The sequence below is a fragment of the Actinoplanes sandaracinus genome (genome assembly GCF_030009775.1).
Classification (GTDB): domain Bacteria; phylum Actinomycetota; class Actinomycetes; order Mycobacteriales; family Micromonosporaceae; genus Actinoplanes; species Actinoplanes sandaracinus.
In genome coordinates this window covers 113,528-169,685 of the sequence record NZ_JASCTH010000019.1, presented here as the reverse complement: position 1 = coordinate 169,685, position 56,158 = coordinate 113,528, and the positions used below count along the sequence as shown (strand labels likewise).

53 protein-coding genes, 1 pseudogene and 1 riboswitch (2 of these 55 cut by a window edge) are annotated in these 56,158 nt (G+C 70.7%); of the genes and pseudogenes, 29 read left to right on the top strand and 25 right to left on the bottom strand.

All coding sequences use genetic code 11. From position 1 onward, the window contains the following. Positions 1-303, bottom strand: partial view of an MBL fold metallo-hydrolase gene (locus QLQ12_RS27740; RefSeq protein WP_282763512.1) — the 5' portion only. 450 nt of this gene lie to the left of the window's left edge; the window shows 303 of its 753 coding nt (coding positions 1-303); its start codon is at positions 301-303; the stop codon falls past the left edge of the window. 151 nt (positions 304-454) lie between these two features. Here QLQ12_RS27740 and QLQ12_RS27735 point away from each other — a divergent pair, with 151 nt between their 5' ends. The 4 genes from QLQ12_RS27735 (at position 455) to QLQ12_RS27720 (ending at position 3,340) form a co-directional block, all read left to right on the top strand. Next, a complete protein-coding gene (locus tag QLQ12_RS27735; protein ID WP_282763454.1) occupies positions 455-979 on the top strand; it encodes an AAA family ATPase in 525 nt (174 codons plus the stop codon). Between the two features lie 138 nt (positions 980-1,117). Then, positions 1,118-2,053: a GlxA family transcriptional regulator gene (locus QLQ12_RS27730; RefSeq protein WP_282763453.1), complete on the top strand. Its 936-nt coding sequence runs from the start codon at positions 1,118-1,120 to the stop codon at positions 2,051-2,053. Between the two features lies 1 nt (position 2,054). Then, complete coding sequence (locus QLQ12_RS27725; RefSeq protein ID WP_282763452.1) at positions 2,055-2,699, top strand: DJ-1/PfpI family protein; 645 nt, start codon at positions 2,055-2,057, stop codon at positions 2,697-2,699. After that, positions 2,696-3,340 (top strand): lysophospholipid acyltransferase family protein, encoded by a 645-nt coding sequence (locus QLQ12_RS27720; protein ID WP_282763451.1) that lies wholly within the window; start codon positions 2,696-2,698, stop codon positions 3,338-3,340. Before QLQ12_RS27725 ends, QLQ12_RS27720 begins: the two co-directional genes overlap by 4 nt. A 135-nt stretch (positions 3,341-3,475) precedes the next feature. Here QLQ12_RS27720 and QLQ12_RS27715 read toward each other — a convergent pair whose 3' ends face one another. Together QLQ12_RS27715 and QLQ12_RS27710 are read right to left on the bottom strand one after the other, a co-directional pair. Beyond that, positions 3,476-4,153 (bottom strand): hypothetical protein, encoded by a 678-nt coding sequence (locus tag QLQ12_RS27715; RefSeq protein ID WP_282763450.1) that lies wholly within the window; start codon positions 4,151-4,153, stop codon positions 3,476-3,478. Positions 4,154-4,197: 44 nt separating this feature from the next. Then, a complete protein-coding gene (locus QLQ12_RS27710) occupies positions 4,198-4,929 on the bottom strand; it encodes a class I SAM-dependent methyltransferase (protein WP_282763449.1) in 732 nt (243 codons plus the stop codon). A gap of 122 nt (positions 4,930-5,051) precedes the next feature. Between QLQ12_RS27710 and QLQ12_RS27705 the strand changes: the two genes are divergently transcribed. Beyond that, the gene (locus QLQ12_RS27705) at positions 5,052-6,206 is read left to right on the top strand and encodes an FAD-dependent oxidoreductase (protein ID WP_282763448.1); all 1,155 of its coding nucleotides are present in this window, start codon (positions 5,052-5,054) and stop codon (positions 6,204-6,206) included. A gap of 117 nt (positions 6,207-6,323) precedes the next feature. On the opposite strand, the gene QLQ12_RS27700 is transcribed toward QLQ12_RS27705, so the two are convergent. Next, positions 6,324-6,695 (bottom strand): nuclear transport factor 2 family protein, encoded by a 372-nt coding sequence (locus QLQ12_RS27700; RefSeq protein WP_282763447.1) that lies wholly within the window; start codon positions 6,693-6,695, stop codon positions 6,324-6,326. A 180-nt stretch (positions 6,696-6,875) separates the two neighbouring features. Here QLQ12_RS27700 and QLQ12_RS27695 point away from each other — a divergent pair, with 180 nt between their 5' ends. The 3 genes from QLQ12_RS27695 to QLQ12_RS27685 all read left to right on the top strand — a co-directional run bounded on the left by QLQ12_RS27695 (position 6,876) and on the right by QLQ12_RS27685 (position 10,567). Further along, positions 6,876-8,351 (top strand): serine/threonine-protein kinase, encoded by a 1,476-nt coding sequence (locus QLQ12_RS27695; protein ID WP_282763446.1) that lies wholly within the window; start codon positions 6,876-6,878, stop codon positions 8,349-8,351. Positions 8,352-8,466: 115 nt separating this feature from the next. Further along, a complete protein-coding gene (locus QLQ12_RS27690; RefSeq protein WP_282763445.1) occupies positions 8,467-10,230 on the top strand; it encodes a hypothetical protein in 1,764 nt (587 codons plus the stop codon). After that, positions 10,223-10,567 carry a hypothetical protein gene (locus tag QLQ12_RS27685; protein WP_282763444.1) on the top strand — a complete coding sequence of 115 codons (345 nt, stop codon included), beginning with the start codon at positions 10,223-10,225 and terminating at the stop codon, positions 10,565-10,567. Before QLQ12_RS27690 ends, QLQ12_RS27685 begins: the two co-directional genes overlap by 8 nt. 20 nt (positions 10,568-10,587) lie before the next feature. Here the strand turns inward: QLQ12_RS27685 and QLQ12_RS27680 are convergent, their stop codons facing one another. The 3 genes from QLQ12_RS27680 to QLQ12_RS27670 all read right to left on the bottom strand — a co-directional run bounded on the left by QLQ12_RS27680 (position 10,588) and on the right by QLQ12_RS27670 (position 13,176). Continuing rightward, on the bottom strand, positions 10,588-11,391 hold the full coding sequence (locus tag QLQ12_RS27680) for a zinc finger Ran-binding domain-containing protein (protein WP_282763443.1): 804 nt from the start codon (positions 11,389-11,391) through the stop codon (positions 10,588-10,590). 174 nt (positions 11,392-11,565) lie between these two features. After that, positions 11,566-12,435 carry an AraC family transcriptional regulator gene (locus tag QLQ12_RS27675; protein WP_282763442.1) on the bottom strand — a complete coding sequence of 290 codons (870 nt, stop codon included), beginning with the start codon at positions 12,433-12,435 and terminating at the stop codon, positions 11,566-11,568. 186 nt (positions 12,436-12,621) lie between these two features. After that, positions 12,622-13,176, bottom strand: a complete 555-nt coding sequence (locus QLQ12_RS27670; RefSeq protein WP_282763441.1) for a CGNR zinc finger domain-containing protein — start codon at positions 13,174-13,176, stop codon at positions 12,622-12,624. 69 nt (positions 13,177-13,245) lie between these two features. Here QLQ12_RS27670 and QLQ12_RS27665 point away from each other — a divergent pair, with 69 nt between their 5' ends. The 3 genes from QLQ12_RS27665 to QLQ12_RS27655 all read left to right on the top strand — a co-directional run bounded on the left by QLQ12_RS27665 (position 13,246) and on the right by QLQ12_RS27655 (position 15,707). Next, positions 13,246-14,238 carry an EamA family transporter gene (locus QLQ12_RS27665; RefSeq protein ID WP_282763440.1) on the top strand — a complete coding sequence of 331 codons (993 nt, stop codon included), beginning with the start codon at positions 13,246-13,248 and terminating at the stop codon, positions 14,236-14,238. A 76-nt stretch (positions 14,239-14,314) separates the two neighbouring features. Further along, positions 14,315-14,953, top strand: coding sequence for a hypothetical protein (locus tag QLQ12_RS27660; protein WP_282763439.1), 639 nt, complete (start codon positions 14,315-14,317; stop codon positions 14,951-14,953). A gap of 106 nt (positions 14,954-15,059) precedes the next feature. After that, positions 15,060-15,707: a sensor domain-containing protein gene (locus QLQ12_RS27655; protein ID WP_282763438.1), complete on the top strand. Its 648-nt coding sequence runs from the start codon at positions 15,060-15,062 to the stop codon at positions 15,705-15,707. Here the strand turns inward: QLQ12_RS27655 and QLQ12_RS27650 are convergent. Both QLQ12_RS27650 and QLQ12_RS27645 read right to left on the bottom strand, forming a co-directional pair. After that, complete coding sequence (locus QLQ12_RS27650) at positions 15,631-16,866, bottom strand: RNA polymerase sigma factor (protein ID WP_282763437.1); 1,236 nt, start codon at positions 16,864-16,866, stop codon at positions 15,631-15,633. The genes QLQ12_RS27655 and QLQ12_RS27650 overlap by 77 nt on opposite strands. After that, complete coding sequence (locus tag QLQ12_RS27645; protein WP_282763510.1) at positions 16,859-17,200, bottom strand: YciI family protein; 342 nt, start codon at positions 17,198-17,200, stop codon at positions 16,859-16,861. The genes QLQ12_RS27650 and QLQ12_RS27645 overlap by 8 nt, the downstream gene beginning before the upstream one ends. Positions 17,201-17,322: 122 nt before the next feature. Between QLQ12_RS27645 and QLQ12_RS27640 the strand changes: the two genes are divergently transcribed. After that, positions 17,323-18,468: a GNAT family N-acetyltransferase gene (locus QLQ12_RS27640; protein ID WP_282763436.1), complete on the top strand. Its 1,146-nt coding sequence runs from the start codon at positions 17,323-17,325 to the stop codon at positions 18,466-18,468. A 47-nt stretch (positions 18,469-18,515) separates the two neighbouring features. Then, positions 18,516-18,907 (top strand): annotated as a pseudogene (locus QLQ12_RS27635) (nitroreductase family protein). Positions 18,908-18,920: 13 nt separating this feature from the next. Here QLQ12_RS27635 and QLQ12_RS27630 read toward each other — a convergent pair. Continuing rightward, complete coding sequence (locus QLQ12_RS27630) at positions 18,921-19,394, bottom strand: NUDIX hydrolase (protein WP_328518314.1); 474 nt, start codon at positions 19,392-19,394, stop codon at positions 18,921-18,923. A gap of 463 nt (positions 19,395-19,857) precedes the next feature. Between QLQ12_RS27630 and QLQ12_RS27625 the strand changes: the two genes are divergently transcribed. The 5 genes from QLQ12_RS27625 to QLQ12_RS27605 all read left to right on the top strand — a co-directional run bounded on the left by QLQ12_RS27625 (position 19,858) and on the right by QLQ12_RS27605 (position 23,612). Continuing rightward, positions 19,858-20,370: a tetratricopeptide repeat protein gene (locus QLQ12_RS27625; protein WP_282763435.1), complete on the top strand. Its 513-nt coding sequence runs from the start codon at positions 19,858-19,860 to the stop codon at positions 20,368-20,370. A gap of 114 nt (positions 20,371-20,484) precedes the next feature. Beyond that, entirely contained in the window at positions 20,485-21,054 is a 570-nt protein-coding gene (locus QLQ12_RS27620; RefSeq protein WP_282763434.1) for a DUF6434 domain-containing protein, read from the top strand. Positions 21,055-21,714: 660 nt separating this feature from the next. Beyond that, positions 21,715-22,290 carry a DUF4360 domain-containing protein gene (locus QLQ12_RS27615; protein WP_282763433.1) on the top strand — a complete coding sequence of 192 codons (576 nt, stop codon included), beginning with the start codon at positions 21,715-21,717 and terminating at the stop codon, positions 22,288-22,290. A 31-nt stretch (positions 22,291-22,321) separates the two neighbouring features. Next, complete coding sequence (locus QLQ12_RS27610; protein ID WP_282763432.1) at positions 22,322-22,909, top strand: DUF4360 domain-containing protein; 588 nt, start codon at positions 22,322-22,324, stop codon at positions 22,907-22,909. Between the two features lie 76 nt (positions 22,910-22,985). Next, complete coding sequence (locus QLQ12_RS27605) at positions 22,986-23,612, top strand: DUF4360 domain-containing protein (RefSeq protein WP_282763431.1); 627 nt, start codon at positions 22,986-22,988, stop codon at positions 23,610-23,612. 86 nt (positions 23,613-23,698) lie between these two features. On the opposite strand, the gene QLQ12_RS27600 is transcribed toward QLQ12_RS27605, so the two are convergent. Both QLQ12_RS27600 and QLQ12_RS27595 read right to left on the bottom strand, forming a co-directional pair. Next, positions 23,699-24,463: a hypothetical protein gene (locus tag QLQ12_RS27600; protein WP_282763429.1), complete on the bottom strand. Its 765-nt coding sequence runs from the start codon at positions 24,461-24,463 to the stop codon at positions 23,699-23,701. A 330-nt stretch (positions 24,464-24,793) separates the two neighbouring features. After that, positions 24,794-25,276, bottom strand: coding sequence for a cupin domain-containing protein (locus QLQ12_RS27595; protein ID WP_282763428.1), 483 nt, complete (start codon positions 25,274-25,276; stop codon positions 24,794-24,796). Between the two features lie 170 nt (positions 25,277-25,446). Then, positions 25,447-25,663, top strand: a riboswitch (cobalamin riboswitch). Between the two features lie 119 nt (positions 25,664-25,782). Between QLQ12_RS27595 and QLQ12_RS27590 the strand changes: the two genes are divergently transcribed. Further along, entirely contained in the window at positions 25,783-28,173 is a 2,391-nt protein-coding gene (locus QLQ12_RS27590) for a ribonucleoside-diphosphate reductase subunit alpha (protein WP_282763427.1), read from the top strand. Positions 28,174-28,261: 88 nt separating this feature from the next. Next, on the top strand, positions 28,262-29,257 hold the full coding sequence (locus QLQ12_RS27585; RefSeq protein WP_282763507.1) for a ribonucleotide-diphosphate reductase subunit beta: 996 nt from the start codon (positions 28,262-28,264) through the stop codon (positions 29,255-29,257). A gap of 47 nt (positions 29,258-29,304) precedes the next feature. Here the strand turns inward: QLQ12_RS27585 and QLQ12_RS27580 are convergent, their stop codons facing one another. Next, complete coding sequence (locus QLQ12_RS27580) at positions 29,305-30,330, bottom strand: hypothetical protein (protein ID WP_282763426.1); 1,026 nt, start codon at positions 30,328-30,330, stop codon at positions 29,305-29,307. A 105-nt stretch (positions 30,331-30,435) separates the two neighbouring features. Here QLQ12_RS27580 and QLQ12_RS27575 point away from each other — a divergent pair, with 105 nt between their 5' ends. The 3 genes from QLQ12_RS27575 to ligA all read left to right on the top strand — a co-directional run bounded on the left by QLQ12_RS27575 (position 30,436) and on the right by ligA (position 33,725). Next, complete coding sequence (locus QLQ12_RS27575; protein WP_282763425.1) at positions 30,436-31,080, top strand: TetR/AcrR family transcriptional regulator; 645 nt, start codon at positions 30,436-30,438, stop codon at positions 31,078-31,080. Then, on the top strand, positions 31,077-31,586 hold the full coding sequence (locus QLQ12_RS27570) for a hypothetical protein (protein ID WP_282763424.1): 510 nt from the start codon (positions 31,077-31,079) through the stop codon (positions 31,584-31,586). Before QLQ12_RS27575 ends, QLQ12_RS27570 begins: the two co-directional genes overlap by 4 nt. A gap of 132 nt (positions 31,587-31,718) precedes the next feature. Further along, on the top strand, positions 31,719-33,725 hold the full coding sequence (ligA, locus tag QLQ12_RS27565) for an NAD-dependent DNA ligase LigA (RefSeq protein WP_282763423.1): 2,007 nt from the start codon (positions 31,719-31,721) through the stop codon (positions 33,723-33,725). 234 nt (positions 33,726-33,959) lie between these two features. Here the strand turns inward: ligA and QLQ12_RS27560 are convergent, their stop codons facing one another. From QLQ12_RS27560 to QLQ12_RS27545, 4 genes are all read right to left on the bottom strand, one after another. Then, positions 33,960-35,036: a sensor histidine kinase gene (locus QLQ12_RS27560; RefSeq protein WP_282763422.1), complete on the bottom strand. Its 1,077-nt coding sequence runs from the start codon at positions 35,034-35,036 to the stop codon at positions 33,960-33,962. A gap of 10 nt (positions 35,037-35,046) precedes the next feature. Next, positions 35,047-35,754: a response regulator transcription factor gene (locus QLQ12_RS27555; RefSeq protein ID WP_282763421.1), complete on the bottom strand. Its 708-nt coding sequence runs from the start codon at positions 35,752-35,754 to the stop codon at positions 35,047-35,049. Between the two features lie 28 nt (positions 35,755-35,782). Next, positions 35,783-36,178: a VanZ family protein gene (locus QLQ12_RS27550; RefSeq protein ID WP_282763420.1), complete on the bottom strand. Its 396-nt coding sequence runs from the start codon at positions 36,176-36,178 to the stop codon at positions 35,783-35,785. A gap of 128 nt (positions 36,179-36,306) precedes the next feature. Continuing rightward, entirely contained in the window at positions 36,307-37,551 is a 1,245-nt protein-coding gene (locus tag QLQ12_RS27545) for a serine hydrolase domain-containing protein (protein WP_282763418.1), read from the bottom strand. A gap of 242 nt (positions 37,552-37,793) precedes the next feature. Here QLQ12_RS27545 and QLQ12_RS27540 point away from each other — a divergent pair, with 242 nt between their 5' ends. Then, a complete protein-coding gene (locus QLQ12_RS27540) occupies positions 37,794-38,741 on the top strand; it encodes a GlxA family transcriptional regulator (RefSeq protein WP_282763417.1) in 948 nt (315 codons plus the stop codon). Further along, on the top strand, positions 38,738-40,069 hold the full coding sequence (locus QLQ12_RS27535; protein WP_282763416.1) for a DJ-1/PfpI family protein: 1,332 nt from the start codon (positions 38,738-38,740) through the stop codon (positions 40,067-40,069). Before QLQ12_RS27540 ends, QLQ12_RS27535 begins: the two co-directional genes overlap by 4 nt. 329 nt (positions 40,070-40,398) lie before the next feature. On the opposite strand, the gene QLQ12_RS27530 is transcribed toward QLQ12_RS27535, so the two are convergent. Both QLQ12_RS27530 and QLQ12_RS27525 read right to left on the bottom strand, forming a co-directional pair. Next, positions 40,399-40,755 (bottom strand): hypothetical protein, encoded by a 357-nt coding sequence (locus tag QLQ12_RS27530; RefSeq protein ID WP_282763414.1) that lies wholly within the window; start codon positions 40,753-40,755, stop codon positions 40,399-40,401. 320 nt (positions 40,756-41,075) lie between these two features. Beyond that, positions 41,076-42,119 (bottom strand): alpha/beta hydrolase, encoded by a 1,044-nt coding sequence (locus QLQ12_RS27525; RefSeq protein ID WP_282763413.1) that lies wholly within the window; start codon positions 42,117-42,119, stop codon positions 41,076-41,078. A 132-nt stretch (positions 42,120-42,251) separates the two neighbouring features. Here QLQ12_RS27525 and QLQ12_RS27520 point away from each other — a divergent pair, with 132 nt between their 5' ends. Next, complete coding sequence (locus QLQ12_RS27520; protein WP_282763411.1) at positions 42,252-43,472, top strand: sensor histidine kinase; 1,221 nt, start codon at positions 42,252-42,254, stop codon at positions 43,470-43,472. Positions 43,473-43,478: 6 nt separating this feature from the next. Further along, the gene (locus QLQ12_RS27515; protein WP_282763410.1) at positions 43,479-44,123 is read left to right on the top strand and encodes a response regulator transcription factor; all 645 of its coding nucleotides are present in this window, start codon (positions 43,479-43,481) and stop codon (positions 44,121-44,123) included. Positions 44,124-44,538: 415 nt separating this feature from the next. On the opposite strand, the gene QLQ12_RS27510 is transcribed toward QLQ12_RS27515, so the two are convergent. Then, positions 44,539-49,929: an ATP-binding protein gene (locus tag QLQ12_RS27510; RefSeq protein WP_282763409.1), complete on the bottom strand. Its 5,391-nt coding sequence runs from the start codon at positions 49,927-49,929 to the stop codon at positions 44,539-44,541. 403 nt (positions 49,930-50,332) lie between these two features. Here QLQ12_RS27510 and QLQ12_RS27505 point away from each other — a divergent pair, with 403 nt between their 5' ends. Then, complete coding sequence (locus QLQ12_RS27505) at positions 50,333-51,310, top strand: MOSC domain-containing protein (RefSeq protein ID WP_282763408.1); 978 nt, start codon at positions 50,333-50,335, stop codon at positions 51,308-51,310. A 904-nt stretch (positions 51,311-52,214) separates the two neighbouring features. Here the strand turns inward: QLQ12_RS27505 and QLQ12_RS27500 are convergent. The 5 genes from QLQ12_RS27500 to QLQ12_RS27480 form a co-directional block, all read right to left on the bottom strand. Then, complete coding sequence (locus QLQ12_RS27500; protein WP_282763407.1) at positions 52,215-52,883, bottom strand: GTP pyrophosphokinase; 669 nt, start codon at positions 52,881-52,883, stop codon at positions 52,215-52,217. Positions 52,884-53,595: 712 nt separating this feature from the next. Beyond that, the gene (locus QLQ12_RS27495) at positions 53,596-53,772 is read right to left on the bottom strand and encodes a hypothetical protein (RefSeq protein ID WP_282763406.1); all 177 of its coding nucleotides are present in this window, start codon (positions 53,770-53,772) and stop codon (positions 53,596-53,598) included. Next, entirely contained in the window at positions 53,762-54,313 is a 552-nt protein-coding gene (locus tag QLQ12_RS27490; protein WP_282763405.1) for an RNA polymerase sigma factor, read from the bottom strand. The genes QLQ12_RS27495 and QLQ12_RS27490 overlap by 11 nt, the downstream gene beginning before the upstream one ends. A 203-nt stretch (positions 54,314-54,516) precedes the next feature. Beyond that, positions 54,517-54,735, bottom strand: a complete 219-nt coding sequence (locus QLQ12_RS27485) for a hypothetical protein (RefSeq protein ID WP_282763404.1) — start codon at positions 54,733-54,735, stop codon at positions 54,517-54,519. Between the two features lie 437 nt (positions 54,736-55,172). Beyond that, entirely contained in the window at positions 55,173-55,937 is a 765-nt protein-coding gene (locus QLQ12_RS27480) for a hypothetical protein (RefSeq protein WP_282763403.1), read from the bottom strand. 60 nt (positions 55,938-55,997) lie between these two features. Here QLQ12_RS27480 and QLQ12_RS27475 point away from each other — a divergent pair, with 60 nt between their 5' ends. Further along, positions 55,998-56,158, top strand: partial view of a GNAT family N-acetyltransferase gene (locus tag QLQ12_RS27475; protein ID WP_282763402.1) — the 5' portion only. Its footprint extends 580 nt past the window's final position; only the first 161 of its 741 coding nucleotides appear in the window; its start codon is at positions 55,998-56,000; its stop codon lies off the right edge, out of view.

Here is a 56,158-nt window from a genome sequence, read left to right as displayed (position 1 = left end):
GGCGGTCAGGTGCACCCGGGCGTGCGGGAAGTCGGCCAGGCCGCCGGTGTGGTCGGCGTCGAAGTGGGTGAGCACGATGTCGCGGACGTCGCCGGGGTCGAGCCCCAGTGCATCGATCCGCCGCAGCGCGGTCTCCGCCGGCCGCAACACGGGACGGATCAGGAAACGCGAGCCGCCGATCCGCCTGCCCGGTTCGGCGGCGCAGCGCAGGCCGAAACCGGAGTCGACGAGCAGCAGGCCGTCGCCGGTCTCGACCAGCAGGACGTGGCAGACCAGGCCGCCGGGCGTGAACACGGGGCGCATGGTGCCGCAGTTGAGGTGATGGACCTTGTGTGGCACGCCGGTGGTTCCTTCCGCCGATGGCGTCGACTCGCCGAAATCCTATCGTCGAGATCTGAAAGGTGGCGCCCGCGGACGGCACCGTGACTCGCGTGCGGGTGGCAGCATTCTCTCCGTGGCGCAGCGGCTGATTCTGATCAACGGCCTTCCCGGCTCGGGCAAGAGCACCCTCGCCGGGCGGCTGGCGCCGACGCTGCGCGTACCGCTGATCGGCAAGGACGCCTTGAAGGAGGCGATGGCCGGCGCCGTGCCGGGTGTGCCGCCGAAGGCGCTGGGGAGGGCCGCCGCGCAGGTGATGTGGGAGCTGGCGGCGGCCACGCCCGGCACGGTCGTGCTGGAGAGCTGGTGGTTCCGGCCGCGGGACCTGGCGTTCGTGACCGAGGGCGTCGCCCGGTCCGGGGCCCGCACGACCGTGGAGATCTGGTGCGCGGTCCCGCCCGAGGTGGCTCTGGACCGTTACCGCGCGCGGCGGCGGGCCGCCCTTCATCAGGACGACGAGCGGGTGCGCGACGACTGGCCGCGATGGATGGCCGAGGCGGAGCCGCTCGGGATCGGCCCGACCATCGTCGTCGACACCGACCGCCCGGTGATGGCCACCCGCCTGATCGAGGCGATCAGCGCCGCCATCGGCGGCGTCTGACCCGTCCGCGATCTTGTCATTTTGCCGCGCACCACCATCGTGGAACCCGGCAAGATCGAAATGGGATGGCGGGAGAGTGGCGGGAAAGGTGGGATTTCCGTCATTGCAGCCGTCGCGGGTGGCGGCCACGCTGAGAGCGTGACCGTGCTGATCCTCCTGTTCGACGGAGTGCAGAGCCTGGACGTGACCGGGCCGCTCGAGGTGTTCGCCGGCGCCGGCTACCGCACCCGGACCGCGAGCCCCGGCGGTGCGGCGGTCCGCACGTCCAGTGGCCTCACCCTGGTTCCCGACGGCGATCTGGACGCCGAGCGGAGCCCGGACATGGTGGTGGTGCCGGGCGGCGACGGCACCCGTGCGGCGCCACCGGCGATCGTGGACTGGCTGCGCCGGCACGCTCCGGGCGCCCGGCGGGTGATGGCGGTTTGCTCGGGGGCGTTCCTGCTGGCCGAGGCCGGGCTGCTGGCCGGCCGGCGGGCCACCACCCACTGGAACGTCTGCGACGCGCTGGCCAGGAGATATCCGGACGTCGAGGTCGACCCGGAACCGATCTTCGTGCTGGACGGGCCGATCGCCACATCGGCGGGCGTGACCGCCGGCATCGACCTGGCCCTGGCGCTGGTCGAGGCGGACCGGGACCGCGAGACCGCCCTGCTCATCGCCCGGCACCTGGTGATGTTCCTGCGCCGGCCGGCGAACCAGACCCAGTTCAGCGCGCAGCTCTCCGCTCAGGTCGCCGCCCGGCCCGGGCTGCGGGAGGTGCAGCGATGGATCGCCGACAACCCGTCGGCCGACCTGTCGATCGACGAGCTGGCACGGCGCGCGAACCTGTCGCCGCGCCAGTTCGCCCGCGCGTTCGCCGCCGAGGTCGGACAGACCCCCGGGCGGTACGTGGACGCGACCCGCCTGGAGACAGCCCGCCGGCTGCTGGAGGACGGCGGCGACGGGGTCGAGCGGGTCGCCCGGGCCAGTGGTTACGGCACCCCGGAGGCGATGCGCCGCGCTTTCGCCCGGGTGCTGGGTGTCTCGCCGTCCGAATATCGGCACCGTTTCCGTCCCGTACCCCAAGAGGTCTGACATGCAGGTCGCGATCCTTCTCTTCGAACGTCTCACCGCGCTCGACGCCGTCGGCCCCTATGAGGCGATCAGCCGGGTGCCCGGCGTCGAGGTCGTCTTCGCCGGCGAGCGCACCGGCCCCGTCCGCGATGATGTCGGCAGCCTGTCCTTGACCGCTGACGCTACGTTGACGGACGTGCCGCGTCCGGACGTGATCGTGGTTCCCGGCGGGCCCGGACAGATCGCGCACATGGCCGACGGCCCGGTGTGGCGCTGGCTGCGCGCCGCCGACGCTCACACCACCTGGACCACCTCGGTCTGCACCGGCTCCCTGATCCTCGCCGCGGCCGGGCTGTTGACCGGCCGCCGCGCCACGACGCACTGGCTGGCCATGGACCAGCTGGCTCCGCTGGGCGCGGTTCCGGTCGAGGAGCGAGTGGTCACCGACGGGAAGTACATGACGGCCGCCGGAGTGTCCGCGGGCATCGACATGGCGCTCGGGCTCGTCGACCGGATCGCGGGCGCGACCGTTGCCCAGGCCGTGCAGTTGGGTATCGAGTACGACCCCAGCCCGCCTTACGCGGCCGGTTCGCCGCGTGTCGCGCCGTCCGAGGTGGTAGCGGTGGTGCAGGCCCACAAACGTTTCATCTTGACCGGGTTCCGATGAGAGGCTGGCACGTGTACGAACTGCTCAAAAAGGTTGTCCGGCTGCGGGTGGAGGGTGCGGAGCACGTGCCGGCGAGTGGGCCGCTGTTGCTGGCGTCCAACCATCTCTCGGTCACCGACTCGACGTTTCTGCCGATGGCGGTGGCCCGGCATGTCACGTTCATGGCGAAAGCGGAGTACTTCACCGCGACCGGGCCACTGGGCGGGTTCGTGTCCTGGTTCATGTCCCGCGACGGGCAGGTGGCGGTGAACCGTGACGACACGCGGGCCGCGGTGGCGTCGCTCGACACCTGCTTGGAAGTGCTGCGCCGCGGTGACGCCTTCGCCATCTACCCGGAGGGCACTCGTTCGCCGGACGGCCGGCTCTACCGTGGCCGCACCGGGGTGGCGTGGCTGGCGCTGAAGTCGGGAGCGCCGGTGATTCCGGTGGCGATGTTCGGCACCGACCGGTTCCTTCCCCCGGGCCGAGTGGTGCCGCGTCCGGCGCGGCTGAGAGTGGTGTTCGGCAAGCCGGTCCAGCTCGGGGCGGTCGCCACCGACCCGGACAGCGCCCGGGACCGCCGCGCCGCGACCGAGACGATCATGGCGGCGATCGCCGAGCTGTCCGGTCAGGAGTACGTGCCGAGGTATGCCCGGCCCTGAGATGCCGGTGAGCACAGGGCGTCCCGGCTGCTGGATCATCGCGGTGGGACGCCCTGTGTCGTCTTCCTCTGCCCATCCTGCTGCAATTGCCATAACTGTGCAATAGAGCCGTCGACGTGAACATGGCGGCATACCTCAGCCCACTGCGGAGAACGTCTTCCCCGCCCGGAGTTCGGTGATCAGGGTGAGCACGGCGGGTGGTCCGCCGCGCTCGCTCACCCAGCGGCTCACCACGCATCCCGCCAGAAGGTAGCCGCGATCGGAGCCGCCGGCCGTCGCCACCGCCCAGTCGGTGTCGACGATGGTGGCCGCCTCCGGGTAGGGCAGGCGGCACCGGTCGGCCTCCGACGCCGGCTTGAGGTAGCGGGCGTCGTCGGAGATCAGCACCGCGAGGCCCTCGTCGAACCAGTCCGGCACCTCGCCGTACGCCGAACCGAGCCGCCGGTGCAACTCCAGGTGTGCCAGCTCGTGGGTGGCGATGGTCTCGTTCGCGCCGTCGGGCGACAGCATCAACGCCCACCTGCCGAACGCCCGCCCCTTCTCACCACCCCCGCCGAGGCCCGCATAGCAGTCCTTCGTCGCGCAGATCAGCACCCGGGCGTCGGCGGTCCGCTCGCCGTAGAAGGCGCCGATCCGCTGATCCGCCGCCGCGACCATCCGGCGGTACCGGTCGTCGTCGTGCTCGGCGTACACGCCGGCGCCCAGGCCGGTCAGCCCGTAACACTGAGGACAGGCGATCGCCGCGATCGACGGCGCCGCCAGGACGGTCGCGCCGATCCCCAGGCCCAGCAGCCCGGCCACCACACCCGCCACGATCCATCGGCGCTTCGGCCCGCGCCTCCCGGGCGCCGCGCTGATCATCGGGCCGGCCGTCCCAGGGCGAGGGTGGTGCGGAGATCCATGACGACGGTGCCGCCGAAGTCGTCGACCAGCCGGCCCAGAACGTCGAGGCCTTGACGCTGCATTTCCGGCGGGTGGGCCAGGAACGGGCCGAACGTCCGCACCAGGGCGAGGTACTGGTCGCGGGCCAGCGGCAGATGACGCCGGAACCGAACGGCCCGCACATCGGTGAACTCGCCACTGGCCAGCACGTCGTGGTACATCCAGTCGACGGGACGCTCCCGCACGGTGTCGTCCAGCGCGTTCAGCGCCGCGCGGATCGCCGCCGCCTGCTCCGCGTCGGCGTAGTCGTACCGGTGCCCGAACACCGCGAGCGTTCCGCCCGGCGCGAGGGCCGTGCGCGCCCGGACGTTGCGGGTCGCCGGATCCAGCCAGTGCCAGGCCATGGCACACGCCAGCACACCCACCCCGCCCGGCGGCGGCGACCACTGCTCGAACGGGACCGTCCGCACCTGCGCCGCCGGGTACTTCGCGCGAAGCACGGTGGCCATCCGCGGATCCGGTTCGATGCAGGTCAGCGGGGCGCCGATGGTGGACAGGACCGCGGTGCCCTTGCCGGTGCCGGCGCCGATCTCGGCCACCGAGGCGGGCACGCCGCCGTGATAGTCGACGATGGCCCCGGCGACCTCCGGCGGATAACCGGGCCGCGCCGTCTCGTACAGATCCGCCACTGATCCGAAGACATCCATCGGCAACCTTTCCGACTGTCCGTCATCTGCGCGGGTGAATGCTACCGAGCCTGGCCGGGTGGCCCATCGACAGCGGCCGCGCCAACCTCCACTATGGCCACAAGATCGGCGTTGGGGAGACGATGAGCGACTTTGATGTGATCGTCGTGGGAGCGCGCTGCGCCGGCTCGCCACTCGCGATGCTGCTGTCCCGGCGCGGCCTCCGGACCCTGCTGGTGGACCGGGCCACGTTCCCCAGCGACACGGTGTCGACCCACATCCTGCACCCGCCGGGCGTGGCCGCGCTGCAGCGATGGGGTCTGCTCGACGAGGTGGTGGCGACCGGGTGCCCGCCGGTCGGCCGGTACTCGTTCGACTTCGGGCCGGTCACCGTGGCCGGTGCGCCGGGCACACCCGATTCGCCGTACGCCTACGCGCCCCGCCGTACCGTGCTCGACAAGATCCTGCTGGACGCCGCCGCGGCCGCCGGCGCCGAGGTGCGCGAGGGCTACAGGGTCGACGAGGTGCTCTTCGACGGTGCCGGCCGGGTCACCGGAATCCGAGGCCAGGACGGAACCGTCGCACACGCCCGCATCGTGGTCGGCGCGGACGGGCGCAACTCGGTGGTCGCGAAGGCGGTGAACGCCACCGCCTACGAGGACCGGCCACCGCTCACGATCTGCTACTACTCGTACTGGAGCAACCTGCCGACCGACTCGTTCGAGGCGTACAGCCGGCCGGGACGGGGCTGGGCGGTGTGCCCGACCAACGACGACCTGACCGTGATCGCCTTCGGGTGGCCGCACGAGGAACTGGCCGAGCACCGCAACGACATCGAGGGCACGATGATGGCGATGTTCGAGACGTCGCCGCAGTTCGCCGAACGCGTCCGGGACGCCAAACGCGAGGAGCGGATCTCCGGGGCGGCGGTGCCGAACTACTTCCGGGTGCCGTACGGCCCCGGCTGGGCCCTCGTCGGCGACGCCGGTTACAGCCGCGACTTCATCACCGCGCAGGGCATCACCGACGCGTTCCTGGACGCCGAACTGCTCACCGACGCCATCACCGGCGACGACCTACCCGGGTACCAGGCTCGCCGGGACGCGCGGGCCATGCCGGTCTACCAGATGACTCTCGGCATCGCGTCGTTGCAGCCACCGGACCCGCAGATGGTCCAGCTCATCTCCGCGATCGCCGGGAAGCGGGAGGCCATGGACGCGTTCGCCCGCCTCAACTCCGGGGTGACCTCGCCGGCCGAGTTCTTCGCCCCGGAGAACATGGGCCAACTCCTCACCTGACCCTGCCGTCCGCCTCCGCCCGCCGCCGCTTGCGTGGTCGCTGCCTCGTCGCCTTCGCTCGGACGCCGCTTTTGCGTCTATCGCCTATTTCGCCCGACCGCTCCGGCGGCCGGGCGATCATGCGGGCGAGATCTGGGCGGCCACGATCCGCCAGCCGGTCTTGTCGTCGTACGCCCACGTGCGCGCGTACCGCAACCGGGCCGCGAACGGCCCACCGTTGAACGTGCCCGATACCGAACACAGCGCGAACGTGGCCCCGGTCGCACCGACGACATTGATCGCCAGGTCCTCCTCGACCAGGGTGTCGATCCTGGAGGTGCCGGAGCGGTAGGCGTCCAGGTCGTCGGACTTACGGAACCGGGTCCCGTCCGGCCCGATCGCGATCAGACGGTCGTCGAGCAGCAGATCGAGCGCGGCCACGTCACCGTCGCGCTGGGCCTGCTGCAGCCGCCGCTCCGCGTCGAGCAGCTCGGTCTGGAGGTCGGTCATGGTGGCTCTCCGGGGTTTCGGGGTCGGCGGGTTCCAGTGCCGACCCTATGCCGTTGCGCCGGGCCTGCTCCAGATCGCAGCGCCGGGCTCGGGCCAGAGCGCAGCGGCGGCCTGGTCCAGGAGGTGAAACCCGCGCTCACCGGCTACCTGACCCCGCTGACCGGCATCTAAGCTGTCGCGGTGCTACAGGCCGGCGCGCGACTCGGGAACCGTTACCACCTTCAGCAGCGGCTCGGCGCCGGTGGGATGGGTGAGGTCTGGCTCGCCGTCGACGAGGTGCTGCGGCGTACCGTCGCGGTGAAGGCCATGCTGCCCAGCGTGGCCGGCGACCCGGACTTCGCGAAGCGGTTCGAGGCCGAGGCCACCTCGATGGCCCGGATCCACCATCCGGCGGTCGCGGCCGTCCACGACTTCGGGCAGAGCGAGGGTCTGCTGTTCCTGGTGATGGAGTATGTCGACGGCGAATCCCTGGCGCAGCGGCTGGTTCGGGGGCGGCTCTCGCCGGAGGAGACGATGCGGCTCCTGGAACAGGCCGCGACCGGGTTGCAGGCGGTTCACGAGCAGGGCCTGGTCCACCGCGACATCAAACCCGCCAACCTGCTGGTCCGTCGCAACGGCACGGTGGTCATCACCGACTTCGGGATCGCCCGGCACGAGAACGCCAGCCACCTCACCGTTTCCGGCGCCATTCTCGGTACGCCCACCTACCTCTCGCCCGAGCAGGTGCGCGGGGAGCCGGCCGGGCCGCTCAGCGACGTCTATTCGCTCGGGCTCGTCGCCTACGAGTGCCTGGCGGGGGAGAAGCCGTTCGTGGGGGACAGCCCCTATGCGGTGGCGCTGCAGCGGCTCCAGTCCGGGCCGCGCACGATCAAGGTGGAGCTGCCGGTGGCGGTGCAGGCCGTGGTGGAGCGGGCGCTCGCGGTCGAGCCGAGGGACCGCTGGCCGTCGGCGGCGGCGCTGGCGTCCGCTGCCCGGACGGCGATGGCCGCGCATGCGCCTATGGCCGGGAATGCGGGTATGGCTGCGCATGCTGGTGTGGCCGGATCGGCGCCCGAGGCCGCGGGCCCGCCCGCTGCCGCGAGCCCACCGCCCGCCGGAGTGCGGGTTCCGCAGCGGTGGCCCATGCTGGCGTTGACCGCGGTGCTTCTGGTCGTCGCAGGCGGAGCCGTGGCCTGGGGGATCAGCCTAGGCGCCGGTGACAACGACGCCGTCATGCGCGACCCGGGCCAGGGGCAGAACCAGGGGCAGAACCAGGGGCAGAGCCAGGCACGGGAACCGGTGAGCTTCGTAGCGTGCGGTGACGCCTACTGCCCGGTCGTACCGATGTGCTGGAGCGGTCTCGTGGCCAACAGCGGCGTCGCCGTCCCGCCGCGGCCGATCGACTGTTCGGAGCCGCACTACTGGGAGACGTTCCGGGCCGTGCCGCTTCCCGCGGGTGGGGTCACGATCAGTGATGCCGCGCCGCTGATCGAACGCGCTGACGCCGCGGAGGCCTGCTCCGCCGCGGCGATGGCGGAACGCAGCCGTGAGCCCGCGAAGACCCGTCGCTGGCAACGCGACGTCTGGCCGATCACGATCGGGGCCAACACGACGCTGCACTGCATCGCCAGCGCCCCGGGCGGCGAATCGACAGGCGGGTTCTTCCGCCAGGGGTGACTGCCCGCACGTCACGTCGGCTGAGCGTCCACAGCGGATCGTCCTGTCGGGGGTGGCGGGAGCGAGATGGAAGTCGATACGTTGACTCTCCTTTCCTCTCACCGGAGGGTCTCCGATGGTCGTCCCGGATCCCCGTCAGGAACAGCAGCCTCTGCTGAGCACGCCCGGGTACACCCCGCCGAACACGATGAGCGCGACCACCCGGCATCTCGCCAGCGCGCCGTACATCGACGTCACCTTCGCCAACACGGTGATCAAGGAAGTCGTCGAATCCGAGCGGAAAGCGGTGCCGCCGTCCTACGGATTCGACATCGATCCGGTGGTCCGGCACAGCCTGCGGGCCCGGCGGCTGCTGCTTCTGCGGTACGGGCTGGTCACCGCCCTGCTCCTGCTCGGCTTGCTCTGGCTCAGCCCGATCGCGACCGTCGCCTGGCTCGCCGTCTGCGTGGTGGGCGTCGGCGCGCGATCACGGGTCGTGCGCAGGCTGCCACCCCGGACACAACTGGCGGTGGTGGCGGCGGTCGTCGTCTTCGGGTTCTGCTTCGTCGCCTACCCCCTGCTCCAGCTCGTGTCCCGAGGGCTTCCCGACCTGTTCGACACCGGCAACCGGGGCGATTGGGGCAGCGTCAACGACGTCTACGGCGACACTGACACCGGCCTGGGGTTCGGCGACCTCTTCCTGCCGCTGCTGCTGGCCGCGGCCATGTTCGCCATCCTGTTCCTGTCCCGGCGGCACGTGTTCGGTGTGATCACCACCGAGCTGGCCCCGGACGCGCCGGCCTCCGCGCCGCGCAGCACCAACGGCCGGGTCGAGCGCCGCCTCGCCATGGTCGCGGCCATGCAGCGTGGCAACATCTCGGTGCACGACTCGGACCCGTTCCTGGGGGCGGGCTGGATCGACCGCGGCTGGTCGTTCGCCATCGCGCTCAACCCGAACCCGGACGACGACGGCAACCGGCCTGCCGAACGCATCCGCCTCGACGGCGGGGAGCTGAACCGGCGGGTGATGAAGGCGATCGTCGATCTGCGCTCGGCCGATCTCAGCGACGGCGAGAAGGTCTCGAACGTCTACGTCATCCCGTACGTGGTCGCCGACGGATACCGCCGCATCGACGACCCGCTCATCGACCCGCGGACGCGGGCCCCGTACACCCTGGCCTCGGCGGAGACGCTCGCGGCGATCGAGCAGTGCCCGCAGGGCGGTCTGCGTCACTACCTGCGCGCCGTGGTGCCGGCCACCGGCAAGGAGATCCGCACGCCGGCCGGCCGCCCGGTCCTGCCGGCACAGGACAGCGGTGTCGCGGTGACCGCCTTCGTCCACCTGGCGCTGGAGGGCGGCATGCTCTACACCGAGTTCGTCGCCACCGTCATGCCCGATGTCCAGTGGCGTTACCAGATCGGCGACGTCCTGCGACCGGAACGCGTGCCGCTGCACGCCGCCGAGGACACCCTGCGCAGTTTCGTCCGCGACAACCTGTTCGGCCCGCTCTACCTGGTCCAGACCGCGTGGGACGCGATCCGCCTGCAGAGCCGGATGGCCCGTTCCGCCAGGCGTGCCGAGGAGTTCCGCTACTACGACTACGGCGCTGACCTCAGCGTGCGTGACCTCGGGGCCGAGGTGCCGATCGGCAAGTTCATGCAGCATCTTGATGCCGCGAAGTACATTTCTCTCCTGGACAAGACGGTCTCCGAGGCGATTCTGGAATTCCTCGAGGAGCACGACGTGGACACCGCCGAGTTCCGCGCCAAGGCGGCGAACATGTCGTTCGACTACAGCACGAAGACGTTCCACGGTGGCCAGCAGGTCTTCGGCAACAACAACAAGATCAGCCAGGCCAACGCCCCGAGACCACCCAAGAGCGGAGGCACGCGTGGCTGAGCAGCGCTTCGGCAACTTCACTTTCAACGGTGGCCAGCAGTCTTTCGGTGACCACAACACGCTGAACCAGACCAACAACTACTACGGCGACCAGCGCGACGAGATCGTCGCCCGGCTGGCCGAGATCCGCCGCACCGCTCCGGACCCGGCCGCTGTCGAGCCGCAGATCGTGGTCATCGAGCGGGCGCTTCAGGAGCCGACCGCCGAGTCCGTTGGCACGGTCCGGCGGGCGCTCGACGAGCTGAACCAGAAGCTGGGGACGGTGCAGTCGGCGGCCGAGGCGGTCGCGGCGGTCGGCGCCATCGGGGCCATCGTGGCGGCGAACTGGCCGTTCTGAGCGCCGGCCGTCGCCGGCTCTCAGATGTCGTCGGCGGACCGGGTGCTCAGGCCGTTGGCCCGGGCGACCGGGTTCCAGTCGGTCAGGAAAGCGCGTTTCGCGGCGCCGGCGTCGGTGGAGGCGGCGCGGCCACGGTCGTACCCCGCGTCGTTCGCCGCACCGCAACCGCCAGTCAGGGTCGGCTCCGCCCACCGCAGGAAGCCCTGGTCGGCCTCCCAGGCGTGCTGAAGCGCGCTGATCAGGCCGGACCGCAGCGTCTCGCCGGTGGGCAGTGCGCTCAGGTCGGCGTTGCGGACGGTGTCCATCTGCGACTGGCGCTCGGCGCCGACGGCGGTGATGTCGGTGACCGCGGCGCCGAGGTCGTCGCAGTCGCTGATCCGCTGGATCGCCTCGTTGAGCTTGCGCCGGCTCTTGACGCTCTGGGACAGCACCGCGTCGATGGCCGCCGCCTGCTCGCGCGGATCTCCCGCCGTGGCAGTGGCGGTGGCCGCGGTGGCGGTCGCCGTGGTGGCTGTTGGCTCGGGCTCGGTGGTCACCGTGGTGGCGGTCGGGGCCGGAGCCGCCTGGGTCTGCGCGGGTGGCCCGGCCGGTTCGCCGGATGTTCTCGTGTAGACGAGCGCGCCGATCGCGGTGAGCAGGACCAGCACCGCGGCGCCGATGATCAGAGGCAGATTGTTCCGCCGCGGGATGCCGGGCGGCGGCGTGGGATAGCCGGGCGTCGCCGGTGGCGCCGGATATGTGGGCGCCGCGGCCAGCGTAGCGTTGCACCGGGCGCAGTGGAGGCTTCGCGGGTCGTTGTCCAAGCCGCAGGTCGGACACACCATCCCGTCATCGTATCGATCACCGTGGACATGTGGTACGCCCGTCAGGACGAGGGGAATCTGACTTGTTCGCCTTGACCCGTCATCCGCGCGGTCGCCGCCGACCGGCCGTGCCGCGGTGAAAGGTGCCGCGGGGGAAAGCGGCGAGGTAGTCGTGTCGCATTCCCCCGCGGCCGGTCATGCCGCTTCCACCGGCAGCCAGAGGTCGGTGGTGGCGGTGCTGAAGTCCTCGGCGAACTCGAGGATCGCGACGATCGACGGACCCGGGCGCATTCGCCAGCGGTTCGACGGGAACCACTCGGTGGCGGTGGCGGCCCAGGTCTGCTGCAGGGCGGCCGGGAAGGCTCCGGACGTGCGGAACACCGCCCAGGCTCCGGCCGGGACCTCGATGGCGTCGAGGTCGCCGGGCGGCGTGGTGTCGGCGGTGACAGCCACACCGTGCAGGTAGGTGAGCTCGCTGCCTTCCGCGCGGTCCTCCTCCAGGTCGTCGCTGACCTGGAGGATGCCGCTTGGGTCGGTGTTGCTCAGCGACTTCAGGCGCACGTGCTCCTCCGGCGGCAGCGAGGAGATGTGCCGCTGGATGTGCGGGTTGACGCCCTCGTGGATCAACGGGACGCGGGCGGCGTGGCCGACCAGGCGGAACGCGGGGCGGTCGATGACGCGGGTGTCCATGGGAGTGCTCCCTTCGACGGTCAGGCGGAACCTGAGCTGCGGTTGTGTGCGAAGGGGGCCACCGTCCCGGCGTGCCTCACCCGGAGTGGCGCCGTGCACCGCCCGGAACGCCCGGCCGAACGCCTCGGTCGAGCCGTACCCGTGGCGGACCGCGATCGACAGCAGGTCGTCGCCGCCGCTGACCACGTCCGTGGCGGCGACTGTCATGCGGCGGCGGCGCACGTACTCCGACAGCGGCATGCCGGCCAGCGACGAGAACATCCGGCGCAGGTGGTACTCGGTGGTGCCGAGGTCGCCTGCCAGACGGTCGAGGGCGAGTTCCTCGGTGAGGTGCTTCTCCACGTGGTCGACCAGCCGGTTCAGTGCCGAGATCATCGGGGCCTCCTTACGCCGTCGACTCTGCCCGTCGGCGCCCGTCCCGCGCCCGATCGCAGCGGTCCGATCCGATCGGAACGTGTCCTTGACCGTAAGGGACCGCATCAGCCCGATGGCCGCGCCGCGGCCTGGAGGTGGGCCGCGCCTCGCGGGGTAGGGAACAGGGCCCTTGCCGGGCGTACGACATCAGTCGTGATGGGCGCGCCGAGCGCGGAAAGCGGTCATGTTGACGCGGTTGCCGCAGCGGACCGAGCAGAAGCGTTTGGAGCCGTTGCGGGAGAGGTCGATGAAGAGGCCGGTGCAGTCGTCGGCGCCGCAGACGCGCAGACGGCCGGTTTCGTTCATCCGGATGACGTCGATCAGTGCCAGGGCCGCCTCGACGCGGACGCGCTCGGCGAGCGGCGCGCCGGGGTCGGTGGCGTGCATGTGCCAGTCGGAGTCGTCGTGGCGGGTCAGATAGGGCAGCGCCCGAGCCTCGCGCAGCATGCGGTTGACGGCGTGGACGGCGTCGTCGCGGTCGAGGGTCCAGACCTCGCGCAGCAGGGTGCGGGTCTGCCGGATCGCCTCCACTTCGGCGTCGTCGTGGTCGATGCGCCCGGTGAAGACGTAGCGGCTGAGCAGTTCGGTGAGGTCGGCGATGGTGGTGAGTTCGTCGTCGCCGGTGCGGGAGGCGCCGGGCGCCGTGTTGGCGAGGGCCACGACGAAGTCCAAAGCCTCCTCGGTGTCAGGGGCAAAAAGCAATTTGACTCCTTATCCGGGGCGGCCTAGCGTCAGGGGTATAAGAAGATTAGCCCATGACCGGAGGATGTTGTGAAGTTGCCACCGCAGTCCATCGGGCTCGCCGCCGCCGTCACCTCGGCCGCCACCTTCGCCACCTCCGGGGCCTTCGTCAAACCGCTCCTGGAGGCCGGCTGGTCGCCGGGCGCCGCGGTCACCGTGCGCGCCCTCGCCGGCGGCCTCCTGCTGCTGCCGTTCGTGGTGATCTCGCTGTGGGGCCGCTGGGACGCGCTGTGGCGAGGCCGCTGGCGGCTGCTCGGCATGGGCCTGATCGCGGTGGCGTTCACGCAGCTCACCTACTTCGCGGCGATCCGGCGCGTCCCGGTGTCGACCGCGCTGCTCATCGAGTTCCTGGCGCCGTTGCTGCTGGTGATCTGGTTCGCGGTCACCACCCGGCGCCTTCCCCGGCCGGCCGTTCTGCTCGGGTCGGTGCTTGCGGTCGGCGGGCTGGTGCTGGTGATCGGGCCCGGCGCGCTGGAGGCCGTCGACCCGGTCGGTGTCGTCCTGGCGTTCGGGGCCGCGATCGGCTGCGCGGTCTACTTCCTGGTGGCCGGGCGCCCCTCCGACGGGCTGCCGCCGGTGGCACTGGCCGGGACCGGGCTGCTCCTGGGCGGTCTGGTTCTCGGCCTCGCCGGGGCCGCCGGCGTCGTGCCCATGGAGGCGCGATTCGGGACGGTGCCGCTGCTCGGCGCGGTCGTGCCGTGGTGGGTGCCGCTGACGGTGGTCGCGGTCTTCGGGACCGCGGTGGCGTACGCGGCGGGGATCTTCGGTTCCGGGCGGCTGGGCTCGCGACTCGCGTCGTTCGTGGGGCTGCTCGAGGTGGTGTTCGCCTCGATCTTCGCCTGGATCGTGGTGGGGGAGCGGCTCACCCCGCTGCAGATGGCCGGCGGCGTGCTCATCCTGGCCGGGATCGCGGCGATCCCGGCCGAGCCGCCGGCGCCGCCGACCGTCACCGCGGATACCCCGGACGACGACGCGGAGCTGCCGAGCACCGGCGGGTTGACCCGCCAGGCACCGGCCGGTTGACCCGCCAAGCCCCTGCCGGATTGTCTAAAGTGTCCGAGTGGAACGGGGATGGCCTGGCCGCGGGCCCTGGATGATCGTGGCGACTTCGACCGGCGTCGACTGGCGGATCGCGGCGGGAGCGCTTGCCGCCGCAGTCCCGGACGGGCTGGTGGCGGTGGTGACCGTGGGTCCCGGCGATCCGCCGGCGGGCCGGCCCGCCGGGACGCTGCACCTGGCCGACGCCGGGCAGATCGGCCTGGAACGGGCGAGGAGCCTCATCGGGGCGATGGTCCGGGCATACGACCTCGTGCTCATCTCCACGGACGCCGGGCTGCTGGTGCCGGTCGGCCGGGACGGCTGGACGCTCGTCGACCTCGCCGTGGCACTGGCCGCCCCGGCCGTGGTGGTGACCGGCTCCAGCCCCGACGCGGAGAACCACACCACTCTCGCCCTCGACGCCCTCACCGGCCGGGGCATCGCCGCGCACGTGGTGACGGTCGGCGAGGTCGAGCTCTCGATGAAACCGGCCGGGCGGATCCCGGCCGACCCGCCGGCCGACTTCGCCGGGGCCGCCGAGTGGTTCGACCCGGACCTCGAACTGCCGACCGCGCCACCGGAGCCCCCGGAGCGGCCCGCGATGGACGGCCGGCGGTTCGTGCTCAGACTGCTCGGCGTCTTCGTCGTCATGGTGCTCCTGGCCTGCGGCATGGGCTGGTGCAGCACCGGATACCCGTGATCCGGCCCACGGGCCGAATCTCTCGCCAGGGGTAGGGCTGGCACTACCCTCGATAGGCGGGCTCGCCACATCCACAACCGAGCGGCAGGCCTTTAGCGTTCAGGGCATGACGACGACGCAGCTCGATCCGGTGCTGACTCCCGCGCCGGTCGCCCGCATCCTGCCCCGGCTCGCCGCCGACACCCGTTACGTTCTGACCGGGCTTCCGCTCGGCCTCGCGGCGGCGCTGGTCTGCGCCACCGGGCTGGCCGTCGGGCTCGGCCTCGCGGTGCTCTGGGTGGGCGTACCCCTCATGATGTTCGCTCTGATGCAGGCCCGCGGGTTCGCCGCGGCCGAGCGCGAGCGGATCGCCGCGGTCCTCGGCCACGAGATCCCCGCCCCGGCCTACCGCGGGGCAAGCGCCTCCACCCTTCCCGCCCGCGTTCTCGCGGTGCTTGCCGACGCGCAGACCTGGCGCGACCTGGCACACGCCACCCTGCGCCTGATCCCGAACACGCTCTCGTTCTCGCTGGTCGCGAGCTGGTGGGCCGCCGTCGTCGGTGGCCTGAGCTGGGTGCTGTGGGGCTGGTCGCTGCCGAACGGCCCGGGCGACGACGAACTGCCCGAGATCCTCGGCCTCGGCGACGGCTACCTGACGAACGTCACCTTCTATCTGCTTCTGGCCGTCCCGTTCGCGCTCACCCTGCCGGCGGTGGCCCGCTGGGCGGCCCGGTTCGAGGCCCGGTTCGCTGAGAGGCTGCTAGCCGGTCGCTGAGCAAACGCCTCTCGGCCTCGGTCGGCGCCAGCTCGAGCGCGCGGCGGTAACCCTCCGCCGCCTCGGCGTGCCGTCCGGCCCGGCGCAGCAGATCGGCGCGGGTGGCGTGCAGCAGGTGGTGACCGTCGAGGCCGTCGATCGCCCCGACCAGCGCCAGCCCTTCCTGGGGCCCGGACGCCATGGCGACCGCGACCGCCCGGTTCAGGTCCACGACCGGGCTCGGCGCGACCTTCTGAAGATGCGTGTAGAGCCCGACGATCTGCGGCCAGTCGGTGTCGTCCAGACCGTCCGCGGTCGCGTGACAGACCGCGATGGCCGCCTGCAACTGCAACGGCCCGGCCCGGCCCTGACGCAGCGCCCGTTCACAGAGCGCGGCGCCCTCGGCGATCCGGGCCCGGTCCCACCGCGAACGGTCCTGGTCCTGCAGGGAGACCAGAGCGCCGCCGGCGCCGATGCGGGAGGCCCGGCGGGCGTCCTGCACCAGCATCAGCGCCAGCAGGCCCAGCGCCTCCGGCTCGTCCGGCATCAGATCCGCCAGCACCCGGGTGATCCGCAGAGCCTCCTCGCACAGCCGGCCCTGCCCCGAGTAGCCCTCGTTGAACAGCAGGTAGAGCACGTGCAGCACGGCCGACAGCCGCTCCGGCAGCAGATGCGGCGGCGGCACCCGGAACGGGATGCCCGCATGCCTGATCCGCTGCTTGGCCCGGAACAGCCGTTGCCCCATCGTCTTCTCCGACACCAGGAACGCCCGCGCGATCTCGGCCGTGCTCATCCCGCCCACGCTCCGTAGCGTCAGAGCCACCTGGGCCTCCGTGCTCAGCGCCGGATGACAGCAGGTGAACATCAGTTCCAGTCGATCGTCCGGGATGTCGCTGTCGGTCACGTACGGCGGCGGCACCGGTTCCATGGCGACCTCCCGCAGCTTCGCCCTCTCCATCCCGGCGCGGCGCAGCCGGTCGATCGCGCGGCGGCGCGCCGCCGTCGTCAGCCACGCCAGAGGCTGATCGGGTACGCCGCCCGCCGGCCACACCCGCAAGGCCTCGGCGAACGCCTCCTGTGTGCAGTCCTCGGCCAGGCTCCAGTCGCCGGTGAGCCGGACCATCGTGGCGACGATCCGGCTCCACCCGTCGGCGTAGGCCTCGGCCAGCTGCCTATTCAACGCCCCACGGCCACACCGGCCGCAACTCGATCACTCCGGTCCAGGCCATCGGGTGCCGGGAGGCGACCTCGATCGCCTGGTCGAGGTCCTCGCACTCCAGCACGTCGAAACCGGCGATCACATCCTTGGTCTCGATGTACGGCCCGTCGGTCACCAGCACCTCCCGGTTCCGCACCCGGACCGTGGTGGCGGCACTCGCCGGCCGGGTGCGGTCACCCATCAGCCGGATCCCCTTGCCGTCCATCTCACCGGCCCAGTCGTTCACGTCCGGCGTGCCGTCGTCCGGGCCGGGCGTGAAATCCGGATCGACACAGACCAGCATCAGGTACTTCATCGAGCCACCCCCGTCGTCATGGTCCAGCACCGTACATCCATGCCGTCCCCCTCTCTCGTTCGTTGACACCCCCTTGTCGAACGGGATCCGCCTTCCACTACCGGGTCTCCTAAACTCTTTTCATGGCTGAGGTGACTGTGCGCCCGATGACCGAGTCCGAATACGATCAGTGGCAGCACGAATTGGCCATCGCCTATGCCCAGGAGCAGGTGCAGGCTGGCAACTGGCCCGCTGAGGGCGCCTACGACCGGGCTCGCAAGAGCGACGCCGACCTGCTGCCCGATGGACTCGCCACACAGGGCCACCTCATGTTGATCGGCGAGACCGGCGAGCGGCTGATCGGGCGGCTCTGGATCGGGCTCACCCATCCGCGCGGCGTCCCCGACTGCGCGTTCCTCTACGACATCGAGGTGGTCGCCGGGCATCGCGGCCAGGGCCTGGGCCGGGCGCTGCTGGCGGCCGGCGAGGTGGCGGCCCGCGAGCACGGGGCCAAGGCCCTCGAACTCAACGTGTTCGGGGCCAACAAGACGGCCACCGAGCTGTACCGGAGTTCCGGCTACCAGGTCACCACCCAGCAACTGCGCAAGGACCTCACCCGGCCGTCATCCGCGGCCGCGGCCGCGGATCCGGTGCGGCAGGCCACCGTCGCGTACGAACGGGCCGCCTTCGCCGGCGACCCCTCCGCCCTGAACGCCGCCGAACGCGACCTGGCCGCGCTCGAAGCCGACGTCAGCCTGGCCCGGGCCAAGATGGCGCACGCCCGCTTCCAGACCGGAACCGGCGACCACGCCGAGGAGCCAGAACTCCTCGACCGTGCCGCCCGGTCCTATCGCCGGGCCGGCGACGTGCGGGGCGAGGCCGAGGCCGTGTGCTGGCTGGGCATCTACCATCAGTTCGTGCTGGGTGACGACACCGCGGCCGTGCCTCTCCTGGAGCGCGCCCGCGAGCTGAGCGCCGGCGCGGGCGACGACCTGCTGACGTCCTACGTGCTGCGCCACCTCGGCATCGCCGAACACCGGGCCGGACACACGGAGTCCGCCCGCGCCCTGCTGGAGGAGTCGACCGCGCTGCGGCGATCGGCCGGCTTCGCCGCCGGCATCGCGTCGAACCTGGTCGGACTGATCTACATCGCCGCCGCCGAGGGCCGCCACGCCGACGCCGACGCCATGATCACCGAGGCTCGCGCCGCCGCTGCCGGCTGTGGCGCCCACAGCATCCTCGCCCAGGTCGAGGAGGCCGCGGCCGCGGTCGGGCCCGGGACGGCGTGACCGCGCCGGGACATCGATGACCATGCCGACGCGTGTACCTTGCCACGATGGATTTCCAAGATGTCGTCCGCCGCCGCCGCATGGTTCGCACCTACGATCCCGACCGGCCTGTGCCGCCGGAGATCGTCGACCGCCGTACTGGGACATCGATACGGGTTTCGCCTCCCTGCTGATGTTGCTGACCGCGGTCGACGCCGGTTTGGGAGCCTGTTTCTTCGGCATTCCCGCGGACCGGATCGACTCGTTCCGTGGCGAGTTCGGCGTGCCCGCGCACTTCACCCCGATCGGAGCGATCTCCATCGGATACAGCCAGGAGCCTCCCCGCGACCTGAGCGATCGACGGCGTCCCCAGGGCGAGGTGGTCCATCGAGGCCGGTGGCGGCAACCGGCGGACCGCGCCGCTGACGGATCGTCCGAGAGTGCCGCGGGGCCCCGTTGACGCTCGGCTGCCCTCAGGCGGCGTACCCGTCCTCCAGATAGCACGACGAGTCGTCGGAGCGGGCCCGCACCGCCGCGGCGACGCGCCGCGCCAGCAGCGGCGACAGGCGCGCGCCGGCCTCCGCCTCGGTGCACCACGCCCATCCGCGCAGCTCGTCCGCGGGCACCCGGATGCTCGCGGCACGCCCGGCCGCGAGCACACCGCCATCAAAGATCAACATCAATCCTTCGGTACGGCCCTCGCTCGCCGGAACCCAGTCGGTGACCAGCAGCCGTCCCACCGGCACGGACAGTCCCAGTTCCTCCGCGAGCTCTCGGGCGGCCGCCGCCCGCGGCGACTCGCCGGCTTCCACGCACCCGCCCGGAACCTCCCAGTACGGCTTGTACGTCGGCTCGACCAGCAGCACCCGGCCCTCTTCGTCGGAGAGCAGCACCCCCGCCCCCATCCGCTTCCGGGGCAGCGTGGCGGTCCAGTCCTCAGTGGTCACCGCCTCAGGCTAGGCCGTGGAGGCTCTTGACCTCGTCATCCGCACGCGTCGCTGCGGAGCACGTCACGGCATCGCCAGGGGCGGCTACGGCGAGTGCCGGTAGGCGCTCTCGACAGGCCACGCCCTGTGACTACCCGGTGAGCCGTTCCTCGCGCCCGCCCGTGCCGAGACGCGGATGTTTGCAGCGACTCGGCGTGCGCCTTGAGGCATCGTCGCAACTAAGGTCCACTGCATGCACAGCAGCCTTACGGAGCACGCTCGATGCCGCTACGGTGACGAGCACCAACCGTCGGGTCCACGATGCTTCGAGGACCACGACGACCGGCGGTTCATCGAGAGGATCACCTTCGCCGATGCCTGGAGCACCGAGCCGCGGCTTCGGAAGCGACCTGAGCAGGTGGCAGCCGAAGCCGGCATCGCCGCCTTCATGGCCTCTCAGACTCGCACGTAGGAGACTGCGGCAGTGACGACCGACGTGACGACCGAACTGGCCGCTGCCATCCAGCGCGGCTACGACCAACGTGATCGAGCGAACATGGCGCCGACGATCGCCTACTTCCAGGCGTTGCTCGCCGAACATCCCGACCACCCCGTCCTCGTGTACGAGGTGGGTGGCGCCTATGACACCGCGGGTCAGGAAGAGACTGCGCGCGGCTACTACGAACGGGCGCTCACCCTCGGCCTCGAGGGCGACGTGCTGCGCCGGTGTCTGTGCCAGTACGCCAGCACCCTGCGGTGGCTGGGCGAGTTGGGCGAGTCGCTGACGGTGCTCGACCGGGCTCGTAGGGAGTTCCCCGACTCGGACTCCGTACGCGTCTTCCGCGCTCTGACCCTCAACGACGCCGACCGTCCGGACGAGGCGGTGGCCGAGTTGCTGACCGTCGTCACCGAGCACGCGGAGGTCACCGACCTCGGGCGGTGGGCGGTCGGGCTGCGCGGCCTCGCCCAATGGCTCGCCGACGGCCGCCCCGACTAGGAACGCGTCAATTCCCGCCGACACCACGCTCGTGTCGACGAGCGCGTGCCAGTCATCGTGTATGGCCGTCGCGCAGCCCGCTTTGTGTCACACCCTCCAGGCATCATCGAAGCCATGTCGGAGATCAGGCCCCCGTTGTCAGCGGCACTAACCGGTGCTGAACTGCGCCGATGGTATTGGACCTGGCAGGAGCTGACGGTCCTCGCTCGCGAACTGGCCGTTCCGCGCGGTGGTGGCAAGCAGGTGCTGACAGATCGTCTCGCCGCAGCCCTCGACGGAGCGCCGGCTCCCGCGTCTCCAATTTCGCGCACCTCTGGACGGCAACTGAGCGTTCCGGTCACGAACCAAACCGTCATCCCGGCCGGGCAACGTTGTAGCCAGGTCCTCCGCGAGCATTTCCGCCGGGAGATCGGCCCGGCCTTCACCTTCGACGCCTTCATGCGCGCGTTCATCGCGACAGGAGAGGGCCGGACCCTCGGTGAAGCCGTGGCGCACTGGCATGCCACCCGCGGCGCGGCGGGCCGATCCCAGCCGATCGGCGCACAGTTCGAACTCAACGCGTTCCTCCGCACATGGCGACGCGGCCATCCGAACGGCAGCCGCGATGACGCTCTGGCCGCATGGCGTCAGCATCGCGCACTGCCGCTTGAAGCACGCACGACTGCCTCTGGTGAGGGTGAGTAGCGATGTGACGGATCTGGCCGCTGAGTGCCCGATGCCGGAGATCGGATCAATCTCCCCTGGGTGACGGCGCGGAGTCCTCGCCGCGGAATTGGTCGAGGTCATCGTTCCGCTCGCCGTGCTCGCGTGGTTGGCGTCGGCCCGGCGCCTCTGGCACGCGTGGGGCCCCCCAGCCGAACTGACTATCTGCTCCCTCCGAGCGTGCCGATGAGAGTGCGCATCAAATTTTTCTATTGCCTCACTGAGATACCGCCTTCACGCCGACTTGGCATGTTCTATGACTGGCCTTCGCGCCCCCGGTGCGCGCCGGCCTTTCCCGGAGAGGGACTCGTCAAATCGGACGCCGAGTTCAGACCGGCAGTACCGGCGTTGAAGGAATCAGATTTCAGCCGGGCTGAAATATCCGATCGTACAGAACATCGCCGAATTGCCTGCGCAGCCGGCGAGCGGCCTGTTATTCATCTTTCTGACGGCGATCGCGGGCCGGCGCCGACAGGCCGCGGTGGCTTCGCAAGGCGCCGAATTCGGGTGACAGCGGGTTTGCCGCTGCCACCTGGTTGCGCGTGACCGCTGTATTCGAGGCGAGACGGAAAGTGTCCGGCAATTTCGCATGCCCATGCGTCAGACGTAAATGAGAGGATCCCCATGTTCAGGTTGAGGCGGATGATGACCGCAGCCGTCGGAGCAGCGCTGATCGTGCCGCTGATCCCATCGGCGGCACAGGCGCGGCTGGCGGACCCCGTCGTCACGCTCAAGGTCCTGGCCGTCAACGGCAGCGGATGCCCGGCCCATTCGAGCGTCACCACCGAAGTGCCGGACAAGACTGCGTTCTCCGTGAGTTTCAGCCAATTCAAAGCGACCGGAGGCAGCTTGAAGAACTGCAATCTCCAGATCCGGGTCGGCATACCTGCGGGCTGGACGTATTCGGTGTACCAGGTCGTCAATCGCGGCTACGGTGTTCTCGACAGCGGCGCGTCGGGCCGAATTCTGATGAACTCGTGGTTCACCGGTTTCCCATGGACCCTGCGCGCGGACCAGACCTTCAACGGCCCGTACGACGATTTCTGGCAGACGGACAGCACCGCGGGCGCGCTGATCTTCGCCCCCTGCGGCGCGTCGGCGAATTTGATTCTCAACAACACGCTGCGGGTCGCCGGGCCCCCGACGAGTTCGATGGAGCTGTTCGCGCAGGACGCCCGCGTCTCGACCACCTTCCTCCTGAAATGGAAGCAGTGCTAGTTCCGACACCACTACTGAAAAAGGAGTTCTCATGTTCCGTACGAAGAACGCGGCGGCAATCCTCGCGGGTGCGCTGCTCGGGTCGCTTCTCCCGATAGCGGCCCAGGCGGCGCCGGCACCGACGATCACTCTCAAGGTCCTGGGTGCCTTCGGCAGCGGGTGCCCCAAGGGCACCACCGACGCACAGCCCACCGCGGACAACACCGCGTTCAGCCTGGCCTACAGTGCGTTCCGGGTGTCCGGCAACGACTACAAGAACTGCAAGGTGTCGGTCCGGGTGGCCGTACCTCAGGGCTGGACCTATGCGGTCACCTCGGTGGTCAACCGGGTGACGCCCAACCTGGACGGTCAGTCGTCGGCCAAGCTGCAGATGAACGCATGGTTCACCGGCAGCCCGTGGAACGCGTCGGCCGACAATTCGATCAGCGGCCCGAACACCGATCTCTGGACCACGACGAGTTCCGCCGCCACGCTGGTCTACGCGCCGTGCAACCAGTCGTTCGACCTGAACGTCAACAACACGCTGCGGGTCAACGGCAACGCCTCGAGCTCCGCCGAGCTCATCGATACCGACACGAAGGCGTCAACGATTTTCAACCTGTCCTGGAAGCAGTGCTGACATTCGAACGCCCACCGGCCGACGACAGGGGTCCCTGTGGCCGGCCGGTGCCTGACCGCCACGGTTTTCGTTGTGGATGGTGAGCCTTCCGGCCAGCGCCGAGAAACAAAAAGGGGTCCCCGTGTATGGATTTAAGATCATCGTAGCGACTCTCGTCGGCGCATCCCTGTTCGTGCCGCCGTCCACCTCGACGGATCCCCCACCGCCGGGGAAACAACCGAAGCCCACCCTCAATGTCCTGGGTGCCTTCGGCAGCGGCTGTCCCAAGGGCACCACCGCCGCACAGACCGCCGCGGACAACACCGCGTTCAGCCTGGCCTACAGTGCGTTCCGGGTGTCCGGCAACGACTACAAGAGCTGTGTCCTCTCCGTGAGAGTGGCGATCCCGGCCGGTTGGACCTATCAGATCCCCTCAGTGGCCAATCGGGCCGCCGTCACCCTCGACGCGGGCGCAACCGCGACCCTTACGACGGCCATGTGGTTCACCGGCTCCGAAAAGACCGCGCGCGTCACCAAGAAAGCGACGGGCCCGCAGTCCGGCGCCTGGAACACCAGCGCCGTCCCCCACCAGGCGGCGTGGGCCCCGTGCGGCACGTCGGCGAACCTGACCATCGCCCAGACAATGCGCGTCGCCGGAAACCCCGCGAACACCGCCGGCCTGCTGGCGACGACCTTGGGCGTCCCGAAGGTGCGGCGATGCTGACCGGGGAACCGGGTTGCGCGCCAGCCGGCGCTCGCGGTAGTCGCCGCTGATGACGCGGCGGCTGGTCCACGAAGCCGGAGGCTAGCTCACAGCAACGCGTCGACGACCTTGTTCGCCAGGTCCGCGTGCTTGGCGTAGGCGTCCGGAAACTCCGACCGCTGCACGGCCTGGGCGGCGCCGGCGAGGCTCTTGTCCTCCCAGTCGTCGACCTCGACCAGTCGCTGATAGAAGGCGCCGGCGGCATAGCGCGGGTTCATCAGTTCCGCCACACTGCCCCACCCCTGGCTGGGGCGCTGCTGGAAGACGCCGAGCGAGTCGAAGTCGTCACCCTCGCCCTCGTTGGGGCGGCGCAGGGAGGCCGGGATCGTGGTGTTCGCCAGGTTGCGCAGGCTCGACTCCTGCATCCCGGTCATCACGGCGACGAGAAGCGCGCGGCGGGGCAGGTCGCGTTCCCGGCCCACCGCGACGATGATCGCGGCGTTGTCCATCTGTGTCCGGTCGAGGCCGGCGACCGGCTCGGCCCGCCGGGGCGCCGCCGACTTCGGGGTTGCCGTGCTCGCCTTCGGCGTGGCGGTGACCGCCGCACTCGGACTCGGTGGTGAGGGCGCCGCGGTAGCGGCGCGGATCTCGCCGCGGGACGCGGCTTCCGGGACGCTCGATCGATCGTCGAGCGCCGCGCCGACGGTGGCGGAGGGCCGGATCGCCGGGAGGCCGCCGTTGACGGCGGCGACCGCGCCGACCGCCACCGCGACGGCGCTCATCGCCACCAGGATGGTGGTGGCCCGGCCCGGGCGCTGGGCCCGGCGGCGACCGCGCCGCCGGCGGCGGTGCGCCGAGCGGGCCGGCGCCACGCCGACTTCGTACAGGTCCGGCCCGGAACCGCGCCAGCTTTCGGCGGAGGGCGGACTGTCCGGCTGCGGGCTCGGGACCGAGCGTCGATACCGAGAGGGTTCGGCCGTGTGCTCTGGGTTACCGAACTGTACGAACGGCGCACTCCGAACGCGTTCTTCCCGATGGTTCGAGCGTGCCGTTGCCACGAGCGTGATCGCTCCTCCCGCGAACTGCCTGGTCCTGCCCTGCTGTACGGGAGACCCGCGGTCCCGGGATCAATGATGTGAGGATTGTTCTGGTGCCATCCGTCCGGCGGCCCCCGTGGGCCGCCGGACGGATCGAACGGCTGGTCAGAGCCAGATGTTGTCGTGTTCGAGGTAGAAGGCGGCACGCTCGTCGTCGGTCATCTCGCCGAGATGGGCCAGGCCCTCGAAATATCCCTCACGCGGCGCGCCGGGGGAGAAGTGCAGCAGCATCGACGCCGGCTCGCCCGACTCGTTCTTGAACGCGTGGATTCCGCCGATCGGAACGTGCACCCAGTCGTGCGGCTCGGCGTCGATCCACTTCTCACCGGTGTAGATCCGCATGGTGCCGGAGAGGATGTAGAAGGATTCGCTGATCGTACGGTGGAAATGGGGGTCGGGGCCGGTGACGCCGGGTCCGCACTCCCAGCGGTAGAGGCCGAAGAGGCCTCCCGTGGAGGCCCCGCTGGAGAGGTAGTGGACCCGGGTGCCGTTGTTGGGATAGATCAGCTCGGGCGGTGTGGCGGCCGGGCGATAGACGGCGTTGAGCTCCCCGGTTTCCCCGTGGTACTGCGGCGGCGGATATGTCATGGATCTATGTCTACCGGAAAGCCGGCGCCGGATTGGCGACCCCTCGTGGGAGCGTCGCGTCCGGATCGGACGGCGGCGTGCGGCAGCGCCCCGGGCGTGTCGGCGTATCGCGGAGGAGTGACAAGGTCAACACACCATGTTGGGTTATGACTTTGCATGGCCGCCCATATATGGTGTCTCACGCAGCTGGTTCGGCCGTGCCCGTCAGGGCGTGTCCGAGGCAAGAGGGAACCCGGTGTGAAACCGGGACTGCCCCGCAGCGGTGAGTGGGAACGACCGCCGTCAGAAAGCACTGGGCCTTTTCCGGCCTGGGAAGCGACGGCCAGTAGGCGACCGTCATCGGTCACGCCCGCGAGTCCGAAGACCTGCCAGCGCGCCGTACGCCACCGTGGTGTGCGGCGGTCGAAGGCCGCGTGGGACGGCCGACGCCGATCGTGTCCCCGTGGCCGGGTGCCCGGGGATTCGTTGGTGTCCGCCCCCACGCGCCGAGCTCGCGAGGAGAGGGCATGACACTCACGCCGCAGAAGACCGGTGTGCCGGAGCAGCGCAGGCACGCGATGCAGGTGCGCAAGAGAAACGGCGACCTGGAACCGGTCGACGTCAACAAGATCGTCAAAGCGGTGGAGTTGTGGGTCGCTGACCTCGACGAGGTCGACCCGCTGCGGGTGGCGACCAAGACCATCAGCGGCCTGTACGACGGTGCGACGACCGCTGAGCTGGACAAACTGTCGATCCAGACGGCCGCCGAGCTGATCGGCGAGGAGCCGCAGTACTCCCGGCTGGCGGCCCGGCTGCTGGCCGCGTACGTCGACAAGGAGGTCCGCGGGCAGGGTGTCGCGAGCTTCAGCCAGTCGATCAGGCACGCCCACGCTCTCGGTCTCATCGGCGAGGAGACGGCAGCGTTCGTGTCCCGTAACGCCCGCAAGCTCGACGACGCCATCGACGTGGCCGGTGACCTGCGGTTCGAGTACTTCGGACTGCGTACGGTCGCCGACCGGTACCTGCTGCGCCACCCGACCGACCGCACGGTCGTGGAGACCCCGCAGTACTGGCTGCTGCGCGTCGCCTGTGGTCTGTCGCAGGACGCCCGGGAGGCGATCGGCTTCTACCGGCTGATGTCGTCGCTGGCCTATCTGCCGAGCTCACCGACGTTGTTCAACTCGGGCACCCGGCACACCCAGATGTCGTCGTGTTTCCTGGTCGACTCCCCGAAGGACGAGCTCGACTCGATCTACGAGCGGTACCACCAGGTCGCGAAACTGTCGAAGTTCTCCGGTGGCATCGGCATCGCCTGGTCGCGGGTCCGGGGCCGGGGCGCCCTGATCCGCGGCACGAACGGCAAGTCGAACGGCATCGTCCCGTTCCTGAAGACCCTCGACGCCGGTGTGGCGGCGGTCAACCAGGGCGGCCGGCGAAAGGGCGCGGCCTGCGTCTATCTGGAGCCGTGGCACCCGGACATCGAGGAGTTCCTGGAACTGCGCGACAACACCGGTGAGGAGTCGCGCCGCACCCACAACCTCAATCTGGCGAACTGGATCCCGGACGAGTTCATGCGCCGGGTCGAGGCCGACGCCGAATGGTCGCTCATCGACCCGTCGGACGCGCCCGAGCTGCCCGACCTGTTCGGCGCGGAGTTCGACGAGGCGTACCGCGCGGCGGAGAAGAACGCGGTCAAAACCGTCAAGGCCCGCGATCTGTACGGGCGGATGATGCGCACCCTGGCGCAGACCGGCAACGGCTGGATGACGTTCAAGGACCGCTCCAACGCGCTGTCGAATCAGACCGGCGAGCCCGGCAACACCATTCACCTGTCGAACCTGTGCACCGAGATCCTCGAGGTCAACAACGACGACGAGACGGCCGTCTGCAACCTCGGGTCGATCAACCTGGGCGGGCACGTCACCGCGGACGGGGTCGACTGGGAGAAACTGCGGGAGACGGTGCGGACCGCGATCGTCTACCTGGACCGGGTCATCGACATCAACTATTACCCGTCGCAGCAGGCCGCGGCCTCGAACCCGCGCTGGCGGCCGGTCGGGCTCGGGTTGATGGGCCTGCAGGACGCGTTCTTCACGCTGCGGCTGCCGTTCGACTCGGCCGCGGCCCGCGAATTGTCGACGCGCGTGCAGGAGGAGATCTTCCTGACCGCGCTCGAGTCGTCGGTCGCTCTGGCCGAGCGATTCGGACCGCATCCGGCGTACTCGCAGACCCGCGCCGCGAAGGGCGAACTGCACCCCGACCTGTGGGGCGCCACCGTCTCGCAGACCGAGCGCTGGGAGGCGCTGCGTTCCTCCATCGCGACGCACGGCCTGCGCAACTCCCTGCTCATCGCGATCGCGCCGACGGCGACGATCGCGTCGATCGCCGGCGCCTACGAATGCATCGAGCCGCAGGTCTCCAACCTGTTCAAGCGCGAGACGATGTCCGGCGAGTTCCTGCAGATCAACACCTACCTGGTACGGGAACTCAAGGCCCGCGGACTGTGGACCGCCGAGATCCGCGAGCAGATCAAGCGCGCCGAAGGATCGGTGCAGGGCATCACCGAACTCCCCGACGACGTGCGGGAACTGTTCCGCACCGCGTGGGAACTGCCGCAGCGGGCCCTGATCGACCTGGCCGCGGCCCGGGCACCGTACATCGACCAGTCGCAGTCGCTGAACCTGTTCATGGCCGCTCCGACCATCAACAAGGTCTCCTCGATGTACCTCTACGCCTGGAAATCCGGTCTGAAGACCAGTTACTACCTGCGCTCGCGACCCGCGACGCGTATTCAGCAGGCCACGGTCGCGGTCGCTGCTCCAGTGGTGGCCGCCGCGCCGGTCTCGCTGATCCCGGCGCTGACCGAGGCCGAACTCTGTTCCCTGGAAAACCCCGAATCATGTGAGGCCTGCCAATGAACCTTTTTCAACCTGGCCTCGCGCCAGGGGTTACCGATAGTCCATCGGCGCCGGGCGTCCTGCCCTCGCCACGTTGAAAAAGGTTCAAATGCTGCTCGACCCCGGAATGGACCTGACCCTGCGGCCGATGAAGTACCCGCACTTCTTCGACCGGTTCAAGGACTCCATCAAGAACACCTGGACCGTGGAGGAGGTCGACCTGCACGGCGACCTCGCCGATCTCGCCAAGCTGACGCCCGCCGAACAGCACCTGGTGTCGCGGCTGGTCGCGTTCTTCGCCACCGGCGACACCATCGTGGCGAACAATCTGGTCCTCAACCTCTACCAGCACGTCAACTCGCCCGAGGGGCGCCTCTACCTGTCCCGGCAGCTGTTCGAGGAGGCCGTGCACGTCCAGTTCTATCTGAACCTGCTCGACACCTACGTGCCGGACGAGAAAGAGCGGAACGAGGCGTTCGCGGCGGTCGAGAACATTCCCTCGATCGCTCGCAAGGCCGAGTTCTGCTTCAAGTGGATCGACTCGGTCTTCGACCTGCGGGCACTGGAGACGAAAGAGCACCGGCGGGCGTTCCTGCTCAACGTGATCTGCTTCGCCGCCTGCATCGAGGGCCTGTTCTTCTACGGCGCCTTCGCGTACGTCTACTTCCTGCGCTCCCGCGGCGTCCTCCAGGGCCTGGCCTCCGGCACCAACTGGGTGTTCCGCGACGAGAGCATGCACATGGCGTTCGCGTTCGACGTGGTCGACCAGGTTCGCGCCGAGGAGCCCGACCTGTTCGACGCGCGGATGGAGCAGCAGGTCCGCGACATGTTGGCCGAAGCCGTCGAGTGCGAGGTCCAGTTCGCCGCCGACCTGCTCGAACAGGGCGTCTCCGGGATGTCGCTCGGTGACATGCGCGAGTACCTGCAGCACGTCGCCGACCGGCGGCTGGCCGCGCTCGGCATCGACCCGGTCTACGGCAGCAAGAACCCGTTCGCGTTCATGGAGCTGCAGGACGTGCAGGAGTTGTCGAACTTCTTCGAGCGGCGCGTTTCCGCGTACCAGGTGGGGGTCTCGGGCTCGGTGAGCTTCGACGACGACTTCTAGAGAGAGTCGAGCGGCCGCCCTGTTCGGGCGGCCGCTCGCGGTCGCGGTCAGACCGTGACCGGCGCGGTCTCCCGCGTGGCCGGTTCGGCGGCAGCCGGAGCCGGCCGGCGACCGGCACGCACGGCGCTCGCCACGCAGAGCAGCGCCCCGAAGGCGAGCCAGCCGAACAGCACGACGATCGGGTGGGTGGCGGCGGCGCCGTCGAAAAAGGCGGTCGAGCGCAGCAGCGAACCACCGGCGCCCGGCGGCAGGACCTGGCCCACCGCGCCGGACCAGCCGGGAAGCATCTCCGGGGCGGTGGCGACGCCGGACAGCGGGTTGCCGACCAGCATCATGACGGCCGCGCCGAGCCCGAGGCCGGCGGCGCCGAGCAGGGACTCCAGGCCGAGGAGGGTCAACGCCGTGGCGGCGATGCTGAGCGTGATCGCCCCGGCGTTGGCGAGGTAGTCGCCGCCCAGCGAACCCAGCCAGAACTGCAGGATCGCGGCCATCGCCAGGCCGCCGGTGACCGCGAAGGACAGCGCTCCGGCCACCCGGCGGCCGGTGCCCCGGAGCCGCGCGGTGAGCAGGGCGGCGGCCATGATCCCGCCGATCACCAGCGGAAGCGCCCCGGCGGCCAGTCCGGCGCCGCGCGGGTCGTCGGCGGGCAGGGCGGCGATGTCTCGTACGGCCACCGCCGGTGCGCCGCCCTGGGCCTGTGCCTGGCTCAGCGCGGTGCCGACGGCGTTCAGCGTCTGCGCGATCGCGGCGCTGGCCGCCGAGGCGGTGAGGATCTGCGGGCTGCCGGAGGTGAGGTCGATCGCCCCGTACGCCTCACGGTCCCGGATCATCTCTTCGGCGGCCGCGGTGCTGCCGACGACGGTGATCTCGAACGCGTCCGGCAGGCGCTGCTCCAGTGCGGCGGTGACCTGCTGGACAGCCGGGGCCGGGCCGGCCACGGCGATCGGGACGTCGTGGACCGAGGACCGCACGGCCGGCCAGGCGAACGCGGTGAGCAGCACGCTGATGATGACCGTGAGCAGCCCGACCGTCGCGGCGACCCGCGGCCAGGACGACGGTTTGTCGCTGGTCATGTCTCCTCCTTCGGAGGTTCATCCAAGAGAACGGTTGTTCGTTTTAAAGCGTGCGCGCCCGTCGCCCGTTTGTCAAGAACGACCGTTCGTTTTACCTTGGGACCCATGCCACGTGTCACCGACTCGCACCGTGCCGGGCGCCGCGCCGAGATCCTCACAGCCGCCGCCCGGCTCTTCGCCGACAACGGGTTCCACGCCACCTCGATGGCCGGGATCATCGCCGGATCGGGGCTGTCGGCGGGCGCCGTCTACAGCTACTTCCGCAGCAAGGAGGAACTGATCGGGGCGGTGACCGATCTCGTCTCGACCACCGCCGACGAGGTCTTCGGCGAACTCCTGGCCGACGGCGCCACCCCGTCGCCGGCCGCGGTGGTGACCGCGATGGTCGAGGAGGTCACCGAGCGCTTCATCACCGACTCCGTGATCGGCGTCGACATGAGCCGCCTGGCCGTGCAGGTGTGGGCCGAGGCGCTGCGCAACCCGGAGGTGCTCGCCCGCGCCGGCCGGGTCGTGACCGGTCTGCGCGGGCACTGCGCCGAGGTCGCCCGGCGGTGGCAGGCGGCCGGAAACCTGCCCGCCGCGGTCGTGCCGGACCAGGTGGGCGCGGCCATGCTGAGTCTCGTGCAGGGCTACATCCTCCAGCGGCTGCTGCTTCCGGGGACCGATGGGGCCTACTATGTGGCCGGGATGCAGGCCCTGCTCGCTCCGTCGTCGATGCTCGCTGCGTCCTCGGTGTCGGGAGAGACGTGATTCCGGTCTGGCTGCTCGACGTGGACGGCGTGGTCAACGCCTTCCGCTCGGGCTGGTATGCCCGGCCGCGCCTGGTGCAGGTCTACTCGGCCGCCGACGACTACGACTACCGGATCCGCTACGAACCCCGGCTGGTCGACGCGATCCGCCGCGTCCACGCCGACGGACTGGCCGAGGTGACCTGGTGCAGCACATGGTGCAGTGACGCCGCCGCGCTGGAGGATGCTCTCGGCCTGCCCACCCTGCCCCGCGCTTTCACCGAGCAGGTGGGAGGGGCCGCCGTCTGTGCGGCGAAGCTGGCCGCGGCGCGGCGGGTCCTCGCCGCGGGCCGCCGGCTGGTGTGGACCGACGACGTCGAGGTCGGCCATCATGCCGACGACTGCGCGACCTGGGCGGCGAGCGGGTGGCGCTGCCGATCGGGCCCGACGAGAGCCGTGGTCTGCGCCCGCGCGATCTGCGCCGCATCGAGCAATTCCTGGGCCGCTAGGCATCGAGCCCGCTGCTGATCGCGTGCGCCGCGACCGGTCTGTGAGGGTTCGCGCAGCTCAACGGCGCGTCAGGGGATCGCTCGGCGCTCGCCCGGGGCGACCGGATCGGAACCGGCGATTTTTGTCAGACCTCGGCCGTACCCTTCCGGCATGGTCAATCGTTCACCGGAAAACGCCGCCTTCGCTGACCGCGCCGAGTTCGACGAGGCGGTGGATCAGGCGCGGCGCGCGGCTCAGCTCTATTACGACACCGGCGACGCCGTGATGACCGACGCTGACTACGACGTGCTGGCCGACCGGATCGCGGCGTCCGTCGCGGCGCACCCCGAGTGGGACGACCAGGGCGTCACCACCGCAGTGGCCGCGGGGGCCTCTGCCGGTGGCGACGTGCGGCATCCGACGGCCATGCTGTCGCTCGACAAGATCAAGACCCATGACGAGGTGACGGCGTTCGTCGCCACCCTCGGCGGCGACGGCTGCCTGGTCGAGGTCAAACTCGACGGGCTCGCGATCCGCGCCGAATATGTGGCGGGCAAGCTCACCCTGGCCGCGCTGCGCGGCGACGGCGCCACCGGTGAAGACGTGACCGCCCAGGTGCGCCGGGGCATCGCCGGGCTGCCGTCCGAGCTGTCCACGCCATGGACGGGCGAGGTGCGCGGCGAGGTCTACATGACGGTCGACGACTTCGAGGCGGCCAGCGCCAACCGGGTCGCGGCCGGTGGCAAGGCGTTCGTCAACTCGCGCGGCGCGGTCGCCGGGGCGATCCGCAGCATAGACCGGGCCTACGAGGCCCCGATGACCTTCGCGACCTACGAGATCACCGGTGCGGGCGTCGACCCGTCCGGCACCCACCTCGGGCGGATGGACCGGGCCGAGGAGCTCGGGTTCCCGGCGGCGTGCCGGCTGATCCCCGAGGTCGCGGGCGAGTGCTTCACCGCCGAGCAGGTCATCACGGCGATCGACCTGATCGGAGCGCAACGGGCGACCCTGGAGTTCCCCATCGACGGCGCCGTCATCAAGGCGAACGCGGAGGGCACCCGCCGCCGGCTCGGCCTGGCGAGCCGCACGCCCTATTGGGCGGTCGCCTTCAAATATCCGCCCGACACCGCCTCCACCGTGCTGCGCGACATCGAGGTGCGGGTCGGCCGGACCGGCCGGATCAGCCTGCGCGCCGTCATCGATCCGGTGCAGGTCGGCGGCACCACCGTCACCAAGGCCACCCTGCACAACCCGCAGTGGGTCGCCGAGCAGGGCCTCGCCATCGGGCAGACGGTCGCGGTCTGGCGGGCCGGCGACGTCATCCCCCGCGTCACCTCGCCGATCGGTGACCAGCCGCACGGGCTCACCCCGTGGGTGGCGCCCGAGGTGTGCCCCCAGTGCGGCGAGGCCTGGGACAAGACGAGCCTTCTCTGGCGGTGCCACACCGCCTCGTGCGCGGCGGCGAACGCGCTGGCCTACTGGTGCAGCCGCGAAGCCCTCGACGTCGACGGGGCCGGCGACTCGTTCTGCGACGCCGTGATCGAGGCCGGGCTGGCCCGCAACGTCGCCGACCTCTACGCCCTGACCGTCGACGACATCGCCGAGCTCCCGGTCGGCAAGACCATCGCCGGCGGCACGGTGATGCTCGGCCGTGCCAACGCCGAGCGGATCATCGCCGGCCTGGAAGCCAGCAAGCGGCAACCGTTCAACCGGGTCGTCACCGGCCTCGGCATCCGGATGACCGGGCGCAGTGTCGGCCGCTGGCTGGCCGCCCGGTTCAAGTCGATGGCCGCGCTGCGCGCGGCGACCGTCGAGGAGATCGCCGAGATCGACAAGATGGGCCTGATCAAGGCCCAGCACGTGGTCGACGGCCTGGTCGCGATGGGCGAGGTGATCGACCGCCTGACCGGCCACGGCCTGACCATGGAGGTCGTCGACGACGGCGGTGCGAAGCCCCTGGCCGGGCAGACCTACGTGGTGTCGGGCTCGGTGCCCGGCTTCACCCGCACCACGGTCAGCGAGCGGATCGAGGCGCTGGGCGGTTCCGCGAGCAGCAGCGTCTCGGCGAAGACGACGGCTCTGGTGACGGCCGAGACCACCACCGCCAAGGCGAAGAAGGCCGCTCAACTGGGCATCCCGGTCATCGACCCGGAGGAGTTCGCCCGCATGCTCGCCTGACCTCGTGCCTCCACTCGCGGCCGGGTTCGCGCGGGCCGGGTTCGCTTGGACGGGCCGGGCCCGGGTAGGCCCCTGCACGCAGTTCGTGCAGTTGTCTCGATAACCCACGCGCGGGTCGCGCATGGGTTATCGAGCCCAGGCCTGACGCGAGTCGCGACGCCGGCTCGACGCTTTGACCGGCCGACTCTGCGGCGGCCACCGGATCGTTGAGGGCGCCCGCCCGGGGGAAGGTGCCTATGACGTTCCCGGAAGCCGGACAGTGACCACGAGACCGCCCGCCGCGCCGGGAACGAGGTCGAGGGTCCCGTCATGGGCGCGGACGATGCTGTGCACGATGGCGAGGCCGAGGCCGACGCCGGCGTGCTCGTCGGTGCGCACGCGTTCGGTTCCACGGTGGAAGGGCTCGGTGAGGGTCGGCACCAGTTCGGGCGGGAGGGGCTGACCCGTGTTCTCGACACGCAGCACGCTCGTGTCGCCGTGCGTTTCGGTGTGGACCGTCACGGCGCCGCCATCGGGGAGGTTGTGGACGACGGCGTTCTGGATGAGGTTCGTCGCCATCCGCAACAGGAGCTCGGCGGAGCCGCTGGTCCAGGCCGCCCCGCCGGTGACGTCCAGCGCGATCCGGCGCCGTTCGGCGAGGGGGAGCAGCGTTTCGGCGGCCTCTTCGGCGATGAGGGAGAGGTCGACGCCCTCGCGGGTGAAGTTTCCGCGGTCGCCGCGGCTGAGCAGCAGGAGAGCCTCGGTGAGGTCGATCGCCCGGGTGTTGACAGTGTGCAGGCGTTCGATGAGCTCGGCTCGTACCCGCGTGGGGTCCTTGCGGGCGACGTCGAGGAGCGTCCGCGAGATCGCCAGGGGAGTGCGCAGTTCGTGGGAGGCGTTGGCCGCGAACCTCCGCTGTTCGGCGACGTGCGCTTCGAGCCGCGCCAGCATGGCGTCGAAGGCGTCGGCGAGGTCACGGAACTCGTCCCCGCGGCCCGGCAGCCGGATGCGGTGGGCGAGCGATCCGGCGGCCGCGGTGCGCGTGGCGGCCGTGATGCGCGACAGCGGCGCGAGCATGCGACCGGCCAGAACCCAGCCTCCCCCGAGGCCGAAGACCAGGAGAAACGCCATCACCGCCGCCGCCGGCGGGGCGAAGACACGCACAAGTCTGGACCGGACAGGGAAGACACCGGTGGGGGCCGTGTCGCTCAGCAGGATGGCACGGTCGGGGACGTAACGCAGGAGGAACACCCACACGGCGGCGAGCAGTAGGACGCCCGCGACCATGAGGAACCCGGCGTAGCTGAGGGTGAGCTTGAGACGAACACTCAACCCGGGGGCCCTACCCACGGTCTTCCGCCTCGCGGCTCGTGCCGGGCCGAGTGCCGGGCTGAGTGTCGATGCGGTAACCGGCACCGGCGACGGTGGCGATGACCCAGGGTTCGCCGAGGCGTTTGCGCAGTGCCGAGACCGTGATGCGCACGGCGTTGGTGAGCGGGTCGGCGTTCTCGTCCCAAGCCCGTTCCAGCAGCTCTTCGGCGCTGACGATGCCGCCCTCGGCGGCGACGAGGACTTCCAGCACGGCGAACTGCTTGCGGGTGAGCGCGACGTATCGTCCGGCGCGGAAGACCTCCCGGCGGAAGGGGTCGAGCCGCAGGCCCGCGATCTCGCGGACCGGGGGCCGGGCGTACGCGCGCCTGCGGTCGAGCGCCCTCAGCCGCAGGACGAGTTCCCGCAGCTCGAACGGTTTGGTGAGGTAGTCGTCGGCGCCGAGCTCGAAGCCGGAGGCCTTGTCGTCGATCCGGTCGGCAGCGGTGAGCATGAGGATCGGGATGCCGCTGCCCGACGCGACGATGTGCCGGGCGACCTCGTCGCCGGAGGGGCCGGGAATGTCGCGGTCGAGGACCGCGAGGTCGTAGCAGTTGACGCTGAGCAGCTCCATCGCGGTGTCGCCGTCGCCGGCGATGTCGGCGGCGATCGCCTCCAGCCGCAGACCGTCCCGGACGGCTTCGGCCAGGTAGGGCTCGTCCTCCACGATCAGTACGCGCATGCCCGGAGCCTACGATTCGAGGAGAACATCATCGAGGTGTGCACACCGGGCCCGCGCCGAGCGCCACGATCCGTGGCACGGACGCCCACGCCGCGAAGCGCATCGGAGCGAAGAACCCCAGCGCCGCGAAGATCAGCAGGTTGCCGACGACCCCGACAGGGCCCATCGTCACCAGGTCACGCAGCGGGATCAGGCTCAGCCGGCCGGGGACGACGCCGGTCCCCGGGCCCGGCATCATGAACAGCACACCGTTCTCCGTATCGAAGCAACCCTGCCACCGCCCGGCCATGCAGCGGGGAGCGGACATCAGGAGCGGCCGCCGCCCGGCGAACGCCGCGCCCACCAGGCCGAGGACCGCCAGGCTGAGGAGCACTGTCCCGTGCGTGCGGCGGTGCGGCGCGGACCGGGATCTGCTGCGGCTCATGCCCCCATCGAAGCCGGAGGGCCGTTGCGGTGGCGTATGCGATTCTCCATACGTCCGCGATACCCGGGGCGCGTGCCCGGCCCGTCGAGCTTTCGAAGATCTGCTCGCCGTGTCTGCCGCCGGCTGTTTCAGCCGCCCGACCCGCCGCCGGGCGAAGCCCCGGTGACGGCCTGCGTCTCCCGGCCGATCAGGTCCCGCAGTGACACGCCGTCGGCGTCGCGGTTGGCGAGGATGACGCCGACCCAGCCGGTGTCCGGGTAGATGCTCCAGTTGGCGCCGACACCGGGGTTGCCGCCGGCACGCTGGAACACCCACTGTCCGTTGACGATGTCGATCGCGAGCCCGTACGCCCCGAACGACGCCGGCCCGTGGGGCACCTTGGCGGCGGTGAGCACGTCGGCCCAGGGCCGGTCCAGCACCGTGCCGTCGCCCAGCGCGCGTGCGAACCGGACCAGGTCCGGCGCGGTGGCGAAACCACCGTCCCCGATGGCGTCGATAAAGGCACGGCCCGGATTTCTGCCGAGGACGTATTCGTAGGGGCTGCCCTTGTCCAGGTTGCGGAGGGCGTCCACGTAGCTGCCGTCCGCCAGTTTCATGTAAGGGTGTGCGATGTGCGCGTCGGTCAGCCACTGTGGCCGGGTGTAGAACGCCGAGGCGGTCATGCCGCAGCGCCGGAAGATGTTCTCCTCGACGTAGTCCCAGTACGTCATGCCACTCACGGCCTCCACGATCAGCGCGGGAACGACGGTCTCAGCCCCGGCGTGAAAGGTGTTGGGAAGGCCGGGGGTGGCCACCAGCTTCGCCTGCCGGGCCCACCGCTCCTGGTACTGGTGGACCTCCTCCCGGCTCCGGAAGACCCGGTGGATGTCCTGGTCGGGAGTGTTCATCCCGGAGGTGCCGGAGAGCATGTGGTGGATGGTCACCTTTTCGGCGATGTCCCGGGCGAAGCCCGACAGGTGCTTCCCGACCGGGTCCGACAGCTGTAGCCTGCCCCGCTGCGCCAGTTGCAGGATGGCTATCGCGTTGAACGGCTTGCCCGCCGAACTCAGGGTGAACGCGGTGCCCTCGTGGTTGCGGATCCCCCTCTCCTTGTCGGCCATGCCGTAGCTGCGGGACAGCACCGTCCGGCCTCGGTGCGACAGCAGCACCACACCAGAGAACCGGCCCTCGGCGGCCAGCCGTTCCACGTACCGGTCGTAGGCGCCACCGGGCAGGGTGTCCGGCGGAAACCGGTCGGGCGCAGCGAGGGTCGCGCCGGCGTCGCTGGCCCCGGAGTTCGCCAGCGGGTTGGCGGCCACCGCGCCGGCGGCCGCCAGCCCACCCCAGGTGACCAGCCGCCGCCGGTCGATGCCACGTGCGAAATCCGAATCCATGATCACGCTCGTTTCCCGGTCGACGAGTCCTGCACTGACAGTGATGCGATCTGGCTCATTCCTCCACCTAAGACGCGCGGCCGTTGCGGTGGCGTATGCGATTCCCGATACGCCCGCGATACAAGGTCCGGTCGCATCCCGCGCAACGCCGTCGCGGACACAGCTCGTGAGTGCCGGATCCGTCCGCTGGACGGCCTGCCGGACCCTCCACCGGACGGTGCGGTTCACCTAGCGTGTCTGCTGTGAGCAGCGAACATCGGGTGATCGTGCTGGTGCTGCCGGACGTCAACCTGCTCGACCTGGGTGGACCCGTGCAGGCCTTCGACACGGCCGCGCAGCGGGGCGCCGGGTACCGGCTGGAATTCGTGGCGGCCGACCCCGGCGAGATCACCTCGGCGCAAGGGTTGCGGCTGGCGGGGCTCGGCCCGCTGCCCGCCGCCGGACCGGGCGACCTGATCCTCATCCCGGGTCCGCGGTTGCGGCCGCCCGGCCCGCGGATCCCGGCCGCCGTGACCACCTGGGTCCGGGACGCGGTGCGTGCCGGGGCGCGAGCCGCCTCGGTGTGCACCGGAGCCGCCGTGCTCGCCGAGGCGGGACTCCTCGACGGGCGGCGGTGCACCACGCACTGGTCACTGATCGACCTGATGCGCGAGCGGTACCCGGCGGCGCGGGTACGCGAAGCGGTGCTCTACGTCCACGACGGCCCGGTCAGCACGAGCGCCGGGATCGCCGCCGGCATCGACCTGGCACTGTCGCTGATCGAACGCGACCACGGGCCGTCCCTGACCGCCGCGGTCGCTCGTGACCTGGTCGTCTACCTGCGGCGGGACGGGTCGCAGCGGCAGATCAGCCCATTCCTCGACCATCGTGGACACCTGCACCCGGGCGTGCACCGGGTGCAGGACCACCTCGCCCAGCACCTCGACGCGCCGCACACGCTCGGCGACCTGGCCCGGATGGCGAACCTGTCACCGCGCGGGCTGAGCCGGGCCTTCACCACGGCGACCGGCTGCACCCCGCTGGAGTACCAGCAGCGGCTGCGCCTCGACCTGGCCGCGAACCTGCTCGCCGAGACCACCCTGACCGTCGAAGCGGTCGCGGCCCGGTGCGGGTTCCGCGACGCCCGCCACTTCCGGCGGCTGTACGGCACCCGCTACGGCAAGTCGCCGTCGGCGGGCCGCCCCACATGACTCTGGAGATCACTGTGCGCCGTGTCCTGCTCTGCCTGTCCGGAATCGTGCTGGCCACCGCCGTTCTCGGTGCCGCCGTCACCGCGGGCGTGACCGCCACCATGCGTGACGGCTATCCGGGTGAGAGCGCCGAGACCGGCGACTGGCCGGCGCCACGCGGCGTGCCCGCCGGATCGACGGTCGTCGCCGTGGCCCTCGGCACGAGCGGGACGGTGGTGAGCGACGCGCTGCTGCCGTACGAAGCCCTCGCCCGGGTGCCCGGGTTCTTCGTCTACACGGTGGCCGAACACCGGCGCCCGGTCCCGCTCTCCGGCGGCCTGCGCGCCGTCGCCGAACACACTTTCGCCACCGCCCCCGAGCCCGACGTCGTGGTGGTGCCCGCCATCGTCGAGCGGGAACCGGCGCTGCGGGACTGGCTGGGCGCGCGGGACGCGTACATCCTCGGAGTCTGTGCCGGAGCGGAAGTGCTCGCCGACGCCGGTCTCCTCGCCGGGCGCCGGGCGACCTCGTTCTGGCAGCGCCTCGGCGCTCTCCGGGATCGCTACCCCGAGACCGCTTGGGTGGCGGGGGAGCGGTTCGTGGAAGACGGCCGGATCATCACGACCGCCGGTGTCACCTCCGGCCTGGCCGGGTCGCTGCGCCTGATCGAACTGCTGGCCGGTCCGGCCGAAGCCGTCCGGGTCGGCCGGGAGGTGTCCTACCGCGACTGGACACCGGGCGCGCCCACCGGCATCGCGCCGCAGAGCGTGGCCGTCGCGGACCTCCCGTACGCCCTCAACGCCGCTTTTCCCTGGCTACGCCCCGTCGTCGGCATCGGCCTGACCGACGGCGCCGGCGAGATCGACATCGCGGCGGCGTTCGAGGCGTACGCCGGAACGTCCTTCGCCGCCCGGGCGGTGCCGGTCGCCGCCCAGCCCACCGTGACCACCCGCCACGGCCTGCTGTTGACCGCCGGGCCGGCACGGGTGGATCGGCTCATCGTGCCCGGCGCCGACCACCCCGGCCCGGCGCTGAGCGGCTGGGCGGCCGACCGCGGCCTCGACGTCAGCCTGCCGCACGCCGGCCGGCGGCCTGGCGAGTTCGCCCTCGACCCGCTTCTGCTCGACCTCGCCACTCACTCTGACCGGGCGACCGCCCACACGACGGCCAAGTACATCGAGTACCCGGCCGGACATCTGCACCTCACCGGACCGGCCTGGCCGTGGCGGCCGACCCTGCTCGGGCTCTCGGCGCTCACGCTCGCGGCCGGCGCGGGCCTGCTCCCGGCGGTGATAGCCCGCCGCAACCGCAAGAGGCGGTCTTGCTCCGACAGCGATCGCCGGCCGTGACCTCGCGGGTGGGCTGGTTTCGGGCGGTGATTGACGGCGTGACTCGGCAGGGTGGGCTGGTATCGGGCGGTGATCGTCGAAGGTGACTCGACAGGGCGGCCGGGCACGGGACAGCAGGCGGTCGGTGGACTCCGTCCAACGGAGATCCGCAGGCTGACGACGTTCGAGGGACCGAAGGCCACGCCTGGTACCAGGCGTGGCATGCCAGTGCGATAGCGGACCGGCACGCGGCACTGGTCACCGCCCGCGACACCTGACGACGGTCACTGGCCGGCAACGACACCAACCACAACCGGCACCGTGAGGCCGGGGCGCCTGGGCCGGCCGTGTCAGTTGCACATGATCAGGAGTCGGCCGATCAGGCAGCAGCAGCCGGCGACGGAGAGACCGATCGCGATCATCGCCCGCGCGATAGCGCTGAACCAGCCGTTCCAGCCCCGGTGGGTGATGGGGAGGAACTGTTCCAGGGTGGTCAGAGCGATCCAGCCGAGGCCCATCACCGCCAGGTTGAGGTCCCAGACGGGGTCGTCGAAGGCGCTGACGTTGCCCGCGGCGTGGTAGTTGGAGCAGTCCTCCTGCCTGGTGACCGGGTCCAGCGCCACGATCACCGTCACGATCGCCAGGCCCCCGGCCAGGAGCGCCCAGAATCCGCGCAGTGGATGCCCACGTCCTTGATCATCTGCCACCGGGCCACAGTAGGAGCCCGGCGCACACCGCGACTCTCCGGCGGCGCCCAGCGCGACCGAGCGCCCGAGACCGAGGAACCAGACATCACCTGGCCATGGCGGCGAGGTGTGGTGGCCGGTCCTGGCGTCGTCTGGCCAGGGCGGTGTGGTGTGGTGGCCGGTCCTGGCGTCGCCTGGCCAGGGCGGTGTGGTGTGGTGGCCGGTCCTCGCGTCGCCTGGCCAGGACGGTGAGGTGCGTTGCCGGGTCCCGGCGTCGCCCGCCCACGGTTTTGAGGAACGTGGCCGGCCCCAGCGGGCGAGTTGCTCGAGAGTGTCCACGTTCACCGCGGGTCACCCTCCGGGCGGCCGGCGGCGACCGCGGCCATCGCCCGCAACGCGGGAGAGCCGGGGGCGAAGTAGCCGTCGTGACCGTCGGCGTTGGCGCACGGCAGCGTCAGCGCGCCGAATTCGGGATCGGACGGCAGACGGCCGTGCCCGAGGCCGAGCACCTGCACGCCGGGAACACGACGGATCCAGTCGCCGTCCGAGGTGCACTCCCACACCCGGGCCGCGGTGCGCAGTTCGGCGCGGCCGCTGACGCCCATCCCGGGACTGCCGACGGCGACAAGGTCGGTGACCCGGCCGGACAGGTGCGGGGCGGCGAGGCCGGCGACGGTGGAGCCGTAGCTGTGACCGATCACCGCAGCCGTCCGCCCGGGGTGCCCGAGCAGGAGACCGTCGATGAACCGGTCGAGCGCGACGGCCCCCGCGGCCGCCCGGTCCTCGCGCACCGAGTCACGGCTCACGCCCTCGGGCGGGTCGTAACCCAGCCAGGCCACCACCGCGACCCGAGCGTCCGGATCGGCGGCCCGGATGCCGTCATGGAGCTGCCGTGCCTGCCAGGCGGGTGACCGCCGCTCGACGCCGCCGAGCCCGGTGTCGAAATTGGCCAGATCGTTGGCCACCCCTGGCAGCAGCAGCACCAGCCGGTCAGCGGTGTCCAGGTCGCCCAGCACCTCGACGATGCGGCCGTCGGCACGGTCGTCGAAGGCGAGGATCTGCCGGCTCCCGGCCAGCGGATGACGGATCTGGTTGGCGGCGTAGCGCAGGACGGCAGGGGCGCCGTCGAGGTTGCCGACGATCTCCGGGAAGCGCTGGGCGAGCGCCGACGCCTCGGCCGGCGTGAGACGGGCGAAGAACGCGGCCACCTGCTCGGCCGTGGCAGCGCCTGGGTCGGGTGGGGAGAGCGGGTCGGCCAGCCAACCGGGAACCGTGGCCGGCGGCAGCGACCCGCTCAGGCCGAGCAGCGAGCCGCTGAGCACGGCGAGGCCGGCGAGGGAGGCTGCCACCAGGACATTCCGGTATGTGACCGCGGTGTGAGGCATGCATTGAGCCTGGTCAGGACGGGCGCTGGGCACAGTCGAGCGGGCACCCCGCTGATGGTGCGGTTAACCGAACCATCGCTGGGGTGGTAGCCGCATCGCGGCCGGTGGCTTGAGCGGGAGATGCTGTTCGCGATGAAACGGATATTGGCTTCGATCTTCGGGCGCCGCTCGCAGAGAGGGCTCGTCTACCTCCTGTTGGTTCTTCCGATCGACCTGGTAGCCGCCGTCCTGCTGATAATCGGCGGCCTGGCCGGCCTGGTGCTGCTGTTGACCCCGCTGGGCGCATGGCTGCTGGCCGCGGTCCTGCGCGGCGCGGCCGCTCTCGGCGGGAAACGGAGAGCCCTGGCCGCCCGCCTGCTCGGTGAGCGGGTGCCGGCTCCGGTTCGGGCAACGGCAGGCGGAGGACCATTCGGCTGGCGGCGCGCGGTCCTCCGTGATCCCGTCGGCTGGCGCATGCTGGCATACGCGCTGATCAAACCGCCGGTGGCGGTGCTGTCGCTGGCACTGGGCGGCGGCTTCTACGCCTACGGGCTGATCAGCCTGATCTATCTGCCGTTCCACCAGGGCAGTTTCGGGCGCGAGGCCTTGGCCATCATGGTCACCAGCGTGATCCTGCTGCTGCTCGGCCCCTGGATGGTGCGGTCCGTCCTCGCCGTCGAGCGGCTGCTGATCCGTTCTCTGCTCGGCCCGAGTCAGGCCAGCCAGCGGATGAGCGTCCTGCGAGACTCTCGCGACCGCGCGGTGAAAGACGCCGACCTCACGCTGCGGCGCATCGAGCGAGACCTGCACGATGGCGCCCAGGCCCGCCTGATCGGGGTCGGCATGCACCTGGCCATGGTCCGGGAGCTCCTCACCGCCCAGGCCCCGCCCGAGCATGTCGTGGCGGCCGTCGACACCGCGCAAGCCACCCTCTCGACCGCGGTCGCGGAGCTGCGCGATCTAGTTCGGGGCATTCACCCGCCGGTGCTCGACAACGGCCTGGAGACGGCCCTGGCTACGGTCGCGGCCGGCAGCGCGGTGCCGGTGACGATCGAGACCGCCCTGCCGACCCGACCACCACCGGCGTTGGAGAGCATCGCCTACTTCACCGTGTGCGAGCTGCTCACCAACGCCGGGCGGCACAGCGCCGCCCGTAACGCTACGATCCGGGTCGATCTGCGCGACGGCGTCCTGCGGCTGCGGGTCCACGACGACGGGCAGGGCGGCGCCCACCAGAGAGCCGGCGGGGGTCTCGCCGGGCTGGCGGAACGGATCGGGGTCGTCGACGGCCGGTTGTCGATCGACAGCCCACCGGGTGGACCGACCACCGTCACTGTGGAAATCCCTTGCCCTGCAACGGCGGAGAGGCCGTAACGACAGATGCGCATCGTCATCGCCGAGGACTCCGCGATCCTTCGCGAAGGCCTCGCCCAGTTGCTCGTCATGCGCGGCCACGAGGTGCTGGCCGCCGTCGCCGACGTCCCAGCACTGTTCGAGGCGGTCGCGACCATGCCTCCCGACGTCGCGATCGTCGACATCCGCCTGCCACCGAGCCACACCGACGAGGGGCTGCGTGCCGCGATCCGGTTGCGGCGGGAACTGCCCGGCACCGGGGTGCTGATCTTCTCGCAATATGTGGAGACCGCCTTCGTCGCCGAGCTGCTCGCCGGCGGCTCCGAGGGCGTCGGCTACCTGCTCAAGGAGCGCGTCGTCCAGCTCGACGACTTCATCGACGCCCTGCACCGGGTGGCGGCGGGCGGCACCGCGCTCGACCCACAGGTGGTGACGCAGTTGTTCGGCCACAGCCGCCACCGCGACCTACTCACCGAGCTGACGCCGCGGGAGCGGGAGGTGCTGGGCCTGATGGCGCAGGGCCGCACCAACACGGCCATCGCGGGGACGATCCGGGTGACCGAGCGGGCGGTGGAGAAACACGTGACCAACATCTTCACCAAGTTCGACCTGCCACCGTCGGACGCCGACCACCGCCGGGTCCTGGCCGTCATCCGCTACCTGCAGAACTGATCCGAGCGGGATGTTGGTTCCCTGCGCTGGAAGCGGGTCACCCAGGGCTCGGCAACCCGGCGGCAGATGCGGAACATGCACTCCGGCAGTGTCCGGCTCCGGCAGAAGAGCCGACGGGTGTTACGGGGAGGCGCGCCCGCGAGCCGGTCGAACGCTGCGGGCTGGTGGCGTTGCGGAAGGCGGGTGTTACGGGCCGGTGGGCATTGCAGCGGAGGCGAGAGAGTTGCGCAGAGGCCCGGGAGATCTCCCGCCCAGGTGCGTACCAGGCTCGGCGGTGCGGGGACGCCTTGCGCGAGAGACGCGCCTCGGCCGGAAGGTGGGACGGCGTCGCGGGGTAGGGCGGGACCTCGCTGCCCCGTACGAAAAGAAGCGCGGCGGCCCGGAAAACCGGACCGCCGCGCCCGAGGCAAGCGGGTCAGCTCTTAAGGCCGTGTTCGATGGCCTCGATGATGCGGGGGCGTAGGTCGGCGGTGCTGATGATGGCGTCGACCGAGCCGACTTCGACGGCGCGTTGGATGCTGTGGACGCGGTCGAATTCGGCGGCTACTTCGCCGAGTTTCTCGGCGCGGACGGTGGATTGGATGTCGGTGAGGCGGGCGTTGAGTGCGGAGCGTTCGGTGGTGGTCGCGGCGGCGAGCCGGGTTTGGAGGTCGGTGACTCGGGGGTCGTTGGCGGTGCGGTTGTTGACTTCGCCGGAGAAGACGACGGCGGCGGCGGGAGCGCCGCCGAGGACGGAGGCAAAGGAGCCTTCGAGAGCGAGGACGGTCATGTTGGGGTTGAGGGCTTTGGAGAAGACCACGAATGCGCCGCCGTGGTAGCGGGAGATGACGGTGAAGATGATCGGGCCGTCGAAGTTGACGATGGCTCGGCCGATCTCGGCGCCGTACTCCAGTTGCAGGTGGCGCATGGATTCGGGGGAACCGTCGAATCCGGAGAGGTTGGCGAGGACGACCAGGGGGCGGTTGCCGGAGGCGGCGTTGATCGCGCGGGCGGTCTTCTTCGAGGAGCGGGGGAACAGGGTGCCCGCGGTGTAGGTGTCGGGGCCGTCGGTGGGCGGGAATCCGCGGCGGGGCACGGAGCGCGATTCGATGCCGACGAGGCAGACCGGGCGGCCGCCGATGTGGGCGTCCTGGACCACCGACGTGTCGGCGTCGGCCATGCCGGCCCAGCGCTCCAGGACCGGGTGGTCCTGGTCGGACACGGCGCGCATGACGGTGCGGATGTCGAAGGCTTTCTTGCGGTCGGGGTTGTGGGTCGGGGAGAAGATCTGGCCGACGGTGGTGAAGTCGCTGCCGGCGAACGTGTGCGGGTAGTCGGAGACGTCGCGGTCGGCGGGGTCGGTGGTGTGCGCCGGGCGGGGGCCGGTCTCCCCGGGGACGACGTAGGTGTGGTCGTAGTGGGCCATCAGCACGTCGCGGGCGGCCGGAAGCGACGGCGCCCAGTACTGGGCTTGGCCGTTGGGGCCCATCACCCGGTCGTAGCCGCCGATGCCGAAGTTGTCCTCGGCGGAGACGCCGCCGGAGAAGTCGAGGGATTGCTTGCCGGTCAGCACCATCGCGGAGTCGGGGGTCATGACGAGGATGCCTTTGGTGTGCATGAGCATGGTGGCTTCGGCGTTCCAGTAGGGCTGGGCGCCGACGTTGATGCCGGCGACGACGATGTTGATTTCGCCGCCGGCCTGGGTGAAGGTGACGATCCGTTTGAGGGCGGCGGCGACCCAGTCCATGTTCTCGGTGCCGGAGGCCATCGAGATGCGGGCGCCGGCCGACAACGCGAACCATTCCAGGGGCACGTGCATCGATTCGGCGAGGTCGAGGGCGGCGATGACGCGGGCGCATTCGGGTTCGGAGAGTGCGCCGAGGGATTTGGTGGGGTCGCCGAGCAGCACGACGCGGGTGATGCCGTCCGGGTATCGGTCGGTCACGGTGGTGACGACACCGGCGACGATCGCGGCGGTGTTCCTGCCCTTGGGCCGGTCGACCGGGACCAGCACACCATCGACGAGGTCGTGTTCGGTGAAACTGCCGAGCAGACCGGTCAGCTCGTACGGGTAGACCGTCCCGCGCCGGGCGGCCCGCAACACCTTCTGCCGGTAGTCGTCGAGGGGCTGGACGAGTGCGGTGGACGGCTCGCCCACGTGCAGTTGCGCGCCGTGCCCCGGCTCCAGGGTGATGGTCACCGCCACCTCGGTGAGTTCGCCGCTGGCCCGGCGCTGCCGGGCGATGAACTGCACCTCTTCCAGGCCGGCCCCGCTGGCGGTCGGCAGGATCCGCTGGACCAGCGCGTTCAGCTCGTCGATCGACAGCTCGGTGACCGGCCAGATGTACATCATGATCCGGTTGGTGTCGAACCTCTTGTTCTGCGGGCGCAGCGCCTGGATGTTGCGGATCGCGTCGAGGGTGAGGGTGATGCCCTCCTCGAGCGCGGGCAGCGCGACCAGGCGACCGTCGGTCTCCCGCAGCGCGGTGAGGTCGCGGACCTGGTACATCGCGATCAGCCGCTCATCGGAGGGGTTGGACTTGGCGACCGCCTTGAAGAGGTACATCTCCTCGTCGGTGGACGGCAGCCGGGTCAGGTTGAACTCGCGCAGCCGCTCCAGTTGGAGCCGGAGAGCGATCTGCGGGTGCAGCCCTCGGATGAGCCGGTCCTCGGTGAAGCGCCCGTCCTCGCCCGCGCGGAAGGTGAAGTGGTGGTGCATCACCGCGCCGCTGGTGCCGGCGATCGTGGTGGTGATCCGGCGGGTCCCCGGCAACGACAGGCCGGCGAAAACAGCGCCGAGCTGCGAGGCCATCTCATCCACGCCCGGCTGCCCGTTCCAGGCGACGTAGATGTCGGCGACATCCGAGTCCACCGCGGCCAGCGTGGCCGGCAAGTCCGAGATGTCGATCGCGGCGGCACTGACCCGAGTCGCTCGATCACCGGTGTGCGTCGTCGTCATGAACCGGATGTCGCCCACGGAGCGGACCCCGAACGCCGACAGCCCACGGTTTTCGTAGTAGCGGCGGGTCAGCACCTCCAGCAGCGGCGTGTGATCCCGGCCAGGACGGCCGATCCGCTGCCCGATCAGCCGCACCAGCGGCTCCGAACAGGCCACCATCCGCTGGATCCGCTCGTCACGGTCCGGCGAGTCCGGGTGGTGGTCGAGGTGACGCAGGTCGGCGCGGACGGCGGCGTACACCTCGGCCCGGGTGCGGCGCAGCAACGGCTGGGCGTACCACCGGAACACGATGCCGCGGGCCAGGTCGGACACCGACGGGAAACGGACCTGGGTCGCCTCGATCAGATGCTCCAGCGCGATGCCGGCCCGCTCGGCGTCCGGATCCTGCGGCGGGTTGCCGGCGATCCACTGCTGCAGCAGCTGGGAGACGACTCCGATGTTGGCCGCCGACCGCTGCAGAGCGAGGAAGATCCGGAAGAGCGCGTCCTCCAGAGCGGGCGTACGGTCCAGCCCGTCCACCCCGTAGTGCCCGAGCACCCGGGTCAGCCGCTCCTGGAACGCCGGCGTGACACCGGCCCGTTCGACGTCGAGGCTCTGCAGATAGCTGTGGAAGTACTCGCGGGGGCTGTGCACCGCGTTGCCCGGCTCGGTCTTCCAGTCGTCGCCAGGCTTGTTGCGGCTCAGTTCGAGCAGGTCGGCGCAGATCGTCAACAGGTCGATCTCGCCGGGCAGCGGCCGGCGCCCGTGTTCCACCAGGTAACCCTTGACCACGCCGGGATCGACGTCGTAACCGAGCAGCAGGGCACGCAGATTCTCCAGGCCCTGCTCGGTGGACGAGCCGGGCAGCTCGATCTCGACGGCCTCACCGGCGGAGGCGGTCTCCTCCTCCGACGAGTCGAGCGGCTCGAGGCGCATCAGCGGGGCGTTGGTCTCCACCTGGCTGCCGACGGCGACCGGGCACTCCCGCACCCGGGCACGGAACGGCGCCCGGAGCACGTTCTCCATCTTCATGCTCTCCAGCACGAGGATCGGCGCGCCCGCCTCCACCTCGTCGCCGACGGCCAGCGGCGTCGCCACCACCAGCGCGGGGGCGGGGGAGCGGACGACGCCGCCCTCGTCCCGGCTGACCCGGTGGGTGACCCCGTCGACCTCGATGGTGTGGATCGGTCCGTGCGTCGCCGTCACCAGCCGGAACCGGTGACCGTTCACGAGCATCTGGCCGCTGTGCTCGTCGAAACGCTCACTGATCACATCGGCGTGGGCGAACGAGGCGCCGGAGAAGATCCCGACCCGGAACTGCTTGCGGCCCAGCCGGGACACCTGCACCCGGTAGCCGACGCCGCGCAGTTTCAGGTCGAGGGGGCGGCCGCTCTCGTGCTGCACCTGCGGGCGGCCGCCGTGCGCGGTGGTGAGCAGCCGCTGCCGGCTGATCTCCTCCTCGTCGAGGTAGGCCTCGATGCCGGCGGCGGCCAGCGCGATCGCCGAATGCCGGTGGCTGACCAGGCGGCCCTCGGCGCGGACCCGGTCGATCCAGCCGGTGTCGGCGCTGCCGTCGATCACCTCGGGCTGGTCGAGCAGGTCCAGCACGAAGCTCTTGTTCGTGGAGCCGCCCTCGATGATGACGGTGGTCTCGGCCATCGCGCGGCGCAGGCGGCCCAGCGCCTCGTCACGATTCCGGCCGTACGCGATGATTTTGGCGATCATCGAGTCGAAGGCCGCCGGAATGCTGTCGCCCTCACTGACACCGGTGTCCACCCGGATGCCGGGGCCGGCCGGCAGCGCGAGCCGGGCGATGCGCCCCGGCGACGGCGCGAAATCGCGGTCCGGGTCCTCGGCGTTGAGCCGCGCCTCGATCGCGTGGCCGAGCTCCGCCGGCTGCTCGCCGGTCAGCCTGCCCCCGGCGGCGACGTGCAGCTGCAGTTTGACCAGGTCGGTGCCGGTGGTGATCTCAGTGATCGGGTGCTCGACCTGCAGGCGCGTGTTGACCTCGAGGAACGCGAACAGCTTCTCGCCCGGGTGGTAGAGGAACTCGACCGTCCCCGCGCCTCGGTAGCCGACCGCCAGCGCCAGCCGGACCGCCGACTCCTTCAGCTCGGCCGCCTGCTCGGCCGCCATGACGACCGACGACGACTCCTCGATGATCTTCTGGTTGCGCCGCTGCACCGAGCAGTCCCGCACGCCCAGCGCCCAGGCGGTGCCCTGCCCGTCCGCGATGACCTGCACCTCGACGTGCCGCGCCCCGGTCACCAGGCGCTCCAGGAAGACCACCCCGGAGCCGAACGCCCGCAGCGCCTCCTGACTGGTCCGCTCGTAGGCGTCGGTCAGATCCTCGGCCGACGCGACCATCCGGATGCCGCGCCCGCCACCACCGGCGGTCGCCTTCAGCATCAGCGGATAGCCGATCTCGTCACCCGCGCGCAGCGCGTCCTCAAGCGTCGCGACCTCGCCACGACTCCACGGCGCGACCGGAACGCCGACCTCCTCGGCGATCAGCTTCGAGCCGATCTTGTCACCGAGCTTGCGCATCGCCTCCGCGCTCGGCCCGACGAACGTCACCCCGATCCGGTCGCACAGCTCCGCGAACACCGGATCCTCGGCGACGAACCCCCAGCCCACCCACGCCGCATCCGCGCCGGTGTCCCGCAACGCCTGCTCAAGAAGGCCATGATTGAGGTACGGCCGCGACGCCGCCGACCCCAGCGGGTACGTCAGATCGGCCTCACGGACGAAGGTCGCGGTCCGGTCCTCGTCGGTGTAGAGAGCGACCGTCTCGATCCGGGCTCCGGTCTCCGCGGACAGATCCCGCACGGCATGGATGAGCCGCATCGCGGCCTCTCCACGGTTGATGATCGCGACACGCCTGAACACTTGCCGAGCCTCCCTGCAGCCCTGTCAGCTTTCTCCACCCAACCCTCCCGGCTACTGACCGGTCGAGCCATGGGCCGGATCATGCATGTCGCGCAGCGTTAGTTGTAGGAATCCCACAAAGGCCATTGTCTGATCACTCGATCGTCCACGCCCACCGACTCGCCGTGCCCGGCGACCGAGATCCGTACCGCCCACGGTCCCGGCCTCCAGCCTGCACCGGCGAACGCCTGACCACCAGCACAAACAACCCCTAACCAAAACTTGTGTGGTACGCCCGTCGCCGCTCCCGACCGCACCAGCCGCGTCCCCGGGCTACCTCGCGACGTCCCTGCGGGCCCAGACCGTGGCGCGGCCACCGGGCTGCTGCCCCCACCCGCTTCACCCCATCTCCTACTGTCGGCACGTGCTGCTGACGGAGATTCGCCGTTTCCCGGTCAAGTCCATGCTCGGCGAGCTCGTCTCCGCCGCCGAAGTCACCGAACGCGGGCTGGCCGGCGACCGCGCCTGGGCGGTGCGCGATCCCGACGGCAAGTTCGGCAGCGGCAAGAACACCCGCCGGTTCCGCCGCATGCCAGGCCTGTTCGGCTTCCGCGCCCAAGCCGCCCCCACCGCCCTTCCCCCCGCCTTTACCTCCGTCGGCCTTACCCCGGCCGACCACCCGGCCCTTGCGCCGCTCGGACACCTGGCCCTTACGCCGGCCGACCACCCGGCCCTTACGCCGGCCGACCACCCGGCGCCGATCGTGGAACTGCCGGACGGCCGCCGCTTCGCCGCCGACGACCCCGCCGGTCACCGGGCGATCAGCGAGGTGCTCGGCCGCACGGTCACCCTGACCCCCGAAGCGGCGATCCCACACCACGACGAAGGCCCGGTGAGCCTGATCACCAGTGCCTCACTGCGTGCGCTGACGATGCTGAGCGCCCCCGAACCCGACGGCACCGGCATCGACCCACTACGCTTCCGCGCCAACCTGCTCATCGACCTCCCCGCGCCCGACCTCCCTGGAGTCGCTATCCCCGGAGTCGGTGTCTCCGGGGCCTGCGTCTCCGGGGCCGGTATCTCTGGAGTCGGCGTTACCGGGGCCAGCATGCCCGGAGCGGACAAACCTGGCCTTGACATCCCCGGCGTCGGTGCCCCGGGTATCAGCTTCCCGGAAGACGGCTGGCCGGGCCGCCACCTCCGCGTCGGCGCCGAGGTCGTCCTGCGCGTCGTCCGCCCACTCATCCGCTGCGTGATGATCGACATGCCTCAGGACCGGGCTACCGAGCGAGGCGACCTACTCAAAGCCCTCGCCACCCACCACGAGATGACATTCGGAGTCTTCGCGACCGTCGAGAACCCCGGCCGAATCACCACGGGCGACGAATGCCGCTGGCTATAAGGTCCCAGGCCAGCCCGTCCACCCGACCCGCCGGCCCCGCCGACCCGCCGGCCCCGCCTCGCACCGTGCGCACCGGACTGCTGCCCACCACCAGCCCCGCCCAGCCGCACCCAAGCCGCCCACCAAAACACGCGCAATCGACGGCCGACCCAGCCGTAGCTGGGCCCGCCATCGTCCCGGCGTGGCATGCGTGGGTTACGGCTGGCTGGCGCTGCGCGGACCCGGCCGTAGCTGGGGCGCGTTATCGCCTCGGTGTGGCGTGTGTGGGTTACGGCTGCCTGGCTGCGCCGCCACGGGCCCGGCCGTAGTGGGAGCATGCCATCGTCCCGGTGCGGCATGCGTGGGTTACGGCTGGCTGGCGCCGCGCGGATGCGGCCGTAGCTGGGACATGCCCCCCGCAGCCTGGCGCACTGGGCCTGTCCGCGACCCGCACACCTATCTCTCGTGGGGCGAGACGCCGCCCGGCCGGGAACCGCGGCATTGACCGGTGGGCGTCCGACCCGCGAACCGTCCACGGATCCGCGCCCGGAGGCTGGACCATCCGCAGCACCCCGTAGTCATCCAGCCGAACCTGCCCACGACCGCCAGAGGGCCGCCTCCACAGCCAGCGCCGCCCGCCGGGCAGCCCGGGACGACGCTGTTCCTCCGCCGGGCCCCTGAATTGTGGCGGGCTCCGTTGGGTGGCGGTGCGGACGTGACTGTGCTGGCCCGCCGGGTTGCGGTGGGTTTGCTGGTTGGCGGTCCGATGTGCCGGTGTTGGGCGGCCGCGTCGCCGTGGGTTCGCTGGTATTGGGCGGCTGCGTCGCCGTGGGTTCGATGGTGTTGGGCGGCTGCGTCGCGGCGGGTTCGCCGGGCGGGCCCGCCGGATGGCTACGCCGTGTCATCGGCGAGCAGGGGGCTGGACCTAGCGCGGCCCGTGGATCTCCCGATGCAGGCGCTCCATGCGCACGTCGAGGCGGGCGGCGTCCTCGGCGGCGGCCGTCAGCTCGTCGCGGAGCCGGGGCGGGACCACGTCGGGGTCGTGCTTGTAGTAGATCTTGTGTTCCAGGCTGGCCCAGAAGTCCATCGCCACGGTGCGCAGCTGCACCTCGACCGGCACCGCGACGACCCGGTCGGACATGAAGACCGGGATCTCGACGATCAGGTGCAGGCTGCGATAGCCGTTCGGTTTCGGCTTGGCGATGTAGTCCTTGGTGACCACCAGGTTGACATCGGGCTGGCGGGTCAGCATGTTCGCGACCGTGTAGACGTCGGAGACGAAACCGCACACGACCCGGATGCCGGCGATGTCACGGATCCGGGCGCGCAGGTCGTCGAAGGTGAGCGGGCAGCCGAGCCGATGAGCTTTCGCGGTGATGCTGGCCGGGGTCTTCAGACGCGGGTTGACGTGCTCGATCGGATTGCCGGTGCCACGGTGCGTGAGCTCCTCGGCCAGGATGGTGATCTTCGTGTTGATCTCGGCCAGACCGAACTTGTAGACCATCAGGAAGTGGTTCAGATCGGTCACGTGCTGGTGCCAGGTGTCGGGCTGCTGCTCCCGCCGGGCGATCTGCCTCGGCTGGTCGGTCGTCACGTCGGTCTCTCCACTGATCCGTCCGAACCCTGGTCCATCCGCCGCGGTCCGTCCGAAGCCCGGTTCGACGCTTTCGTCCGGGCCCGGCGGGGTCACCGTACCGGTGCACCGCAACACGCGGCCCGCCGCCCCGGTGCAGGTCCCACCGGTGGACGGACCCTTGATCCCATGATCGCGAGCACTCACAGCGCTCATGATCTCGCATATCGGGCGGCCATATGCCTAGTCGTCACTTCGCCGGTGGTTGCGGCCGGCGTTCCGCTCACTCTCTTTTCATTTGTACGGGTGTGTCCGCTCCGCAAACCGTGCCCGTCCCGTCGGCTACCACGCGGCCATCGCCCGGTGCCGGGCCGCAGCGCGGCTTTCGGGCTGAGGCGCGGGGTCACCGGCTGTGACCGTCCCGCCGGCGCCCAGGCCGTCCCGCCGGCACCCACTACGCGCCGGTTCTCAGCCCACCCGATCACCCCGAGTTGTCGTGGCTGCGCGAACGCGCCACCACCGACGCCGACGAACGGCACCGGTGAGCGCCGTCACCGACGTGGATGAACGGCACCGCCGACGCCGATGAGCGCCGTCACCGACACCGATGAAAGCGTGCGGCGGCGGGGTGGAGGCGATCGCGACGGATGATCGACCCGCCTGATCGAGGTGCGGGCGGCAGGCGGGGCCCCCGCAGGCGCAACGGGTGAGAGCCCTGCCTGGTCGTCGTCGGCTATCGAGAGTGCTTGTCGTCGTCCGGTACGCGGTCGGGGTCTATGCCGGCCTGGCGGAACAGGTCCCGCAGTCGCTGCTCGACATCGACCGTGGCGTCGAGGGACATCAGCGCCGACTCGGTCGCCCGGTCGAGCAGACCGTCGAGCGTGCGCTCGTGGTCGGTGTCATGGTCCATCTCCTGCCTCCTTCCTGGTCGACTCTTCGATCATGCGGAGGAGTTTCTGCCGGGCGTGACGCACGTTGGAGCGCGCGGTCGACGCCTTCTGCCCGGTGATCTCGGCGATCTCGGGCGGCGTGAAGCCGTCGGCGTGCAGTGCGAACGCCTCGCGCTGGGCTTGTGGCAGTTCCCGCAGCAGGCTCAGCACATCGGCGACGTCCAGGTTCACGTTGACGTCCAGGCGCATATCGAAGGCCGTGGCCGATGTCTCCTGTGCGATCCGCTGATGGGCGGCGTGCTCCTGCTTCGCCTTGTCCCACCTGCGGTGCAGGATCCGGAGCGCGGCGGTGTGGAGGAACGCGCGGGGATTCTGGACGGTCGCCCAACTCTTCAGCGCCGCCAGCATCGCCTCCTGGACGACGTCGGGGGCCTCGGTGACTGATGCGCCCGCCCTGATCACAAACCAGGTCAATGGGTGGAAGTTCTTCTTGAAGCACGAAACGAACGCTTCCAGCTCACCGGGGGTGAGCTGGTTCTCCATGTTTCCAGGCTCGGACATGCCGGGCTGCTCCGATCATTGGGTGGCTGGGGGTGGATCGTGAGGTACTGCATTTTTCCTCCTGAAACCGGACATCAATAGAGAAGAGAGCGCCCTGGAAGCGAGGGCCGGGGTTGGCGCCCCGGCCATTGGCGCTCTTATCTAGTTAGGTACGCGCCGTGGCTCCGGTGTGCAACGGCACAGCGAACTCTCGCGAGGCCGAACTATCCGTTCCGGCGTGCCAGGCACGCGAGGGCCAGGACCACCGCGAGCACCGCGGCGAGTACGGTCACGGCCAGCGAGTGGGACACGGCATAGGCGGCCGGAATACCGACCAAAGCCGCGTTGACCACCACGAGAAGTCTGCCGACGTCGTCAGGGCCTCTGCCCGACGGCTCACCACTCGGTCTGTCTGGCGCCGGGTTGTTCGCGATCTCGGACATGGCTTCCTCCCCATGCCACCCGCTCGGGAGGCTCGCAAAGATAGGTACGAGCCGGGCGTCTGCTGTGCAGTGCTCCCCATCCCAGGCCCGTCCATCAGCGCGCTGTCCGCACGCCTCACCGCACGTCCCCGGCCGATAGGAGAGGTCACCCGCGCGTGCACGGCGGCTGGCCCGGGCGGCGGCTGGCCGGGAAAATGCGCCTGGCCGGGGTGTCGGCCGGCCGGAGGAACGGCCGATCGGTGGTGGACGCTTCGGGCCGGTCATGGGTGCCGGTAGCCGGCTCGGCACGGTCGTGGGCGGGCCGTCGCGGGTGCACGGTGACCAGCCGCCTCAGCCCGAAACGCGCGTGGCGGCCGTGCCCGGCAGCCCCGTCGCGGGGTAGCCCGGGGCGGGGCCGGTGCGGTGGGGAAGGGTGGTTATGCGTACCGGATGCGCGTTTATCGGAGGCCGAGGGAAGCGAGCACGGACCGGACAGCGGCGCCCGCCGGGCGGAGGATCTCGTCGCGGATCCAGCGGCCGGCCGGGGTGACGAGCGTGCGCCAGACGTGGGCGAGCGCTCGCAAGAGGGCGCCGAAGGTGTGACGCCACACGAACGCGGCGGCGAGGCCGATGGGGCGCAGCAGGTAGCGGTAGAGCTGCCGGAACAGCCAGGACGTGCCCTCCCAGCCGAGCCGGAGGAACCAGGTGATCGCCCGGGCGGCGGGGACGAGGAGCCGGGTCCAGAGGAATCCGGCGGTGGCGGCGATCGCGAGGCCGAGCGGGCGCAGGATCCAGCGGTGGAACAGGCGCGCTCCGGGGACCAGCGCGTGCTCCCCGAGCCACATCACGGGTACGCCGATCAGGATGACCGGGATCGCCACCATCCAGCCGGTCACCTTGACCAGTACCCTGCCGAGCAGGCGAGCGGACGGCAGCAGCAGGGTGCGCCACAGCCAGGCCAGCGGGACGACCACGAGGTGGTGCCACGCCCAGGTCGCTGGGATGACCACCAGGTGCTGCCACAGCCAGGCGGCGGGAATCACGATGACGTGGTGGCAGAGCCAGGCGAGCGGGGTGACCAGATAGCGGCTCAGGAACCGGCCGGCGGCGGTGAGGGCGGCGCCGGCGAGCCGGAACGGGAGGACGACGACGACCGCGATCGCCCGGACCGGCCACAGGAGCCAGGCGGGCAGCGCATCGGGGGAGTCGTCGACCTGCGGCACGGGCTCAAGGTAGCCGACGCCCGGAAGCGGCACGGACGCTGACCCATAAGATCGTCGATCATGACGAGCGTCGCGAAGGTCGAGCGCCACGCGGTCACCGCGTGGCCGTCCGCCCACACTGAGCAGGCCGGGGGCTGGCTGCTGCGGCACACGCCGGGTGTCACCAAGCGCCGCAACAACTCCGCGTTGCCACCCGCACCGGACACGCGGCCCGAGGAGAC

What these genes read in the sequence shown, in the direction of transcription:
- QLQ12_RS27605 (WP_282763431.1), top strand. Translation starts at nt 22,986, where the DNA reads ATGGTGAGCCTTCCGGCCAGCGCCGAGAAACAAAAAGGGGTCCCCGTG.
- QLQ12_RS27515 (WP_282763410.1), top strand. Translation starts at nt 43,479, where the DNA reads ATGCGCATCGTCATCGCCGAGGACTCCGCGATCCTTCGCGAAGGCCTC.
- QLQ12_RS27700 (WP_282763447.1), bottom strand. Translation starts at nt 6,695, where the DNA reads ATGACCGACCTCCAGACCGAGCTGCTCGACGCGGAGCGGCGGCTGCAG.
- QLQ12_RS27620 (WP_282763434.1), top strand. Translation starts at nt 20,485, where the DNA reads ATGTCGGAGATCAGGCCCCCGTTGTCAGCGGCACTAACCGGTGCTGAA.
- QLQ12_RS27615 (WP_282763433.1), top strand. Translation starts at nt 21,715, where the DNA reads ATGATGACCGCAGCCGTCGGAGCAGCGCTGATCGTGCCGCTGATCCCA.
- QLQ12_RS27675 (WP_282763442.1), bottom strand. Translation starts at nt 12,435, where the DNA reads ATGATCTCGGCACTGAACCGGCTGGTCGACCACGTGGAGAAGCACCTC.
- QLQ12_RS27610 (WP_282763432.1), top strand. Translation starts at nt 22,322, where the DNA reads ATGTTCCGTACGAAGAACGCGGCGGCAATCCTCGCGGGTGCGCTGCTC.
- QLQ12_RS27555 (WP_282763421.1), bottom strand. Translation starts at nt 35,754, where the DNA reads ATGCGCGTACTGATCGTGGAGGACGAGCCCTACCTGGCCGAAGCCGTC.
- QLQ12_RS27645 (WP_282763510.1), bottom strand. Translation starts at nt 17,200, where the DNA reads ATGAAGTACCTGATGCTGGTCTGTGTCGATCCGGATTTCACGCCCGGC.
- ligA (WP_282763423.1), top strand. Translation starts at nt 31,719, where the DNA reads ATGGTCAATCGTTCACCGGAAAACGCCGCCTTCGCTGACCGCGCCGAG.
- QLQ12_RS27710 (WP_282763449.1), bottom strand. Translation starts at nt 4,929, where the DNA reads ATGGATGTCTTCGGATCAGTGGCGGATCTGTACGAGACGGCGCGGCCC.
- QLQ12_RS27550 (WP_282763420.1), bottom strand. Translation starts at nt 36,178, where the DNA reads ATGAGCCGCAGCAGATCCCGGTCCGCGCCGCACCGCCGCACGCACGGG.
- QLQ12_RS27705 (WP_282763448.1), top strand. Translation starts at nt 5,052, where the DNA reads ATGAGCGACTTTGATGTGATCGTCGTGGGAGCGCGCTGCGCCGGCTCG.
- QLQ12_RS27720 (WP_282763451.1), top strand. Translation starts at nt 2,696, where the DNA reads ATGAGAGGCTGGCACGTGTACGAACTGCTCAAAAAGGTTGTCCGGCTG.
- QLQ12_RS27495 (WP_282763406.1), bottom strand. Translation starts at nt 53,772, where the DNA reads ATGGACCATGACACCGACCACGAGCGCACGCTCGACGGTCTGCTCGAC.
- QLQ12_RS27690 (WP_282763445.1), top strand. Translation starts at nt 8,467, where the DNA reads ATGGTCGTCCCGGATCCCCGTCAGGAACAGCAGCCTCTGCTGAGCACG.
- QLQ12_RS27535 (WP_282763416.1), top strand. Translation starts at nt 38,738, where the DNA reads ATGACTCTGGAGATCACTGTGCGCCGTGTCCTGCTCTGCCTGTCCGGA.
- QLQ12_RS27595 (WP_282763428.1), bottom strand. Translation starts at nt 25,276, where the DNA reads ATGACATATCCGCCGCCGCAGTACCACGGGGAAACCGGGGAGCTCAAC.
- QLQ12_RS27680 (WP_282763443.1), bottom strand. Translation starts at nt 11,391, where the DNA reads ATGGTGTGTCCGACCTGCGGCTTGGACAACGACCCGCGAAGCCTCCAC.
- QLQ12_RS27580 (WP_282763426.1), bottom strand. Translation starts at nt 30,330, where the DNA reads ATGACCAGCGACAAACCGTCGTCCTGGCCGCGGGTCGCCGCGACGGTC.
- QLQ12_RS27485 (WP_282763404.1), bottom strand. Translation starts at nt 54,735, where the DNA reads ATGTCCGAGATCGCGAACAACCCGGCGCCAGACAGACCGAGTGGTGAG.
- QLQ12_RS27590 (WP_282763427.1), top strand. Translation starts at nt 25,783, where the DNA reads ATGACACTCACGCCGCAGAAGACCGGTGTGCCGGAGCAGCGCAGGCAC.
- QLQ12_RS27585 (WP_282763507.1), top strand. Translation starts at nt 28,262, where the DNA reads ATGCTGCTCGACCCCGGAATGGACCTGACCCTGCGGCCGATGAAGTAC.
- QLQ12_RS27545 (WP_282763418.1), bottom strand. Translation starts at nt 37,551, where the DNA reads ATGGATTCGGATTTCGCACGTGGCATCGACCGGCGGCGGCTGGTCACC.
- QLQ12_RS27725 (WP_282763452.1), top strand. Translation starts at nt 2,055, where the DNA reads ATGCAGGTCGCGATCCTTCTCTTCGAACGTCTCACCGCGCTCGACGCC.
- QLQ12_RS27640 (WP_282763436.1), top strand. Translation starts at nt 17,323, where the DNA reads ATGGCTGAGGTGACTGTGCGCCCGATGACCGAGTCCGAATACGATCAG.
- QLQ12_RS27520 (WP_282763411.1), top strand. Translation starts at nt 42,252, where the DNA reads ATGAAACGGATATTGGCTTCGATCTTCGGGCGCCGCTCGCAGAGAGGG.
- QLQ12_RS27655 (WP_282763438.1), top strand. Translation starts at nt 15,060, where the DNA reads ATGACGACGACGCAGCTCGATCCGGTGCTGACTCCCGCGCCGGTCGCC.
- QLQ12_RS27525 (WP_282763413.1), bottom strand. Translation starts at nt 42,119, where the DNA reads ATGCCTCACACCGCGGTCACATACCGGAATGTCCTGGTGGCAGCCTCC.
- QLQ12_RS27490 (WP_282763405.1), bottom strand. Translation starts at nt 54,313, where the DNA reads ATGTCCGAGCCTGGAAACATGGAGAACCAGCTCACCCCCGGTGAGCTG.
- QLQ12_RS27575 (WP_282763425.1), top strand. Translation starts at nt 30,436, where the DNA reads ATGCCACGTGTCACCGACTCGCACCGTGCCGGGCGCCGCGCCGAGATC.